We start from the raw sequence: 41,333 nt of genomic DNA on the forward strand, positions 1-41,333 counted from the left end.
GTAAGAGGACATTCTTGATGAATGGGCTCTGTAATTCCCGATCCATGACGACACAAGGCAGCTTTTCATCTGCCACAAACTCGAGCAATTCATCCTCCATATGATAGTTTAAGATAATCGCTCCATCGACATAGCGTTCAATCAGCAATCGATGTTTGTCCACCGACGCACAAACGACTAGCTCAAAACCATTTTGAATAACTTCATCCTGAATCCCCTCAACCATTTCTGAAAAAAATGGCCCGGTAAAACCACTTAAGAACAAACCGATAATATTTGTTTTCTTTTCTTTAAGATTTTTAGCTAACCCATTGGGACGATAACCGATTTCTTTTACTGCATCTAGGACCTTTTGCTTCGTTTCATCCGTAATTAGGTTGCTACCGTTTAATGAATAGGACGCGGTTGAAACACTAACTCCAGCACGTTTCGCCACATCTTTTAAAGTTACCACTACTACCCTCCTTTTATTGAAACGTTTCAAAAATGGATTACGCTTTTTTTGAAACGTTTCAATAAAAGACCAAAAAAATCTCCTACTCAATTGAAACGTTTCAATGAATCTATTATAAATCCACATGAAACCGTTTTCAATAGAGACTCTCTACTTTTTTTATTTTGAAGCGTGGGAACGCTTCTCATGTTTCACCAATCACCCGGCCATTGGGAAAGTTGGGCATAAACCGTGGAAGTTGGGCATATGTTTGAAAAGTTGGGCATATATTCAAAAGGTTGGAAATAAGTGTTCAAAAGTTGGGCATATATTTAAAAAGTTGGAAATAAGTCTTTAAAAGTCGGGCATATATTTTTTTAGTTGGGCATAAACCGTGAAAGTTGGGCATATATGATAAAAGTTGGATATAAAACTATCCTATTATTCACTCAAACTACGCAAAACTCTCTAAAACTAGCAATTTTTTAGCAAAACCAACCCAAAAACAACAAATTTCCTTCATTTTGGCGCGGAAATGACATCTTTTAGCAACGGAATTCACCGCGGAGCTATCCCTTCAACATAACGGAGCAAAGTTTTCTTCTTGTTGTGCCCGAGAAATCCTATTACTTATAACGAGGGCAGCAATACCCTCTAATCGAAACGTTCTTATTCCAAAAGACTCCAACTGGCGGCTATTCAAGGACAAATAAGCCGAATGAAACGCGAGAACCGTCCCCGAGTTCCGCAAAACGTAAATAGGCATCGAATCAAAAATACCCCATCCCATTTTCGGAATGAAGTATTTTTGACTATAAACCCCAATTCATTTTGCTATTGCTCAACCAACTTCAAAAACTCTTCCACTTCATGTAAGTACGGCATCGCTGGCGCGGTTCCAATTTTCGTAACAGATAGGGCTGCTACTCCGTTGGCAAAGGCCATTGCGTCTTCAACCGACTTACCATTGCTTATCGCATGGGCAAAGCCGCCGTTAAAGGCATCGCCGGCACCTGTCGTATCGACCGCCTCAACGCGGAAACCACGGACAAGCTCTCCCGTCTCGCCACCATGATATTAGTAAGCACCTTGACTTCCCAACGTGATGATAACCGTACCGACACCCATTTCGTAAATTCGCTTAGCTGCTTCTAATGCAGAAGCCTCGTCATTCACGGCAACCCCACTCAATAAGGAGGCTTCCGTTTCATTTGGGGTAATGTAATGAACATGTTGCAAGATTTCAACCGGGAACGGCTGATAAGGTGCTGGGTTTAAAACCACAGGCACTTGATGTTTTGCGGCCAGTTCAACCGAAGTGACAACGGCTTCGACACTAGTTTCTAACTGTAGCAAAACAATATCCGCTTCCTTAAAGCGCTCCTCTGCCTCCAACACATCCGCCTCGGTGATCGTACCGCATGCGCCTAATGCAACGACAATTGAATTTTCGCTCTGATCATCAACGGAAATAAGAGCGATACCAGTTGCCTCGTTGGCGTCAACCTTTACATAGTTTGTATGAAACTTTTCTTCCCGAAAATGATCCAAGGCAGCCTTACCGAATAAATCGTCCCCGACCTTGGTGAGGAACGTGACCTCGGATCCACAACGAGCCGCAGCCGTTGCTTGATTTCCTCCCTTACCTCCAGGGCCCATTTTAAATGGACCCCCAAGAACGGTTTCGCCTGGTTTCGGGAGATGTGGTGTACGGCTCATTAAGTCCACGACATAACTGCCGACGACAACCATTTTTGACATGATGTGAACCTCCTCGAAAGCTGCGAAATTATTTTGTTTTAACATTATCAACGTTATCAGCTGTAACTAAAGTAGAATCTAGGATGACTTCCGCTTCCACTACTAGAAATGAGGCGCAAGCCCCTCATGCATCAAACGTTCTTAGCCAATCTCACCGCAACATTTGCAATAATTTCGTTTGGATCAAATATTGGGATTGAAAGGTTTTGTTCACCTAATATTAGTGGGATTTCGGTACACCCCATGATGATGGCTTCTGCACCACTATGAATCAGATAGTCTATCGCATTTAATAATTTTTCCACCATATCTGTTGAAGTATTGTATTTAAAAGAAAATATAGCATCCTGAATATCATCTTGTAAGGACTCTGGAATTTCGACAACAGCCAAACCATACTTTCCAAAACTTCTTTGAAAAACATTTACTTTCATTGCCCCACTCGTAGCAAGGACCCCAACCTTTTTAATCGTTGGTTGGGTTTGTTTCATCTCAATCGCTGTTTCCTCAATTATATGAAGAACCTTTATGCTAACCGCATCCTGAATCACATCATAATAATGATGAGCCGTATTGGCGCAAATAATGATCATATCGGCTCCCGCTTTTTCAAGGTTTTGAGCAGTTACCGCTAACATCGGCCCTGGATCTTCCGTCCCTTTTAAAATAGCATCTTGTCTACTTGGAATTTTTGGATTATTATCCACCATAATTCTAAGATGATCCCCATCCTTCTTGGCATTCGTCGCTCTAACAATTCTTTGAAAAATATCAATCGTAGCCTCTGGCCCCATTCCACCTAATAGACCTACAACCTTATCCTGAATTAACATAATATTGATTGCTCCTTGCGTATTTATTTTTGGTGCCTTTATTTTTGGTGCCTGGCACCAATCGCCTATTTTCTCCCAATATTTTCTTAAACACATCCAGCCTAATGATTCAATTTCTCTCTTTTTAGTTCGTCTCTTATTCTGTTATATCCTTTAAAACTGTTTAATAATATAGTAGTATATTGCGCGAAAAATGTTGCTTTTTGTAGTGGTGCAACTAACCCTATCAAATAGACTTCAAATGTAAATTCAATCAAACGTTTGTTTGAAAATTGTTATTTCAATAGAGCGGTTCCCTTGATAAATACCCAATATTATCCTAAAATGGAAGTATTATAGGTAAACGTCAGTTAGTTTGAATGTTCGTAATAATAATTAAACTACAAAAAGGATGTTGTGTATGAAAAAGCGATTAATACTATTTTCTGCGATCCTTTCTTCCATTCTAGTATTTATGGGATCGATATCAACGAATGCCGTTGGGGTTCAAGATTGGGTCTATCAGGATAAAGAGGACCATACAACGGGAGAATCCATTGAAGGTACGAAAGATGGCGGATATTTAGTTAGTGGAACAACAGCGAGAATGCTATATCTGAAAAAGTTTAGCTCCGATGGTAAGTTACTATGGAATAAAATTCATCCTGAAGCATTGGCTGGTTTTGATGTAAAAGAAACAACAGATGGCGGCTTTATTGTTGTTGGCCAAACGCGACATGCGGATGATCCGAAGAATGGTGTACAATCCATTGTGATCAAAACCAATTCAGAAGGGGATATGGAATGGCATAAAATCCTTGGTGGAGTGGGTTTTGATAAACATTCAACCGTTATTTTAATGAAAAATGGATATCTAATCGGCGGAACTCAGACAAAAGGAAACCGTGAAGCGGCAGGAATCCTCTATATCGATCATAGCGGTAAAGTAATCTGGAATAAGGTAATGGATCAATTGAATGGAAAATACCCTTCATTTGTTGAAGATTTAATGATTGTAAATGACAATACCATCTTGGCTTTGCTCTACTATACAGATGCAAAATCTTTTTCTAATACCGCTTTAGTGGAAGTCTCCCTAAAAGGGGATGTAAAATGGAAGGCTAGCGATCAGGGGGAAGCTTTCTCCATTGAGCAAGGTCCATCTAGGGGGTATGTACTAGCTCTCAGAAACAATATGAGGCAACTTCAAGTGGTAAGAATGAACCGTGACTTCAAAACGATTTGGAGCAAAATATATATTCCCGGGTTTTCAAAGTTCTACGATGACGGAAGCCCTTATCAGATAAAGGCAACGAAAGACGGGGGTTACCTCATTGCCGGCACTGCCGAAGCAGTAAACTCTCAAATTGCCTATGTATTTAAAATTGATTCAAAAGGGAAACGCCTATGGGAGAAAACTTTCTTAAAAGCACAATCTCATATCAAAGACATCCATATCAATCAAGACGGCACCTTTGTCATAACTGGCAGTTACTCAGAAAAAATTTCAAAAGACAATTACTTGAGTTCGATGTTTGTTATTAAGGGGAAATAATGGTGCCTGTCACCTAAACAAAAAAAAGCCTATTAATTAGATTAGTAGACCGACCCTTATCTATTCGTTACAACATAAAATAGGGACGGGGGTCCTTCCCCTTGTCCCTCTAAGCATACAAAAACTAAGGATTAACCCTTAAGCTTTTTCCTCTATCTATACATGCAAGATTATCTAACTAATAACTTACTTTATATCCTTTATCATGCTTTCTAGCGAAATCTTCCGGATTGGAAACAAGATAAATAATTCCTTCAATAAAGCCGATAATCCCTGGGATGTATGTCCAACAAAATAATAGATAAATAATACCCCATCCCCATCTACCAAGATAAAACTTGTGTATTCCTAATCCGCCAAGAATAAGGGCTAAGATTCCTGCTGTTACTTTACTTTTAGTATAGCTTGGTGCGTACATTCGGCCATGGTCGCTTGATGAGGAGCTCGAGCTTGAACTTGAGCTTGAACTTGATCCTCCCCCTCCGCCACCGGCATTCATAAACACCATTGGTTGATTATTTTTGGAGCCGTCTTCAAGCTTTTCGATTTTCCTTTTATTCTCATCAAATAACTCTTCAACGCATTTTTTACAATAATTCTTACCTTTAAGCTCAGTGTTACAATTTTGACAAATAAATTTACCGCACCCTACACAGGTTCCTACAGAAGGAGCCTCGTCGTGAATATAACAAGATATCATAGTAACCCCCCCTAAATAAAAAGTCTCTCAATGACATTTTACTACAAATTTTTTACATTTTCCGCAATTTCCCCTAAAATTTTTAAAATTTTCTATTAACTAAGCTTAATATAGTAGAATCCTTTACATTTTCAATTTGTAAATTCAATCAAACGTTTGATTGAAAATCGCTATTTCTATAAAACAGTTTTAATCGCCGTTTTTTTATATCTATCTTAAACATATAGAACCTTCTCTTTTCCAACCCCTTGGAATACCTATCAAGATGGCACCATGGAAGGTAGTTACTCAGAAAAAAATACAAAAGACAAACTTGAGTTCGATGTTTGTTAATTCAATCGAAATAATACCTCTGGGAAGTGATGGTGCCTGGCACCAATAACCTAAAATCTGGAACAAAGGCCAAAATAAAATGGCACCATGAAAGGTCATGGTGCATGATACTTGGGATTTTACTCCCTATTTGTTCTTATATTTTTTTCCGCTAATTATATGAGACCCAGCTTTCTATTAATTTTTACCTTGTAACCTTTTATAATTTCTTCATTTAGTTGGCGCATTAGCCCCATCTGTTCTTAGCTAAAAATTCTACAAGCTGTATAGACCATTAATAAATTTATAAAAATTATCTGCAACTTTTTGAATTTCATTTGTTTCATGTTCCCAATATACTATCGATAAATTGGTAAGGTCCACACAAAAATAATCACCAGAAGGCTCAGATGCAAACGGTAATAAATTTCCATGGAATTGTTTTTTGAAATAGCCAATAACATTATGGACCGTTTCGATGTCTTTTTTGTTAAAGGATAAGAATGTCTTAATCTGTACTTCTCTTCCTGATTTTGTTTTTGTAATATCTAGACTAGGGCGCCCACCATTATACTGATGGATAAAATCCTTAAGAAATTCCGGTACAGTAAACCCATGATCACTTTCAAAAATTTCAATACTAGTTACTGGTTCTAATGGTTTTACTCTTTTCCAAATGATTTCGTTCATTTCCAAACACCTCCAAATATTAATATCCTCCACCCCAAAGAGCTTTACCACCTGTATGTGCTGCGCCGCCTTGAGTTCGATCATGCTTGGCCGTTTCAACTAATTGCATTTTTCCAACTTCAGCATCATGATGCCAAGTATAACCTTCTGGAGTTTTTCCATCCATAATGTCTTCTATCTGCTCATCAGAAAACTTGCTATTAAGGTCAGTGTCATTTTCAATGGCTTTTTTTAACTGGCGATTACACTCAGCAAATTGTTTTGGATTATCTTCTTTTAGGAGTTCATCTGGTAGCTCCGCATCGTAAACACTATCAAAATCAGGAACAACAACTTCGACTTTTACTCCGTTAACATCAATTGTCTTTCTAACATATTGAACTCCTGACGGTTCATGGATTTTTCCCTCCAAATCCTGATTGTCACATCTATAGTGGATGATTCCATCTTGGTCAATCGTGCATTTAGTCCTAATTTGTTGGTCTGTCCAGCCTGTTTTTTCCTTTAATTCTTTGGCTTCCTCATCAGTTAGTGAACGAATCTCTTTCTTCTCCCCGACATCGCTACTAAATAAGGGTTTATCCAATTCTTTTATATCCATTGTTTTGTTTGGTAATTCTTTTGCGAGTCTTTTTAGTTCACTATCATCCTGCCAAATTATTTCTGCAAATTTCACGAAGGTATTCATCTTAGAATCCCTCCGTTATCAACTTTTGATCTCCATGCTGCATAAATTTCAAGTGTGTCGTCACCTTGTTTGGAATAATCCTTGAGTAAACATTGGCAGATAGATAATTGGGTTTCCTTTGTTAGTTGGTTCGTCTTAGATTCAATCATTTCAAGCAGATAATCGGTCAATATTGTAAAATCAGAAGCATTTTTAATAGCATTTATAACGTATGTCTCACAATCAAGTAACTCAGTCACAAATTCAGATAATTTATCAAAGTGGTCTACATTCCATAAGGATAATTCATTATCCCGCTTGTATTCCGATAATAAATAATGAATTTTAATTTTGTTTTTAGTAGAAAGTGGTGAAGTAGCTAATAAGTTATTTAGTAATTCAATATCCACATCTACTTGTTCAATATTTCTTCCTCTCAATAAAAGTTTTAGTAGTTCGCTTATATAAATTCGCTTGTCATCTTTCCCCAATAAAACAGTAGGATCATATTTATATGGGGTTTCTACTCCATCAAACTTATTAATTCTACATAAAACTGGCTCTAACCAGTCGTTTTGATAAACAACGGCAACTCCTTTTGGCAATTTCGCTATTTCATCGAGTTGTTCATCCTTTAATGCAGCTGATTTTCCTGCAAGACGGCGGTCCGTTTCATCTGGTAATCTCATAATAATTTTAGTATTTGTATTCCGAATAGCCGACATATCAACGGCAGTTGGAGACTGATCAGCAATAATAAATCCTTCTCCATAGGTTCGCATCTCGGCAATAGCATTTGCAAGCATCTCAACAGATTTCCCAGTCATATTAGAGCCTTCTGGGTTTTGTTCACTTGAAGTTCTTTTCAAAATATTATGGGCTTCCTCTAATACTGTCACATGCTTAAGAGGTTGATTCATACCTTCAGTATAGGCCATTCTATGCTCATTAAGTCTCATGACCAGAACACCCATAATTAGTGATTTTGTTTCTAAAGACCCTATTCTACTTAAATCAACAATCACATTTTTATCAAATAGAACTTCATTATCGATTTCATCAGCTGAAAAAATTTGTCCATTTAAACCATTTGTAAGGGATTTAACCCGTGTAGCTAATGCCCCAATATAGTTACTCTTTAATTCCTGAGAATAGGCAGAGTCATTAATAACCTTGATTAACTCCGTTTGCAGGTCTAAGAACGTCGGGAATAAATCTGCCGATATTTCGTTTTTGGATTCAACTAAATTCCAACCACAAACCTCGTAAGCTTGTAAAACCGCATCCTTCAAGACTGCTGGCATTGCCGCATACATCGGCCAACACACATTGAAGATTTCAATCAAGCGATCTATATGCTCCAGGACATGAATGGATGGCGGAAATTTAAATGGATTAATTTTTAGCAGCTCAGAATGTAAAGGATTTGTTCCAAGGACTTTGACATCTCTTCGATGTCCAAATACATTTTTATACTCACCTTTAGCAGGTTCAATTATTAAAAATTTGATTCCAACAACATCTAGTTGATCAAGTAGCTCATAAACCGTGTTACTTTTACCCGATCCGGTAGACCCTGTGATAAACGTGTGCATCGATAGGCTATTTCGATTTAAAGCTACACGATTACCACTATCACTTCCCATATTGTACACACTGCCTAAGTTAACGGTATGAGTTGGTTGAACACCAACATAGCTGACTACTTCCTTCGCAAAATCTGCATGTTCAATTACAGGGAACCCACATACTGATCTTCTTGGCAAACCCATATGTAGTGCTAATTCGTTGCCGCTTACAAGCGTGCAAGGTGTAACTTGGATACTTCCTGCAGGGCTATGATAAGAAAAAGTCGGATGGATAAAATTCGTTACATACTCTTTAATTCTTGTCGTTTTACTGCCATCTACCTTCCCCCACGAATTAATGGCGGATACTTCCACCCCAGAATTTTCACCACGCATAATCGCTTTATAGGTGGAAGCGGCTATTTCAGCGCCATATGGGTTATCTGACAAGAAGTACGCCGCACATTCCCACATACCTAGGCTTTCAAATTCTTTTAATCTCTCAAGTTGTACATCAATACGTTCTAGAGTGTTAACAATCGTTTTATCTTGTATCGTTAAAGTAATCGCTTGCGATGTACCAGAGGCTAACCCTCTTGTATCAGTAGTTCCTTCATTTCGACTTTCATTTTTCCCAAAACTCTCTCCCCTTGTTTGAGAATCCGTCTCGCTAAACGAGGTACTTTTAGAAGTTGATTCCGATTCCGTTTTCTGGATTGCGGTACCTAGTAAACCTAAAGAACCAGATACGACTCCACCTACAACTAGACTTGCGCCACCGGTTACAGGTGCAAGCGCCGCACCAACTATTCCAACGGCAGAAGCCAGCCCTTTTGTAGCCTTTGACCCTGCACTTTCTTGGGACACAGAATGACTTACTGATTCACTGGAAGAGTGGCTCGAACTATACGTTGATGACTCATTGCTTGTATAGTAAGTTCCCGTAGTAATCCCTTCAGTAAAAGACTTTGATAAATTAATAGTACTGTTGCTCGAATAATTAACTTGAGAAGACGCAAAGGGTGATAACTGGGTATAGATCTTCTCATAGCTCTTACGAGTATCAAGTAACTGTTCATGAGTGGCCCCATTAGCCACAATAATTCCCGTATAACGCTCACCTTGCATCGATAGCGCTAGTTTCTCTAACCCTTGAACAAAAGATTTATTAGCCTTATTTTCTTCATCTTTACTATTTGCGACGCAAGATACAGCTGAAATACTTGTCCCTTTTATCTTTTTCAAAACTTGATGCATATCATCCTCAAGGAAATCCTGCGTCTTTATGCCTGGGAATTGACCTGAGATGGCATTTTTCAACGTATCTTTAAGTGAATTGGTGGTTCGTTCAGAATCAAGAGAACGGATCCCCATATAAAAATCTGTTTTTTCGCCATTACTATCAATCATGATAAAAACGGCACAATTCGTAGTCGCGAGTGCATTAAACACACTCGCGAACTTATAAGTAGAATATTCGTCTTTTTCATAGACCATTTCGTTGATTTTAAAGAACCTAACATTTTCAGAAAGGTTGGAAGCTAGGATTTGTTCATCCAGTGGAACCACTTCTAAATCTCTAAGTTTGCTAATATAGTTTTTTAAGACAATGTCATCGACAACTTTTAGTGCATCTTGGAACTGAATATCCAACTGATTGTATTTCGGAACAGGCATAGATGGTTTTTCGTATTCTTTCAATTCCGTCATGTTATCTATGACCCTCCTTATCGGTCATAATACAGACACCTCCAACGACTACCGCTGCCACCCCAGCAACGATGATAACTGGTTTAGCTACAGCTACTCCAACAGCCGTTGTAACAACTCCACCAATCGCTAGACCAGTGCCTACTTGTCTTCGACTGATTGTGATAGTCTGTGAAGAAGCCGTTCTTTCTTTTTCAATCTTTGCTTTCCGCTCTTTTAATATATGTCTAGACATACTCTTTAGTAGGGATAGTCGTTCCTTTGAAAAATTGAACACAACCTGAACCATTTGTTCGTTCAAATAGTCCTTTGACCATTTTGTTACATCATAGTTCAAAACTTCCCCATCATGTTCATCATATAAATCTTTCATTTCCTCTGCCATCGAAAGCATTTGATCAAATTCTACAAATGTGGGATCAATAACTAAATTATCCTTAAGCATTATTCTTACTAACCTTGTATCGTTATCCTTAATGGCTTGTTTAAATTCGAGTGAAATTGCCATGGTTGGCGCCTCCTAGTTAGATATCAAGTATGGACTTTGTACGAGCCTGAATATTTTCCAGCCATGCCAAACGACTGTTTGTTTCTTGAATCATTTTTTCTACGTTTTGACTATCAGTAGCATACGCTGCCAATTCTTCAAGCTTTTTAGCAAGAACCTTATCAAGCTCATCAAACTTCTTTCCAAAGTTTTCTTTAATTTGAGCAGTTTGTGATTTTGCATATTTTACTGCGTTATCTTGGTTGTTAAATAACTGCTTTTGTATAGGTCCAAAGAATTTCTGTGTAAGTTCTGAGCTATCTACATACTCTTTATTTTCATAAACATCTTTGTAGTGCCCTGATTCCTGGAACCATGTCCAAGGCTTATACCAAGCCTTACTGGAATTCTCTACCCATTTCTCACCTACTTTTACCTTTTCTGTTTTAGTAAGTGATTGTACTAGGTTATTAAAATGGGACATACCCTGCATTTCCCCATCTAAAATCTCAAATGGATTTAGTTCGACCACTCCAACCTCTACATCTTGGGCGAGATCGGCAATTTTTTGTTTGTATTGGTTAAGGAGGTTTTGTGCACTTTTCTCAACATAATCGGTAATAAGGTTTTCAAGTTTAATCTGAACCTCTGCTTGTAACCCCTCAGAAAACTTTACATATACTTGGATTAAACTTTCTGCATCTCTACGAGTAAGCTTTGATTCAAGATTAGAACTTTGCGCAAATATTTTTTGTTGAGCTTCCTTAAGTATCGAACCCGCAATCGCCACAATTTCCTTATCATAATTAATCGCTTCTATCATACCCTTAAACTTTTTCGCTTCTTGTCCACTTTTTAGCTTCGATTTGATTGCATTAATTTGTTCTAAGATTTCTTTTTGTTTATTTTGATTAGCGATTATTTCTTGTTTGGTGTTCTCGAAGGACTTGGCGCTTTCTAACTTTTTAGAAAATGTGTCGACAATATTTTTTATTTTTGCTGTTTTGGCATACTTTTCAACATACATACGGATGGCTGATTCAATTGGTATGATGCCTGTATGAATAAGTGCCTCTGTATATTGGTCCCTTGATTCTCTAGCAGCTGCCAATTCGGAAGTAATTTCTCCGCGAATACTCGGAATTAATGGTGCATACTGTTCCAAGTGTAGCTCTTCATTTCGATTTAATTTTCTTACTTTCGTAATGGCTTCTAATATATTGGGATCAATGTCATCCATCAAAGGATTAATGCTTTTTAAATCCACGTCCTTTAAGGACGTTCTAATATCTAAGGCTGGCAGCGCAGCGGCCGGATAAATATTAGGATTGATGATTCCCTTATCTTCTAAGTATTTGCGAACCTTTTCAATAGAGTGGGCTACGCTGTCCTCACCTTGTCTAAAATCATCTAATTTATTGACTACAAAAATAAACCGATCCTTCGATTGCTTCCCACCAACTCTCATACTATCTGCCACATGATTCAATAAATTATTGTCATCATTTACGGCTAATTGAGTGGCGTTTAAGATATATAAAACTACTGTCTTCGAGGACTCAGATAACATACGATAGGTTGCTGCTTTATGCTCCGGGTCTCTGGAATTGTTTGGTCCCGGAGTATCTACTAGAACCAATGAAATGTCATCCGAAGATACAAATGGAATATCGCCATCGACTTGAACGGTAGAAACGGCAGGATTACTATTTAAACTTTCCATAATAGAGAAGCTAAGTTCAGGATGAGCAACAAGGATATCTCCATTTTGATCATAAGCCGTCGCTCTAAAGGTATCTAGATCCCGATCCTTTATTTTCGTGATGGTAGCGGTACAAGCTTCTTGTTTTGCTGGCATCATTTTCTTCCTTAATAGGGCATTAATTAAGGTAGACTTCCCAGCACTCATCGTAGCGACAACGTTTACCTCAAAGTCAGTACTTGATGCCATCTCGAATGCACGCTTAACATCTGCATGTTTCAATTCCTCAAAAGGGCCATTTTGGATATCACGGAAAATTTGATCAATCGCCTTTTCCTTGTCTTTTACTTCTTTAGCAGGAATATGCTCACAAGAAATTTGTATGCCCTTTTCCTTGGCTTCCTTTGCGACTGATAATAAATCTTCATAATCTAACATCGTGCCATGAAATTTAACGTGAAAGCTTTTGGTATTACATTCATCTACTAAAATTTCTGGTAGGTCTTCGATCCATTCTTGTATTCTCTGATCGTCAACTTGTAAAGCGCTATTGGCTTTTACTGGTTTACCGTCTATTAAAACTTGTGTTTCTACTTTATAAGGATTGTATTTAATAAAAATCTCTCTCATTAGTTAGTAGCTCCCTGTGAAATAATCTGTTCTAAACATAATAATCCGCAGTTTTTTAACAACCCATCATTGGGTGAATTTTCACTGACCTTATCAACCTTTTTGATGATATCTGCCGAGTAATATTTAGAAAGGTTATATTCTTCTTTACTAAATTTACTCTTTAAAAATAAGTAATCATCTGATTCATCTTCATCAAGTTCAATCCCGTTCAGTTTCTTTTTAGCTAATACCCCAGCATAGGATGAAACAGGACAAATAAGCGGATTCTTGATACCCAATTTTTTTAAATCTTTCTCCAAGTTTTGAATACTTTCTTCAATTGAATCCTGCGGAATTCTAAAACGGTCCAATTTATTTAATATAAATAGCAATTTATGTTCTTCAACATTGTCACAAATATATTGAAGATACTTTTTATCATCTGTTGTACCGATATTTTCGGCATTAACGACGTATAAAACCTTGTCATACTCCTTTTTCATGATGGTGTCTATTGAAATTTTAGTATGATCTTGGTTTAGGGATGAATTAATACCAGGGGTATCAATAATGCATAACCGTGTTTGTTTTTCTACCAATTGCCTAAAAAAAGTCGAAACATATTTTCTACTATCATGATTATTTCTATCATCATGTAAGAGTGTGACTTCATTAGCATTTAAAGTTAATTCCTTATCGAAACTGTAGATAAAACCATCCTCAAATGCTTTGTCATAAACGTAATGCAATTTTGCTGTACAAGCTTCATTCATGGTACGAGTGACAGTTTTTCCTACAAGCCCGTTTATAAGCGTTGATTTTCCCGCGCTCATAGTGGCAGTAATCAGTATTTTGGTAGGCCTTTGATTAATATGCATTTGGTTTTGTTTCCAAGATTCTACTTGATAGGCTACCTTGTCTAGTCCATTAATGATTGGCTGATTTTGATAAAGAATGGTAAATAAGCTTTGCAACTTTGCATGATGGCGGTTACTAAAAATCGTTTTAATTTCATTAAGTATTTTGGAAGCTTTTTTTGAATCAGTAAAACAGTTAATAAAAAATGTATCGCAAACGAGCGAATACCTATATGTAAATAACTTAAATCCTTTAAATTTCACCCCCGCAACACCTTTTGCCAATTTTTTAATATTCTGTTCGCTATAGGTGTACTGGTCAACTTCTTTACCTAGAAAAGCAACTTTATAGTTTGCTAACATCGCATTGGAAAAATCATTATGACCATATTTTTTCAAAAAATACTCCAATACATTTAAATATCTTACTTTATATTTCACCTTTTCCTGAAGGACTGGATGTTTCTCTAGAAATTGTGAAACAGATAGTAAGTTCATATCAAAATCCACCCTACCACCCCTATTTTTTGTTAAAGTCTTAAGTCAAAATATTTAGTAATCCGAATTACCTATATTATACAATCATTCAAACTTGAGTTTTGTCGATTTTTGTAGAATGATTGATGATTTTGTTGCAAAAAACTATTTTCAAAAAATAAAAGAGGAGCAATGACCCATGCTCCTCTTTCTATCACACGCTCTCTTAGCAAATTCGTGTCCAATTATTTTATTAACTATTCCTTCAATTCCTCTTTCTCTCTTCCAAAACCTAATTAAATCTTAAAAATTTTCATTTTAAAACTCAGGCTGTGCTTGGACCCAATTCTAATTCTAATTTGATTTTATTCGGATCCGATTTCAACAATACAAGCCCACATTCCGGAAATTTCAAAATATAGACCTAACACTTTATCATTCATTAGGTATTTATGGTCATCTAGTAGTAAAAACCAGGTCAAGGAAAGTACATTTCCCAAAACTCTCCTCATAGTTTCATGAATCCACATGATTTTATGTTACGATGGTTATAATAAGTTTATTTAGCGAAAGGAGGATATTTTATTGAGACCGATTGGTACGTTTTTAATTGGTGTTTTGATGTTAGTGATATTGGCTGCGTGTCAGCAGGCGGATCAGATTGCCCCAGAATCACAACAGTCGGAAGGAAACAGTTCCGAAGAGCATGAGTCAGAGGGTCACAATGACACCATTATTACAGCCAAAGAGATTCAATCCTACCCTATTTCTCTTTATGATGAAACTGAATTTGACGTTGATGGTGATGGAGACGCTGAAAAAGTGGAGCTCTATACCAATGCGGAAAAGCTCGATAATGGTGAATTCGCCTGGGATGACGGTCAAAATTGGTTATTGGTTGTAAAGGATGGAGACCAAACCTATCCTCTATTCGATGGTTGGGTTCAGCTCGGAAAACTGTCCTTCTGGCTGCTTGAATCCGAAGGAACACCGATGATTATTTTACTAAAAACAGGGACTGCTGAATTTACCCTTCAAACGTTTACCTTTAATGAGAAAGAAAAAGGATTTATCCAAAAAACTCAGTTTAACCCGACGGATGTCAACTTTTGGTACAACTCAAAATAATGGAACTCTGGTCATCCACTTTAAAGGAAAGAGTGGCCCCTTTTTGGGACACCCTTTCCTTTAAAACCTTTCCAGTTCATCTTCATAAAAGGGGCTTTCTTAAGATCCAAATACACCTCTAAAACCTAAGTTTAGCTATTTGTTAATAAATCCTCATTTACTAGAATCAACTCATGATACCCCTTTGATTCTGTTACCCTTTTCAAATCTATTTTCCCGAGCTGTTGTATCATGTTTCTAATCTCATTTTCTTTCTCGCTATTAAAATGATTGCTGTTTATTTTGATTACTATATTAAATAGAATGTCCTTTTCTAATGTGCGTTGAAGGGTTATCTCGAAACTCCCCTTTATCGCACGATCAATTTTAAAGATCAGTTTCGTGTTGCTTATCGGATTTTTGATTCTCTTATAAAGATTTCGAATAAGTCCTAATTCTTCAGGGCGCTTCATAACCAATATGCCGCCAATTAAATAGTATCCCGGTTGACTTATTGTTTTGGAATAGATGACCTTCCTATTTTTATCAAAACGGGTGATGACAATTTCACTTTCGTTTTTCTCAAACAATAGGTATTGATCGGCAATTTGATAATTTTCCCCGAAGGTAATTCTTGAATTTCTTCCGTTTGTTCGATTGTAAATGATTTGGTTTTTTGTTACTTGGATGTAGAAATTGTATTCTTTCATCGATATGTATCCCCCAAGTCAGGTTTTATTTATGAATGATGATGCCAAGCAACCCGCCAATTTTTTTACCTAGCTCCGCTCCTTTTTCCCCACCTTTGTTACCACCGATGATTTCCCCGATGGTTTCGCCTACCTTCTCAAGCACTTTCTCTCCCGCTTTTCCTCCTGGGCTACCGATCATATCCGATTCCTCCTAAATTTTATCATTAAACGAATCATACAAAATAGTTTCCTTGATGTCAAATATTTTACATTATATTAAATTTTTATTTAGTTGTATTGATTTTTACATTAGGTTAAAATTTGTATTGAGGTGTGAAAACATGAACAGTTACCTTTTAATGTTAGGAAGTAGTATACCGGAGATTCGGTTAATTCTGGGCCTGTCACAGGATGAACTGGCCAATATGATCGGTATTAGTCGACCGACTGTGATAAAAATAGAGCAAGACCCTAGCAAGCTGACGAAAACATTTGCCTTTGCCCTGTTTGTCGTGGTTGCCAATGAGTTAAAAAAACGGACTCGCAAACTAGAAGAGATTCGAATCAATGATGATATGGATGGAGCCGAGGTAGTCAGTTATGTGATGAATGAAATTTATAAGGTTCACCACCCCTCTTGGCCATCAACCATAGGTGACGCCATTGGAGGAACGGCTGGAGCGATTATTGCGACCATGCTTAAATCATTAGCCAAAAATAAGAGCACGACCTATTCGGTTAGCAAACAAAAAATCCTATGGGACCAGGAAATGACCAAAAAAACACTAGACTCAGTAAAAAAAACATTCTCAGAAGAAAAAACAAGAATACTAAACTTCTTCCAAATAACTGACTTCAACATCGAACAATTCGTTAAAAAAGTGGAAGATGGCGAAGAGGGAAAATAAATAACAATGGTGCCTGTCACCAACCTCCTATTAATTCCCAAACTTAAGAATGGTGCCTGTCACCATTCTCCTACTAATTTCCATATTGTCTAATTTCAGTAATTCTCCTATTATTTAGATAATTAGATATTAAGGGTGATGAGAAATGTCTGTGGGTTATGTGGTTAAGGGGTCGGAGTTGTGTCCTTCTTGTGGGGCGAATATGGAGTGGGATGAGGAGTATGTGGTTTGGTGTGAGGTTTGTGAGTATAATGTGAATCCTTCGCATAAGGAGGAGTATGTGAGAAAGCTAGATTTGGTTTATGAGAATCTAGGGAAACGGTTTGGGGAGACGTTGCTCCGGCAAGTGAGTGAGCGACAGGCTTTACGGCCAGGGTTTAGTTTAGCTAGACTTGCTGCTTATATATTGGCAACAGCTGTACATATGGTAAGCTTGTTATTCTTGGTTAGTAGTATTTATTTTATCCTACAGGTTAAAGAAAGCATGTGGTTTCTCTTTTTAGGTCTGTTTTTACTAGCGTTGAGCTGGGTAACCCGACCACGGTTTGGGAAACTAGATAAAAGTGAGCAAGTCGTGCCGCGGGAGGAGCTCCCAGAACTATACAAGGTCGTCGACTCTGTCTGTCAGTTAGCTGGGGTGCGTCCGATTGATGGCATCATAATCGACGAGAGGTTTAATGCCTCGGTGAGAACGGTTGGAATACGAGGGCGACGAATTTTAACCATTGGCCTTCCGTTGTTTACAATTTTACCGAAGGATGAAAGAATGGCGTTGCTAGGACATGAAATCGGACATTTCGCCAATAATGATGTAGCGCGGTCGGTTTTTGTCGGTGGAGCAATAGACACACTCGCAACCTGGTACGATTTATTGGATGTGCAGCATGTGGATGAAATCGAAGGAATCTTTGGGATAGTCTCAGGATTTTTCATGAAAGGGTTGGCGCTGGTCCCTTATGGACTTTTTTTGCTCATCATCCATTTATTATGGCAGGATCGTCAACGCGCGGAATACTATGCCGACCTGGTCGGTGCGGAGCTTTCGGGGACAAAGGCATCCATCAGTTTAATGGAAAAAATCTTGTTTGGTCAGATCTTTATCCATACCGTTAGAAAGGCTTCTATCACGAATCATTCGGCTAATCTTTTAGACCAATTCAGAAAAAAGATAAAAGAGCTCCCAAATAAAGAATTCCGTAGACTGAAAAGAGTCGCTGAATTAGAGCTTTCCAAATTAAATTACACTCATCCACCCAATGCTTATCGAATTCAATTTTTACAGCAGCAAAACCACTATACTTCCAGAATCTCGTTAACAGATGAGCAAAACTGGAAAATCGATCGTGAACTGGCCAAACATGAAGAGCAACTACAAGAAATATTGGTTGGTCAGTACTTGGCTTCCTTATATTAGGAGAGTGGTGCCTGTCACCAATATCCTGATTTTTGTAAATGCAAATAAAAAAACAGGCACCATGATGGTTTGGTTTCATGGTGCCTGTTTTTTAAATTTTTACGAATACAAATATGATACAAAATAGTAGGAAGGCAAAGAATGTTAAGCTTATGTAATTTCTGATTTGATACGGGTGAAGATTTTCAAGATAGTCTACAAATTTTCGCATCTTACTTTGCGGCTGGTCAGATGCACCGGAAATACTGTTAATGTTCACACCGCAAGATTTACAGATAATCGCTCCACTGGCAATTGGCTCGGAACAACTTGGGCATTTAGAGTATGTCGTCCTATTCATTCGAATGAACCCGATAGCAGTTAGGATCGCAACAATTAGAAACAAAGCCAGGATAAAATAAAAAATCGTCAAAATGTAAATATTATCGAGTCCGTTAACATTAAGCCCCATCGTTATCCCCCTTGTAAAAATATCCCTTTTGCCCCATTTTACCTGAAGTCACCCATGAGAATTTAAAGTTAATCTAACATTTATCTAAAATCGATACCATGGTCGGTGCGGGTACGACCAAAATGATTGCGGAGTTTATGAAGGATTTTTGCGGTTTTCCCTTTCATCGACCGGTATAAGATAGGTCTATACCAAAAATGAAAGGTGATGAATGTTAATGTCAACCGTGATTCAAGAAAATTCTCCCGGTAAGAGTGTGTTTTTTGCTAATCGCTTTATCCAATCGATTTTGTTATCAAACCTTTTCCTGCAATTAGGGATCTGGGTCCGAAATTTTGCCATCCTACTTTTCGTGACTGAACAAACCAACAAGGACCCCGTTACGATTTCACTCATTTCTGTAGCCGAATTTGGTCCAATCTTTTTGTTCTCTTTTATCGGAGGAGCCTTTGCTGACCGTTGGAGACCGAAACTCACGATGGTCGTATGCGATTTACTCAGTGCACTTTCCGTCTTCATGGTCTTATTGGCACTTGTTTATGGTGGATGGCAGGCAATATTTTTCGCGACGCTCGTCTCTTCGATTTTGTCGCAATTTTCACAGCCGTCTGGAATGAAGCTGTTTAAGATGCATGTACCAGAATCAATGATTCAAATGGGCATGTCCATGTACCAAACCATCAATGCCATCTTTATGATCTTAGGACCGATGATCGGGACACTCATCTACTTCCGATTCGGCATCAACACAGCCATTGCGATCATGGGAATCTGTTTCCTACTCTCGGCAGTCGTTCTAACATTTTTACCCGCCGATGTAAAAGTAAAAAAGGACACGACGACAAAATTATCCCATGAAATGAAAATGGGTTTAAAATATGTGTTATCCAAAAAAATCTTTGCCTACATGGGGGCCTTCTTTTTACTCGCAGGAATGGGAGCAGGACTGATCAATCCACTTGGTATCTTTTTAGTGACCGAGCAACTTGGATTAAAAGCGCAGCAATTACAATGGTTTACAGCTATTAGTGGTCTCGGAATGATTATCGGGGGAGTCATCGCGATGATTTTTTCCAAAAAAACGACGCCAACGGCCATGCTATTAGTTGGTTTCGTCGCAAGTGCCGTTTCAGTATCCGTACTAGGTTCCGTGAAGTTAGTATGGTTGGCATTAGTGGCTCAATTCATAAGCGGAATGATGGGCCCACTCATTCATATTGCTTGTAACACACTCATTTTAAGTCACTCAGAGGAATCCTTTGTCGGAAGAGTAAATGGCATTCTAAACCCGCTCTTTATGGGAGGGATGGTCGTTAATATGAGTTTAGCAGGTATTCTTAAAGATCAACTCGGACTAAACATGATGTACTTGTCCGCTGCAAGTTTATTTATCCTCGGCGCGCTAGTGATGCTACCGATGCTTCGGATAAAACAAGCACAAAAAATCATGGTGAAAGCTTAGCACAGTTCTTTTAAACTAACAGCATTCGAAAAATTCCATGAGGATAGTGGAATCACTATCCTCTACAGAAAATATTGGTGCCTGGCACCACCCCCCTATTTATTACCAATAATTTGTTTGGTGCCTGGCACCAATCTCCTATTTTCCCCCAACAAATTACTACCTGTAACTAGTCTCCCGCTAAAAAACCGCGCATGTTTTTCTCAGCAGAAGTTTGTTTTTCAAGAAAATAATAGGAATCCTGAATAAAATGATTTAAAATTTACCATTGGTTTGGTTATAGTAAAGGTATCACATGTAAGAATGAGGGAAATTTATGTCACGAAAAACAAAAGGGTCAAAAAAAATAGCAAGGATTTCTTTAATTATTATGGGGATTGGTTTTGTTGCCACGATCCCCTTTCAAGGGACATTTTGGGTAGATTTATTACAAGGTGGATTTGAAGCAGGACTTGTTGGGGGGCTGGCCGATTGGTTTGCGGTGACGGCACTATTTCGCCATCCGCTTGGAATACCAATTCCACATACAGCTTTACTTCCGAAAAATCGCAAAAGAATGACCAATGCACTCGTTTCGATGTTAAAAAATAACTGGCTATCGAAAGAGAGTATCCAGAATAAAATCAACCAAATTCACTTTACAGATAAACTGCTAACGATTTTAGAAAAAGAGTTGCAGAAAGAGCATTTTCGCATGACGATGATCAAATTGCTAAAAAAACTCATTACAATGATTGATATTGAAAAGCTTACACCAGTTATTAAAAAACAACTCATCTCCAGTCTTTCTAACATCGAGATGAGCAAATTTCTAGCCCTAGCAAGTTCTCAACTCGTCCATGAACAGTTTGATCGGAAAGCTTTGGATTTTCTATTAAAAAAAGCAGAAGTCTGGTTAAACCAGGAACAAACGAGCTACAAATTAGGCTCTGTTTCCATGAATGTATTAAACAAAATTGAGTTAGATGGAATACTGCAGTTTGCCCTCAAATCTTTGCAGAACATACTGAATGAAGAAAAACTAGGAAAAATCATTAAAAACTTATTATTAAATGTTGTCAATAGCTTGAAACATGAAGGAGACCCGAATAGAGAGGCTCTAATTATTTACATCCAAAAAGAGATCCAAGGTCTAAACGATAACGAACAGTTAGTAAATGGGTTGGAAAATTGGAAAAATCAACTCATTGCTAAATGGGAGCCAGACCAAACGATTACCGATAGCCTTCAACAGATTCAACAAAATGCATTAGAATTCATCGAAGGTGAGGACTTTATCGACACCTACCTCATGCCTGTGTTGAGTCGGATTCTCGATACCCTAAAAGAAAAAGAGGAAGAATTAGATCTGTGGATCAAGAAACAAATTACAACCCTAGTTGAAAATAATCATGAATTGATTGGCAATCTTGTTCAGGAAAACTTAGATAAACTAGACAATAAAACCCTCATCGATATGATGGAAAATAATATCGGAAAAGACCTCCAATGGATACGAGTAAACGGAGCCGTCTGCGGGTTCATCATCGGAATTTTCCTAACGCTAATACACGCTTTGACTAGATTAGCCTAATTGTAATGAAGAGGGAGGGAATCACGATTCCCCCCCTCTTTTGGTGCCTGTCACCAATTTCATAAATTTCCCCATAATTGTAACACTTGTCCAAATCTGTTAAATTCCAAAAATTGACCTGGATTTTCGCACTCTTATTTGACTACTTATTTTAGAGAGAGTTAGTTTGGCATAGTTGCTAAAAGTTGGACATTGTTTTTTGGAATACTATTTGAAAGTTGGGCATATACCTGAAAAGTTGGAAATATGTTCTCGAAGTTGGGCATATATCTGTAAAGTTGGAAATATGTTCTTAAAAGTTGGGCATATATCTGTAAAGTTGGAAATATGTTCTCGAAAGTTGGGCATATATTTGAAAAGTTGGAAATAAGTCTAAAAAGTTGGGCATATATTTGAAAAGTCGGGCATAAAATCTTCTACCAATCAATCAGATTACTAAAAAACTAGCAAAAACAACGATCTTTCTGCTAGTAATCCCCCAAAACAACAAATTTTCTATCAGTTTACTCGAACTACTAGCAATTTTCCTTCTTAACTCTTCTCAAAAGTGCAACACCCTAACCCTATTTCTCCTCCTCAAAAATATTATTAAATTACCTCATTTTTATTTTTCCTTTCCAAAAGTGACTCCCCTATTCTGGTCGATTATTGGAGATGTTTCCTCTCTATCCTACCTCTGCTTCGGTTTGAGCAGATTCCGATTCCTACTATTTCACATCTTGGCTGGCTATATTTTACGGTGCCTGTCACCATTTTCATAAATTCTTCCAAATTTGTAGCCCTTACGTTTGTAACCTGCCCTTTCTTCCCTATTCGACAAACTTCGGAGATTTTCTGTAGTTAAAAGTCGAAAACTATTTTCTAAAAAGTAGAAGAAATTTTGCAACTATTTAAAAATATTAACGTCTAATTCAGTCGGATGGGTGTGATAGTAGGAAAGACCTATTGCGTTTGCTGACAAAATGAAATGCAATAACCGTCTCTGCGTTTTACCAAACTGACTACCCAGTTGAAACGATTCTCTACCACCCTATCCACCAAAAAAACAACACGGAAAGGAGGTGACTTTTAGTTTCACAGTTTTAGGATGTACACATTTATCAAGGGGGAATGAGTTTGAGAGTGAAAAAGTGGTTTTCGTTATTAGTAACAGCTGTACTCTTATTTGCGTTTATTCCAACAACTGGTCATGCAAGTGATCAAAATCTGAGAAATGCCTCTAAGGATGTTTTTTCTAAAGAGAAGTTGCAAGCGATTGAAAAGTATATCAAGGAAAAGTATCCAGAGCATGTAGCGTCTTCGGATGTCTACATAGACAAAAATATCGACACGACTTCTGAACAATTAACGAAAGTAATTGTCGAGTACAATTCAGCACCAATGGCGGTTCAAAAAATGCTTTCTGCTAAATCCAAGATTAGCTTCAATGCCCAGGCGGCTGCAAAACTTTTAGAACAGGAACAGGCGCAAGTAGCAACCGCTCTTAAGAAACAAAACATCGCATTCACCGAAACTAGCTCGTTCCAAACGGTTTTCAATGGGGCTGTAGTGGAGATGAAGGGATCCGATGTGCCTAAATTAAAGAACATAAAGGGAATTCGCGCGGTTTATGCGAATAATGCCATTCAAGCCGTTCCAGGTATCGAGGTTGAAAAAGAGATAAAGGCGGCGATGAAGGAAAGTGCTCCAATGATTGGTTCCAAGGATTTGTGGGACTTAGGATATACCGGTAAGGGTTTAAAAATTGGCGTCATTGATACCGGAATTGATTATAACCATCCTGATTTAAAGGGAGCATATAAAGGTGGTTATGACTTCATTGATAATGATAACGATCCATTTGAGGGGTCGCGTTTAATCCCTACCTCCCACGGTACGCATGTGTCGGGAATTGTTGCAGGGCGAGGAAATCCTGAAAAAGGTGGAGTTCGTGGTGTTGCCTATGAATCCGACCTTTATGTTTATCGCGTCCTAAGTGAAGAAGGTGGCTCGGATGAGACGGTCATCGCTGGGATTGAGAAAGCTGTGGAAGACGGAATGGATATTATCAATCTATCGCTAGGATCAACCTATAACCACTCGGATGCCCCAACAGCACGGGCAGTAAACAACGCGATGTTGGCAGGAGTTTTACCAGTAGTAGCGAGTGGAAATACTGGCACCTATCATTATGGAACGGTTAATTCACCTGGAACGGCTGAGATGGCTTTAACAGTTGGAGCAACCATCCCAAATTACTATTTTTATAGTTTTAAAGGAAAAGCGTCGGCTACAGCTGATAAAGATTACGTCCTTGAATGGTCTACTGAAGTAGATCCTGTCTATGTTCAGCCTATTATGGGTGAGCATGAAATTGTCTACGTGCAACTTGGTGTACCTGAGAACTATGATGGCAAGGATGTAAAAGGAAAATATGTGTTGATTAAAGGTAGTCCCTCTGCCTTCTATAGTGAGATAAATGCTTGGGCACGTGATGCTGGTGCTATCGGCGTCATCGTATTCGGTTTTGATGGCTGGGTCGAACCTACCTATGATTGGGGATGGGGCACTTTGCCGCTGTTTACAATGCGTGCGGATGAAGGTAGAGCCCTAGCTGCTGCGATGGAGTCAAAAGAAGGCCCGCATACGTTTACGTTTACAGAAACGTTGAAAGAAGAGTATCCTTATTCCGACAAATTGGTCGAATGGAGTTCAGATGGTCCCGTTGCTGATACCGGAACGATTAAGCCGGATGTCGTGGCACCAGGAGTAGCGATTACTTCGACAGTTCCTGCGTTTTATTATCATTCCGATAAGGATGAAATCAAAGCAGAGCACTATAAAAACGCCTATGACAGTTTTTCGGGTACAAGTATGGCGTCGCCACATGTAGCAGGATTGGCAGCTCTGTTAATGCAAGCACGTCCTGAGATGAGTACCTTTGATATTAAAACACTCATCATGAACACTGGACTCTTGCTTGGCGAACCAATCAACGAGTGGGCTCCGCATAATGTGCTCGACATCGGATCTGGGCGCGTTCAAGGGAAGGATGCACTAGAATCACCGGTTCTCGCTCAAGTCATGGAAGAAATTTTATATACAAAAACGCCGGTTGGCGATCGTTCTTTTGAAAAAGTAGATAATATCACCGGTTCGATTAATTTCGGCCAGTTTGGCAATGAAACCGACACGAAAAACAAATCGGTTGCCTTGAAAAACACATCTGGTGATAGTCTCACCTATGATGTTACCTTTGATTTGAAATATTGGGAAAATCAGTATCCACGAGGCCAGATGGCTGAGATTTTTACCAAAGAAATCAAACCGATGGAAGAGCTTCCCGCCGGCGTGCAATTGACTTTAGGCACAGGACAAGTCACGGTTAAAGGTCATGGAACTGGAGAGGTACCCGTTTCTATAACGGTTCCAGAGGATGCACCCGAAGGAGTGTATGAAGGCTATATCCATTTAAAGCCGACATCCCCTGCTTTACCAGATTTGCAAGTCCCTTTTATCGCTTATAAAAATGCTCGCATTGCTAATGAATTTATGGGCTTTGACATGGATCTCCGCACTTTAAATATGAATGACCCAGCAAAAAATCATTCCAAAATGGAGTTTGAGTTCCTACATGATATGTCTGGCGCCGATATCTATCTGTATGATATCTTCTCCGAGGAATTTGAATTGGGTCATATCAAATCCTTAAGCAATGAGGAATTGACAAGTGGGACCCATTCCTTTGTCTGGGATGGCCAGTACCAAAAGGAAAACGGTGAAACCATCAGGGTCCAATCAGGTATGTACATGGTCATCATGATTGCCCAGGATGCACGCGGTTATAAGTACACTAGAATCAAGCAATTCTATGCCTTGAGTGAAAAAACGCAGCTTACGCTTCAGGATTATTACCAAAATGAAAATAAAGAAATGGTTGTCAATAAAAATGAGATCATTGGAGTCGCGAAGTCGACAGCGGCTATGCTAGCCAGGGAATTAAATGCCGACGAAGATCCCGACTTAAAGAATCCTCTAATCCTTCGATACGAAATAAAGCAAGGTCCGTACATCTACACTTACGGTACCCTTGACTATTTAGGTACTTTTGAAAACGAGATGGATGAGATAACTTTCTGGATTCGGGACCAGCTCCCTGCTGGTAAAAGTGTCCTAACCATTTGGGCAGAGGATAAGGTAGGAAATGTCACAGAGGAAAGCTACAATGTTTTCTATGATAAAGATATTTCTGTGAGTGACCCTTTGGAAATCTTCGTTGGTAAAGATTTAATTTATAATTTAACCGCGAATAATGTAGAAAAGTTGATTGCCGGTGAATTCGAAGTAGCCTACCGCTCCGATGTTTTCACCTTTGACCATGCGATTGCAACGAATGAGTTCAAGGAAATGGCAAGCAACACGATTGTTACCCATCATGTCGGTGACGAATATATCGGTGCAGACGGTCATCTTTACCGCAAATTGCTAGTAGGTGCAAGCCTGCAAAAGCTGCCGAACGGTCACTACAATCCGGGCAATGGAAATATTCCGTTAGTAACGGTTTATTTTAAGAGTAAAAATGATGCTCGTACAGTAGGAAAGTACAAGATGGATGTGACCAAGGCGCAATACATTCAAGATGGTGAATACGAGCTGACTAAAGTACCATTGGATCCGACCGATTTTTATGCGGAAATTATGGTTGATACGATCTATTTGAATGGGAAGTTCCATTTAGAGGCTCATACGAAGCCAGATGGTTCTCCTAAAACAGATATGGATTATTCAATGGGCAGAATCGAATTTTACGATAGTGAAACGGGAGAAAAATTATCGTCGGAGGACGGTTACCGTGGGGGGGTACTTCGTGGCTATATCAGTCGTGGCGGTGATCCAACATTCGTAGCCTACGGACTACACCCTAATAAAACCTATGATATTCGCCTGTTCTGGAAGGGTCACTTCTCAGGTTATATTAAAGGTTTCCAAGCGACATCCGTCAATGAAGATGGCTCAACCTATGTCGATCTAGACAAAGTGCTTGATTTTGGCCTTCTGAAAGCCGGTGATACAGACAAAAACAACCGCATCGACATCTATGATGTGGCCCTAGTGTCCCGCTACTTTGGCCTAAGCGCATATACCATGCTATACTTTAACCCGCCAATCGCAGGCAACGCCGACATCAACTTCGACGGCACCATCGACATCCTAGACCTAAGCTTCGTCACAACCAACTACGGCGAAATCGGCCACGACCCACTACCATGGGATGGCTGGTGGAATTAAGAAGAATGGTGATGGTGCCTGACACCAATCTCCTTTAATTTGGAAATTAGTTAACCTATTTGGACTCGGTTTGGTTTTTGGCCTTATCGAGTCCGAAATTAGGTTGGAGCGCGGGAAGGTTCCCGCGCTTCTTTTAAGAAGTTAATAAAAGTGTGAAATGTTGGGCATATGTAGGAAAACTTGGGCATAAACGTTAAAACTTGGGCATAAATCTAAAAACTTGGGCATTTGTACACGAAAGTTGGTAATAAAACTAAAAAGTTGGAAATAAGTGCTCAAAAGTTGGAAATAAAATTTTTTAGTTGGGCATAAACGTTAAAATTTGGACATATAGCCAAAAAGTTGGTAATAAACTTCCTCGTAAAATGCTCCAAATAGTGAAAAATTCTAAAAAACAGCGACCTTTTTTCAATTCCACCCCAAAAAAACAAATTTTCTTTCATTTTTTAATGAAAAAAAAAAATATGTAGCGCCACTATCCTTTCGAAACGACCTTTTCTATCCTTTTTAACTAGTATCCCCATCATTTGATCATTCATTTGCTTATTCCAATGAATCTTTCATTCCGATAAAATCTGTTCTCCCCCGCTACCCCGACAAATCAAACACCAAAAAAGAGAAGTCTGCAATAAACTTCTCTTCTTCATGGTGCCTGTCACCAATCAACTAAAATTTACCAAACGCACACCATCTTAATGGTGTTTCTTGCAGTTTCCATATCCAAAAGGAGCTACTGCGTTAATTCTATTAGGTGCAATACGAACTAATCCAGGGAATCCGTTATAGTTTGATAGAATGACATTTCCATTTTCGAATCCTTGAAACGTTCCGCATGCTGGTGGTTGACAATCATATTGTAGTTCAACCTGAATCCCAGGGCTAAGAGTTCTCAAGAAGTTAACGATTGGATTTTCGTAAACCACCACTTGAATCTCGTTGACTTTATGCTCATTTTCGTGGCCTCTATGCTCTTTTTCGTGGCGTCTGTGACTGTGACGGCAACCATCTCCGCAAAAATCCCAACTCATTTTATTCACCTCCACTTACATATTCATCCATATTGTACAGCCTATCGTGTTTTACTCGTTTTACGGTTAGTAGTCTTTGCAACAAAAATCAGCTGGAGCTACAGCATTAATTCGATTTGGTGCAATGCGAACCAGACCGGGAAAGCCATTATAGTTCGAAAGAAGCACATTTCCGTTCGAAAACCCTTGGAACGTCCCACAAGCCGGTGGTTGGCAATCATACTGCAGTTCAACTTGAATTCCAGGGCTTAGGGTTCTCAAAAACTGGACAATGGAATTATTGCCCCCTCCCCCTTGACCGGTACTCCAATCCCCTTGATCGCCGTATGAAAAATTTCCGTAATCACTCATGACATTTTCAACTCCTATCCGTAATCTCCCTATACCTTATGAAAAGTGGGAAGTTCTAGTATAGGCAGTAATCGTAGGGAAAGAGCGGAAGTTGTTACAAGCTTATGGAAACCGCATGTATGGTATCAGGGGATATTCTGACCAAACCTTTGAAAACTCCTAGATTTGAAAAAATAACATTGCCATCTTGTAAACCTTGGAAGATTCCAGACATAGGTGGCATACATCCAAACTGCACATTCACTGGAATTCCGGGACTTAATGTCAACAAAAAACGAATAATGCTTGCATTCTTCTCTGATTGAATAGGTAACACAGCGTGATTTTCAGCATCCCCCCAAAAAAACCGATTCCAAAATGAGTCATTCACCTATATCACCTCACCACAACTTATTCAATGTATAGGCATCATGTTTCAAAAATTTTAAAGAAAATACGGAGAGGGAGGCTTTTTTCACTCAAAATGCCTTTCATAGTATTAATGAAAGACATTTTGGAGCCAAGCCGGCATCATATATCCTTCATAAACTTATATCCCTTCCTTCCTCACCTGGAGGAAAATTCGTACCATATGGATCTTTAGCTGCTTCATCATCCTTAAAAAACCTACCAGAAATAATATCGTCAACGTCGTTATCACAGAAATGATGGTCGTCAATATGATCACTTTTTTATGTTCTTTCATAAAAAGTAAAACCCCAATATTTTTCTCAACCTAAAATAAAATATAGCAGCCAATAAATAAGAAGCTTAAAACCAATATACCCTCTACTGATTTTTAAAATATCGACCGCCTTTGTTTTACACTGTTTATATAGACATCCCTTTCCTTCTTCTTGTAAAATAAATGTAATTTCTGTCGAAAAAAGGGGGATTTTGCTGAAAATGGATTTTAAGAGAGTAATAGGAAGAAGATGGGTTCTACTCGTTTTAGTGTTTTTTCTAATTGCGGATAGTTTATCAGGATTGGCACGTGCGTCCAGTGGCGACGACACCGTGACCTTTACTGATAAAAATCTAGAGAAAGCGATTAGGCAGGAAATCTCTAAACCCAGTGGTGCCATCTACAAGAGTGATTTAGAAGTAATAACTCAGTTGTTTTTAGGAAGTTCCAATATTAAGAGTCTTAGCGGAATCGAGAACCTGCCGAATCTTGCCTTTGCTGAATTTTCAAGCAACCAAATTACCGATATTACACCACTAGCATCCTTAGAGGCGTTAAGCGGACTGTTCCTAAATAATAATAAAATTAGCAAACTGCCAAAAATGGACAAGCTGAAAAATCTTAAACAGCTGGAACTTGGAAACAATCAGATCAAGGATCTAACCAATCTTTCTAGCCTAAAAGGAGCAAGTGATTTACAAAGTCTTGTCCTTTCAGGCAATGGAATCTCCAATCCTGCTGCGGTTAGTTCAGTAAGTCAAGTAGAGTTTCTGAACTTAGGAAATAATAAGCTAACCACCTTGCCTGACTTGTCTAATTTTAAAAATTTAAACCAACTATTCTTATATAAAAATCAACTTACATCGCTGGGCGGATTAAAGAACATGCCGAAGCTTAAGGAACTAGATATATCCGAAAACCAACTAACTAATATTACTAGCTTAGCTCCTATGAAGCATCTGACATCCATAGACCTTTCGAAAAATAAACTGAAGGACGTCTCGGCATTATCCTCTTTGGAGAATCTATCGATACTGAAACTGAGCGGAAATCCGATTGCAACCTATAATCCTTTAAAGGGAATTTATCGCAATCTGACCGAGATGGATTTTAGCATGCCATTACCGAACGTGACCGTTTCACATTCAACGAATTCGATTGTGCCAACATCTGCCAATAAAGAACCAAAAGCGATTGATAACTATTGGGAGCTGAGTACACATCTTCATCCCAAAGCCAATCTGACGTTCACCGATAAAGAAGTGGCGGAAGTATATTACAAAGTGAAAAAAATCGTTTCGCAAACCTTGAAGCCTGGCATGACAGATTTTCAAAAGGTACTCGCCCTTCATGATTATTTGGTGGATTCGGTTGAATACGATGTCGATACGTACTTCCAAGGCAAGGATTCTCCTCATTCCTATACGCCGTATGGTTCGTTGATAAAAGGACTTGCGGTTTGTGATGGCTATTCCAGAGCGATGGATTTACTTCTAAAGGCTGCTGGGTTCAAAACCTATTGGATTACCGGGGATGTCAAAAACTTTGGTTGGGAAGGTCATTCATGGAACCTAGTCTATTTAAATGGCCAGTACTATCATATCGATACGACTTGGAATGACCCAATCAGTATGAGTGGGAAAAATTTAGGCATCAAACGTTATCATTATTTTCTATTATCGGATGAACAAATCAATCGCGACCACCGTTGGGAAAACAAAGACTTTCCTAAGGCAACTAGCACCAAGTGGACGCCACTGCGAAATATCTTGAACCAAGAAACGATACTAGCAGGTTCTCGCCAAGGCGACTGGATTTATTTTAGAAATGACTGGGACGGACAAAAGCTATATAAAATTAAGGTCGATGGAACGGGCGAAAAGAAACTTTCCAATGACGTTGCCGTAGACGTAGCTGTCGATGGGGATTGGGTTTACTATTCTAAGGACTATACTGGTTCCTATTTAACGAAAATAAAAACCGATGGGACTGGTAAAAAGGTACTGAACAGTGACCTCACAGCCAACATCAAGCCTTATGGGGAATGGGTTTTTTACCTAAACATTCAAGACCATAATATTTACAAAGTAAAAAAAGACGGAACAAAACGCACAAAAGTCAGCAACACCAAAGTCTACCAGCTCAACAAAGTCGAAAAAAACTGGATATACTTCCTCAACTTCAACAACGAGCCATACAAAATGAAACTCGACGGTAGTGGATTACAGAAAATGTGAAACACGGGAACGGTTTTACCGTTCCCTTTTTCATGAAAAAAACGCACGTCGGAAAATGAGCTAAATTTCCCCTCGTGCGCTTTTATTTATTTGGTCTCAAAACACGGATTTTAGTAAAAAATATATCCGTATACAGTGCGAAAAATGTTGCATTTTGTAATGGTGCAACGAACCTTATCAATTAGCCTCCAATTGTAAATTCAATCAAACGTTTGTTTGAAAATTGATATTTTCATATAGTAGTTTCAAAGTTCGTTGAAAACTATTACCATAAAGAACTTTCTCCTATCTATTCTAGCCTCGATTCTAGAACCCTCATTTTGTCTAAAAGACGACTTCTATTGGACACTTTGAACTCTAGGCAAACCCCTTTTGTCCAATAGAGGCTTCCTATTAGACAGTTTGGACTTCCAGGGACCTCATTTTGTCCAATAGAAGCCTCCTATTGGACAGTTTGACCTTCCACCAAACCTATTTTGTCTAATAGACGACTCCTATTGGACAGTTTAACCTTTCATCAAACTCATTTTGTCCAATAGAAGACTTCTTTTGACAGTTTGGCTTCTCATCAACCTATAAAGTCCTCTAAACAACTTCCCCCTGCAGCTTAAGACTCTCAAATCCACGAAAGGCAATGCTGTTGCGACGGGCAGGTTCTTCTAGTAACATCGGGTTCTGCAAACGTGTGACCAATTTTTCTAAGGCGATTTGTCCTTCTAATCTTGCCAGTGGAGCACCTAGGCAAAAATGCGGTCCGGAGGCGAAGGACATGTGCTTAATGTTTTTCCGTGTAATATCAAATTGTTCAGGATTTTCATTGATGGCTGGGTCATAATTGGCTCCGCCAAGAGCAATGAACATGAAGTCGGCTTTTTGAATGGACTGCCCCTGAAATTCAAAATCCTCACCGGCAATTCGCGATGTTAATATCACGGGCGATTCATAGCGCAACGTTTCCTCTACCGCAGATGGAATCAGCGATAAATCATTTTTCAACGCTTCGTACTGAGAAGGATGCTTAAGTAACAGATAATATCCGTTCGTAATGAGATTGACCGTCGTTTCATGACCGGCGATTAAAAGAAGCAAGCAGGTTGAAATCATTTCCTGTTCATTTAGTCGATCCCCTGACTCCCGGGCGGCAATTAAACCGCTAATCAAATCCTCTTTCAGATTTTTGCTTCGCTCCGCAATCAAGTCGCGGAAATAATCGGACGCCTCTTTAATATCTCCCGCTACACTTTCTAAATCCTGGAAGGTTGTATTAAAATCGATAAATTTCACAAATGCATCCGACCATTTGCGGAACAAGTGACGGTCCTCTTTGGGCACCCCTAATAGCTCGGTAATCACGAATACGGGTAGTAAATAGGAAAAATCACCGATGAGCTCATGCTCGATTTTCCCTTTCCAATCATCTAATAGATAATCAGCGAGTTCGCTAATGGTTGGTCTAAGCTTCTCAACCATCCGTGGCGTGAACGCCTTATTCACTAAGTTCCGAAGCCTCGTGTGGTCCGGCGCATCACGGAATAACATCATATTATGATTTAACTGTACAGCCGGCTTCACACTGTCTGGAATAACGGCCATCTGCTCAGGAGGGAACACCTTCCTTCCCTCACGAATAAAACGCGAGTCTTTTAGCACAGCTTCCACTTCTCTATAGCCTGTAACCAACCATCCCTTCATTTGAAAAAGCTCTGTTTTCAATATCGGACTTTGCGACCGTGCCATCTCAAAAAATCGATACGGATTGTGAATAAACTGCTCTGGATTAATACCCGTTTGATTATACAAATCCCCCAACTCCTAACCTTCTTATTCTTACTATTAATATTATAGAAATGGTAAGGAATTCCTGCTTTTTGAAAAACTATGGTGCCTGTCACCAATCTCCTAATTTAACCCAATTACCCCCCTACTCACTCTCACCCCCAAAAATAAAGGGGATTGGGTGAATAGTTATAGTGTCTGGTTATTATTTAGGATTTAGTAAATTGGTAGATTGGTAGGAGGTATCATGCGGGTATTATTTTTATTTTCGTTTACTATAGTAATTTCTTTTTTGCTTTTTTCTGCTTCAACGGAGGCTTCGACGATTGTCGATACGACGAATACATACAGTTATGAGGAAATGGTGGAGGATATCAAGGCTTTAAAAAGCAGCTATCCAGAAATCATCACCTATCAAAGCATTGGAAAATCCGAATTCCAGCGAGACATTTACGCCGTTAAGGTTGGCAAAGGCGAAGAAACGGTCTTCATCAATGGAAGTCACCATGCACGGGAATGGCTGACCACGATCCTTATCATGGAAATGATCGAGCACTACTCGAAATCCTACTACGCCAACGCCCTAGTGGGAAATTTTTACGCAAAGGACATGTTAGATGAAATCTCGCTCGTCTTTGTACCGATGGTGAACCCGGATGGCGTCACTCTTCAACAGCGCGGGTTAAAGGCTTTCCCCAAGAGTCATCATCCGAAACTCTTAGCAATGAATGATGGCAAAAGTGATTTTACCCGCTGGAAAGCGAATGCAATGGGAATTGACTTGAATCGACAATATCCTGCGAATTGGAATTCCCCGTCCACCCCAAGCAAGCCCTACTACATGGGCTATAAAGGCAGCCGCCCTTTCCAAGCGAAAGAAGTGATTGCCCTGCGCGACTTTACTTATAAAATGAAGCCCAAAATATCGGTTGCTTACCATACATCCGGTCGAATTCTTTACTGGCATTTCCACAATAAAAACGTCGACCGTGATTATCGTCTGGCCAAAATGTTCAGCAACACAACGGGCTACCGATTAGTTGCCCCCGTGGCCAATCCAACCGGTAAGGGCTATACCGACTGGTTCATTCAGGAATTTGGGTTGCCAGCCTTTACTCCCGAGCTCAGCTATAGCGTTGGTGAGCGGCATGTCCCGGTTTTGGTGTTTCCTGAAGAATGGCGTCGGAACGAAACAATCGGTTTATGGCTACTCGCTGAAAGCTACAGGCTTAAATATCCTACTAAAATCATTCGGCCATTCGAAGAAAATGTGGCCTTAGGAGAAACCGTTTATGTGTACGACCAACCGTCTTTTTTAACTCGTAAAAATGAAAAACTAACGCAACAGCAATATATTCGGACACTCGAAAACGAACGGAACTGGTATCATATTGAGACGACTGTCGGAAACAAATGGGTTTATCTTCCGTACAAGTTGGCCACCTTCCCTGAAAGGGTGTACCTAGATATTCCAAAGGACCATTGGGCCTATACATCAACGAAGAACAACAACGAACGCGGCTGGATAAATGGCGTGACCGCTACCCATTTTGGCGCTAACAATGGTTTAACAAGAGAACAACTAGCCGTCATTCTCGTCCGCGCTCTAAAACTTCCGATAAGCACACCAGAGCAGCCTAGCTTTACCGACGTTTCGACCAACCATTGGGCCTATAGCTACATCGAAACAGCCAAAGCAAACGGAATCCTTAACGGCGTCGCTCCACTCACTTTCGGAAAAGGAAAAACCGTCACTAGAGAACAAATCGCCGTCATCATCGCAAGGATCTCGGGAAAGACCCCGACTACCTTGGACAGCTCTTTCACAGACGTGGCACCAACCCATTGGGCCTACCCTGAAATTACACTAATGAAAGAACTCGGAATCTTTCAAGGAATCAACGGAGCATTCCACACCGGACAAAAACTAACCCGAACACAACTCTCAGACGTACTCGATAAAATCAATCAACAATACCCCGAGTTTTTTGAATAAGGAGATTGGTGCCTGTCACCAATCTCCTATTTTTTGTCATACGAAGACCGATGCCTGTCACCAATCTCCTAATTTTTCCCACTAACCCCAGCGCTTTTTCTTCATTAACACTGCCCATACATTGAAAAACGAAATGGATTATGATAATATTTAGACATAAAATATTTAGATGTCTAAATAACTAAGGAGGTTGATAGGTAAAGGAGACTTTTATTAAATGCATCCAAAATAGAAGGTAACAAAAAGATTTCACTAGTAGTGATATTTTAGTAAATAAAGTGCAAGCATAAGATATGGCTAATAAACAAAACCAGATCAAGGTAAGCAAAAAGTTCACACCAATATATAGAGAAATGAGGAATATGAAATGGGTAGATTAACAAACAAGATTGCGATTATTACAGGTGGCGCTTCCGGAATTGGTGAAGCAATGGTGGACCTATTTAGCGGGGAAGGTGCAACGGTCATTGCCGCTGATATCAATGAAGAAGCCTTAGAAAGAGCAAACCAAAAGGAAAACGTTTATGGAATGAAATTGAATGTGGCCTCCGATGACGACTGGCAAGCTTTAGCAAAAGAAGTGTATGAACGTTTTGGAAAAATCGATATCCTTGTCAACAACGCTGGGATTTCATCAGAAAAACCTTTCCAAGACATAAACCTAGACGATTGGCAGAAAATGCTAGCGATTAATGGATTCGGTCCATTTGCCGGCATCAAGCATGTGGCTCCCTATATGGCCGAGCAAAAGCAAGGTTCGATTATTAATATCTCTTCTTATACAGCCCAAATTGGTCAGGGATTTAACCACTACTCCGCCTCAAAAGGCGCTGTACGTGCGATTTCAAAAGCAGCTGCAACGACCTTTGGCTGGCAAGGTGTCCGTGTGAATACATTGTTCCCGGGAATCATCGAAACACCGATGACGCAAAATCTAAGCGCTTCGAAGGACCTTCTTGGTCGATTAATTCAAGCAACACCGCTGCAACGCCTTGGCAAACCAATGGACATTGCCAACGCAGCATTATTCCTAGCCTCAGACGAATCAGCGTACATCACAGGTGCAGAAATCGTGATTGATGGTGGCTTCTCAGCACAATAGCATGTTATCCTTAAGACAAGCCCTGACTACGTTGCAGGGCTTGTTTGGTAGAAAGCGAGGATGGACGTAATGAAAGAACAAACAATTTTTGAACTTATTCATAATATGGATAAAGTGACCAATCAACTCATTATCCAATGGAACAAACTATTTAACGAAGACCTTGGCATCTCCCATATCCTTGTCCTCGCCCATTTGAAGGAATCCGGAAAAAGCCGACCTTCCGATATTGCTAGGATTCTAGGATTAACCCCTCCCACGTTAACCCATCTATCAGAAAAGCTCGTGAAAAAAAATCTAGCCATTCGCATCACGGACGAATCAGACCGGCGAATCGTCTATTTGGACATCACGGATAGTGGGATAGACATGGTACATAAAGCCAATCAGGAAGGCATTCTCCTTAGAAAAAATCTTTTCGATAAATTGTCGGAACCAGAAGTCCAGCAATTGCTAAAAATTTATGAGAAATTAAATGGATGATAGGCCTCTAAGATAAATTCGTAGGGGCAGGTAGACATAAGGTGAAAAACAGTAATGGTGCCTGTCACCAATCTCCTATTTTATTCCAGATGATAAGTAAAAAAATAAGAAAAAAGCCAAGGGCGTTTAGTTGGCTTTTTTCTAAACATATTGGGGGAAGAACTGAAAGCCTTTTAAAAAATGGAGAGATGGATTTTTTAAGAGGCTTATGAGTATATAATGGACAACATCATTTCCTTTTAAACAAAGAAATAAAACTGGCAGTCTCCACAGATAAGGTTCACTGTAATTCATGGAACTTGATGTTAATGGTAGCTATCATTTGCCATAGGTGGGGACTCCAACCACCCTTTGTCGATTAGGATATTAGCAGCGTCATCAACAAATAATCCAACATTCATTAGCGCCTTTCCATATAACAAACTGAGATCCCTTCTTCCGTTTACCGCCATTGAATTCCCGAACGACCTTATTTTCATGGAGAACATATCTACTTTATGAAAGAGCATGATTTTGTCGGAAAAAGGAGGATAGGTCGACGGTAATACTAGATGATCAATGAAAGACGGTGATGGCAAATGCTCGTCTTGAAGTTTATCCATAAACTGTTTGACTAATTTATCTGTCATATCTACCCCACGTTTAAACAATGCCTTAATCTTTTCATCCTTAACGGTACGATAAAAAGCCAATATTAACGCCTTACTAGCTATGTTATTCTCAATATTGTCATATAGATGTGTAATTTCTAACGCATGTAGAGGGCGAACTTCTCCAACAAAATCATTTATGAAACTGTGTTTTTTAATAAAATCTGGTCCCCCCGGTGTTGGAATAGTCGGTGGTTTGGCAATAAATTTCCTTTCATATAAAACATTATTAATTTGACCTAATAAAATTGTCGTACATTGATTACAATAAACAAAAAATTCTCTCACATCCTCCCTTAAAACGATGGGAATGGCGACGGCATATAAACTAAGACCTGCCTTAGCTACGTATTTCAAATAATGTACATAAAATTGGTCCTCGAATAATCGCGGGGCACCCATATTCACATCCTCCTCCGAAAAACCAGCAGGGATTGGGAAATTCACTTCCTCAAATAATTTTTCAGCCTTTCTCATAAAATCTCTACTTAATGCTATACCATTTTCAAGCAGTGTACGAATATATTCATCTTCGCAATGCTGAAGAAAGTACGGTAGGATTTGAGACGACATACTATTTCCAATGTAGGTAGCCCACAGTTTACCTATTTCAATTGATGTAAAAGGCTGCGCCTCATTTAAAGCGTCCGCACTTAAATGAATAGGTTTCATCACATCCATTGGCTGTAAATCCATTCGGTGGCTCCTTTCTTACCATGTTTTGTTTAGGGTAACCATGAATAGAGAATTTACTCTAGGTAAAACAGTTGATTTTAGTTTGGTAAAAATATTAAAGCAAAGAACAAATACTACCGTTTTTAAAACAGTTCAAAGCTTTTAAAGGTGAACAGCATGTATATAGAGTCATCTTAGGATAAAATCTAAGAGCTTGTAAATGACATTGGGAAGAAAAACATTCTCATCTATTGGGGATGGTTTTTTCTCGTAGGATGATTGTTCCTCGGTATTAGGAATGAAAGTAAAAGGGTTGTACATAAAATGTACAAGTTCTTATTTTTAATGTGGAGTGGTTAGATGAATGTAGGGATGATCATCAGTTACATATTTTTTGGGGTTAACATTAGCTGCTCCCATTGGTCCGGTTAATGCGGCCAGATTGGACAAAGGTATTAAAAATGGATTTTGGCATGCCTGGGTCGTTGGAATGGGGTCCATGATCGCAGATGGAATCTTTATGCTATTGGTATTTCTCGGCTTAGTTAAGTTTATCGAAATACCGATTGTGCAAATCTTTTTGTGGTTATTTGGAGGGTTTATCCTTCTCTATTCTGGAATAAAAAGTATAGTAAAAGCCAATATTCTCGTACTTAATAACAGCCGACAAAAGGAATCATTATTAAAGTGTTTTATTACTGGATTTATTATGTCGATTACGAGCCCAATGTCAATCTTGTTCTGGTTAGGAATCTATGGATCTGTCTTAGCGAAAACGATTACCACCTATGACAGCAGCCTTCTATTTCTTTATAGCAGCATGATATTTGTGGGCCTCACACTCTGGGATATCTTTGTTGCCTTCCTCACCACCAGCTTCCGAAAATATCTAAATTATAAAAGCCTCATGGCCATCTCCATCCTATCCGGCATCTCACTAATCGGATTCGGCCTATACTTCAGCTACCAAGGCATTAAAACCCTTTAACACTTTAAAGCACTGGGGGGACAGTCCCCCAGTGCTTTAAAGTGTTAAAGGGCTTTCCAAACTTTTTTTTGCATGATGAGTGCAACGATTCCAATGATGAACACAAAGAAGATACCGACAAAGAAACCAAATCGGATGCTTTTTTCCATTAAGGTGCCCGTGACAGCTGCTAGCAATAATACGATGCCAAAAAAAGCTAATATTTTTCCAAAGGCTTTTATTTCCAATATACGCAGTGAGGAAATAATAATAAACAACCAATTGAACAAAATCAAAATTCCCGCAGCAGTGGTAATATACTCATAAATTTTCCCTGGCAAGAGTAATGCCGTGATAATCGATGCTAGTAAACCTAACGTTGCAAGCCCTAGAGACGGAAGAGGAAGCTGCTTCCACTTTTTTAATTTCTTTGAGAAAAGCTTCGGTGCATCCCCTCCTTCGGCTAACGTTACCAAAAGGGTTGTTACTCCAAATAATGATGCGGTCATCGTTGAGAAGCCGGCAATAATAATGGCCCCATTAAATGCATGCGGAAAAAAGCCTAAATGATAATGTTCCATGGCCGTCACGAAGCCACTTTCCTTATGATTAAATTCTTCGTAAGCTACCATATATACGGCAAGAGCAAGCGAAATCACATAAATGATTACTAATAAAATCAACATGATAATACCTGCTTTTGGTGCATCTTCCTTCTTTTTTAGCCTTGTTGCCATTAGCCCAATGACTTCTATCCCCCCGTAGGCATAAAAGGCATAAATAAGCGAAGCCCAAAAGCCTTTGAACCCTTCAGGAAAAATCTCCTTAGAGGATGTAGGCATTCCAGGATGTTTCGGGTCACCAGAGATGCCACCAAATAATGCAACAAAGGCAAGAATAATAAACATAATAATGGCAGAGGTTTTGATTATAGCTAGCAAATTTTCTACCTTATCAAACCCACTTGTTCCGGTTAAGACAACAATAATAGACAAAATGGCATAGCCTGCAGCAAACAACCATAAAGGAATATGTGGAAACCAAAACTGAGAAAGAATTGATAGAGCTGTTAATTGGCTTCCCATGATAAGAATGTTTGAACTCCAATAATTCCAGCCACAACTAAATCCGGCCCAACGACCAAAAGCCTTATTGGCATAATAACAAAATGACCCATCTTGGGGATCTTTAGCGGTCATTTTAGCCAATAAATTATAGACAATATAGGTTCCAAATGCTGCTAATAGGAAGGATAGAACAATAGATGGGCCTGTTATTTTTATTCCGATGGTTGATCCTAAAAAATAACCAGTACCAATAGTACAGCCCACTCCAATTAAAGATAACTGCCACCAATTCAGGTCTCCTTTTTCGTTTCCCTTACTTTTACTGGACCCGACACTTGGATTAAAAAAATCCATACCATCCCTCCTTCACCAACTACTATCATTCGGTATTTTATGGTTCTTATGTAATTAAGATAGGAGGAATTACTAGGAAAATTCGCTGACAAAAAAACTTTTGCTTTTTAAAAAAATGGGCCATTAACTAGATGATTTCTCTCCTAGCATTGTCCGATAAATTTGAGTGTACATACTTCCTTGGACAATATTCTCAATAAAAAACTCTTCAATTAGCTTTTTATATTCCTCATCCTCAAACATCTTTTTATTTTGCAATTCCATTTCCGCTAGACCTTCATAAGTTGCTAGCAATGCATACGTATGGTCTTTTCCAGTTATAGGGGCTAATATCTCAACCTTGTGATCGTATTTCTCATTACGAAAAGCTTGAATGGCTTTTACATTTTTCAACGCTTCACCAAATTTATCTTGTTTTATTTCAAAAGTAATATAGACAATAACAGACATTTCCTGCCTCCTACATAAATACAGTGATTTAGATTTACCTGTCTTATCAGACAGCATGTATTATTATTTCCTGTATTAGTTGCAAGTATGTCTAAAAACATGACGATGAAAAAGAATATCATGGGAAAATAGAATATACCGCTACTGAAGAGCGTGTTTGGAATAGAGTGAATGGTGGAAGGTAAATATGGAAGTTTCGGTTTTATCAGAAACTTCTCATGTAGAAACATAAAAAAACAACCCTTCCGGGTTGTTTTCCATTTGCCTGGCGACGTCCTACTCTCACAGGAGGAATCCTCCAACTACCATCGGCGC

The 41,333-nt window shown here is 39.0% G+C and carries 30 protein-coding genes and 2 pseudogenes (1 of these 32 only partly in view); 12 read left to right on the plus strand and 20 right to left on the minus strand.

Annotated features, from left to right (window positions below; translation table 11 throughout):
* From ACX9YW_RS12425 to cuyB, 3 genes and pseudogenes are all read right to left on the minus strand, one after another.
* Positions 1-454, minus strand: partial view of a LacI family DNA-binding transcriptional regulator gene (locus ACX9YW_RS12425; protein ID WP_460346772.1) — the 5' end (the start) only. Its footprint begins 524 nt before the window's first position; only the first 454 of its 978 coding nucleotides appear in the window; it begins with the start codon at positions 452-454; its stop codon lies off the left edge, out of view.
* 813 nt (positions 455-1,267) lie between these two features.
* Positions 1,268-2,239: pseudogene (gene rbsK / locus ACX9YW_RS12430) on the minus strand (ribokinase).
* A gap of 86 nt (positions 2,240-2,325) precedes the next feature.
* Entirely contained in the window at positions 2,326-3,027 is a 702-nt protein-coding gene (gene cuyB / locus ACX9YW_RS12435; RefSeq protein WP_460346774.1) for a cysteate racemase, read from the minus strand.
* Between the two features lie 400 nt (positions 3,028-3,427).
* On the opposite strand from cuyB, the gene ACX9YW_RS12440 reads away from it, so the two are divergent.
* Positions 3,428-4,561, plus strand: coding sequence for a hypothetical protein (locus ACX9YW_RS12440; RefSeq protein WP_460346776.1), 1,134 nt, complete (start codon positions 3,428-3,430; stop codon positions 4,559-4,561).
* A gap of 178 nt (positions 4,562-4,739) precedes the next feature.
* Here ACX9YW_RS12440 and ACX9YW_RS12445 read toward each other — a convergent pair whose 3' ends face one another.
* From ACX9YW_RS12445 to ACX9YW_RS12475, 7 genes are all read right to left on the minus strand, one after another.
* The gene (locus ACX9YW_RS12445) at positions 4,740-4,979 is read right to left on the minus strand and encodes a TM2 domain-containing protein (protein WP_460346834.1); all 240 of its coding nucleotides are present in this window, start codon (positions 4,977-4,979) and stop codon (positions 4,740-4,742) included.
* Positions 4,980-5,849: 870 nt separating this feature from the next.
* On the minus strand, positions 5,850-6,263 hold the full coding sequence (locus ACX9YW_RS12450) for an SMI1/KNR4 family protein (protein ID WP_460346778.1): 414 nt from the start codon (positions 6,261-6,263) through the stop codon (positions 5,850-5,852).
* Between the two features lie 19 nt (positions 6,264-6,282).
* Positions 6,283-6,951 (minus strand): HNH endonuclease, encoded by a 669-nt coding sequence (locus ACX9YW_RS12455; protein ID WP_460346780.1) that lies wholly within the window; start codon positions 6,949-6,951, stop codon positions 6,283-6,285.
* Positions 6,948-10,208 carry an ATP-binding protein gene (locus ACX9YW_RS12460; protein ID WP_460346782.1) on the minus strand — a complete coding sequence of 1,087 codons (3,261 nt, stop codon included), beginning with the start codon at positions 10,206-10,208 and terminating at the stop codon, positions 6,948-6,950. The genes ACX9YW_RS12455 and ACX9YW_RS12460 overlap by 4 nt, the downstream gene beginning before the upstream one ends.
* Position 10,209: 1 nt before the next feature.
* Positions 10,210-10,716 (minus strand): hypothetical protein, encoded by a 507-nt coding sequence (locus ACX9YW_RS12465; RefSeq protein ID WP_460346784.1) that lies wholly within the window; start codon positions 10,714-10,716, stop codon positions 10,210-10,212.
* Positions 10,717-10,732: 16 nt separating this feature from the next.
* Positions 10,733-13,027: a dynamin family protein gene (locus ACX9YW_RS12470; RefSeq protein ID WP_460346786.1), complete on the minus strand. Its 2,295-nt coding sequence runs from the start codon at positions 13,025-13,027 to the stop codon at positions 10,733-10,735.
* Positions 13,027-14,376: a dynamin family protein gene (locus tag ACX9YW_RS12475; RefSeq protein ID WP_460346788.1), complete on the minus strand. Its 1,350-nt coding sequence runs from the start codon at positions 14,374-14,376 to the stop codon at positions 13,027-13,029. Before ACX9YW_RS12475 ends, ACX9YW_RS12470 begins: the two co-directional genes overlap by 1 nt.
* A 552-nt stretch (positions 14,377-14,928) precedes the next feature.
* Between ACX9YW_RS12475 and ACX9YW_RS12480 the strand changes: the two genes are divergently transcribed.
* Positions 14,929-15,471 carry a hypothetical protein gene (locus tag ACX9YW_RS12480; RefSeq protein WP_460346790.1) on the plus strand — a complete coding sequence of 181 codons (543 nt, stop codon included), beginning with the start codon at positions 14,929-14,931 and terminating at the stop codon, positions 15,469-15,471.
* A gap of 131 nt (positions 15,472-15,602) precedes the next feature.
* Here ACX9YW_RS12480 and ACX9YW_RS12485 read toward each other — a convergent pair whose 3' ends face one another.
* Together ACX9YW_RS12485 and ACX9YW_RS12490 are read right to left on the minus strand one after the other, a co-directional pair.
* Entirely contained in the window at positions 15,603-16,160 is a 558-nt protein-coding gene (locus ACX9YW_RS12485) for a hypothetical protein (RefSeq protein ID WP_460346792.1), read from the minus strand.
* A 25-nt stretch (positions 16,161-16,185) separates the two neighbouring features.
* Entirely contained in the window at positions 16,186-16,341 is a 156-nt protein-coding gene (locus ACX9YW_RS12490) for a hypothetical protein (protein ID WP_460346794.1), read from the minus strand.
* A gap of 142 nt (positions 16,342-16,483) precedes the next feature.
* Between ACX9YW_RS12490 and ACX9YW_RS12495 the strand changes: the two genes are divergently transcribed.
* Both ACX9YW_RS12495 and ACX9YW_RS12500 read left to right on the plus strand, forming a co-directional pair.
* Positions 16,484-17,050: a helix-turn-helix domain-containing protein gene (locus tag ACX9YW_RS12495; protein ID WP_460346796.1), complete on the plus strand. Its 567-nt coding sequence runs from the start codon at positions 16,484-16,486 to the stop codon at positions 17,048-17,050.
* 280 nt (positions 17,051-17,330) lie between these two features.
* Complete coding sequence (locus ACX9YW_RS12500) at positions 17,331-18,464, plus strand: M48 family metalloprotease (RefSeq protein WP_460346798.1); 1,134 nt, start codon at positions 17,331-17,333, stop codon at positions 18,462-18,464.
* A 91-nt stretch (positions 18,465-18,555) separates the two neighbouring features.
* Here the strand turns inward: ACX9YW_RS12500 and ACX9YW_RS12505 are convergent, their stop codons facing one another.
* Positions 18,556-18,915 (minus strand): zinc ribbon domain-containing protein, encoded by a 360-nt coding sequence (locus ACX9YW_RS12505; protein ID WP_460346800.1) that lies wholly within the window; start codon positions 18,913-18,915, stop codon positions 18,556-18,558.
* Between the two features lie 217 nt (positions 18,916-19,132).
* On the opposite strand from ACX9YW_RS12505, the gene ACX9YW_RS12510 reads away from it, so the two are divergent.
* The 3 genes from ACX9YW_RS12510 to ACX9YW_RS12520 all read left to right on the plus strand — a co-directional run bounded on the left by ACX9YW_RS12510 (position 19,133) and on the right by ACX9YW_RS12520 (position 27,218).
* The gene (locus tag ACX9YW_RS12510) at positions 19,133-20,377 is read left to right on the plus strand and encodes an MFS transporter (RefSeq protein ID WP_460346802.1); all 1,245 of its coding nucleotides are present in this window, start codon (positions 19,133-19,135) and stop codon (positions 20,375-20,377) included.
* Positions 20,378-20,693: 316 nt separating this feature from the next.
* The gene (locus ACX9YW_RS12515) at positions 20,694-21,950 is read left to right on the plus strand and encodes a DUF445 domain-containing protein (protein ID WP_460346804.1); all 1,257 of its coding nucleotides are present in this window, start codon (positions 20,694-20,696) and stop codon (positions 21,948-21,950) included.
* Positions 21,951-23,072: 1,122 nt separating this feature from the next.
* Positions 23,073-27,218: a S8 family serine peptidase gene (locus ACX9YW_RS12520; RefSeq protein ID WP_460346836.1), complete on the plus strand. Its 4,146-nt coding sequence runs from the start codon at positions 23,073-23,075 to the stop codon at positions 27,216-27,218.
* 692 nt (positions 27,219-27,910) lie between these two features.
* Here ACX9YW_RS12520 and ACX9YW_RS12525 read toward each other — a convergent pair.
* The 3 genes from ACX9YW_RS12525 to ACX9YW_RS12535 form a co-directional block, all read right to left on the minus strand.
* Positions 27,911-28,246: a hypothetical protein gene (locus ACX9YW_RS12525; RefSeq protein WP_460346806.1), complete on the minus strand. Its 336-nt coding sequence runs from the start codon at positions 28,244-28,246 to the stop codon at positions 27,911-27,913.
* A gap of 66 nt (positions 28,247-28,312) precedes the next feature.
* Positions 28,313-28,597, minus strand: coding sequence for a hypothetical protein (locus tag ACX9YW_RS12530; RefSeq protein WP_460346808.1), 285 nt, complete (start codon positions 28,595-28,597; stop codon positions 28,313-28,315).
* A gap of 94 nt (positions 28,598-28,691) precedes the next feature.
* Entirely contained in the window at positions 28,692-28,967 is a 276-nt protein-coding gene (locus tag ACX9YW_RS12535; protein WP_460346810.1) for a hypothetical protein, read from the minus strand.
* 515 nt (positions 28,968-29,482) lie between these two features.
* Between ACX9YW_RS12535 and ACX9YW_RS12540 the strand changes: the two genes are divergently transcribed.
* Positions 29,483-31,498 (plus strand): leucine-rich repeat domain-containing protein, encoded by a 2,016-nt coding sequence (locus ACX9YW_RS12540; RefSeq protein WP_460346812.1) that lies wholly within the window; start codon positions 29,483-29,485, stop codon positions 31,496-31,498.
* A 585-nt stretch (positions 31,499-32,083) separates the two neighbouring features.
* On the opposite strand, the gene ACX9YW_RS12545 is transcribed toward ACX9YW_RS12540, so the two are convergent.
* Positions 32,084-33,298, minus strand: coding sequence for a cytochrome P450 (locus tag ACX9YW_RS12545; protein WP_460346814.1), 1,215 nt, complete (start codon positions 33,296-33,298; stop codon positions 32,084-32,086).
* A 223-nt stretch (positions 33,299-33,521) separates the two neighbouring features.
* On the opposite strand from ACX9YW_RS12545, the gene ACX9YW_RS12550 reads away from it, so the two are divergent.
* The 3 genes from ACX9YW_RS12550 to ACX9YW_RS12560 all read left to right on the plus strand — a co-directional run bounded on the left by ACX9YW_RS12550 (position 33,522) and on the right by ACX9YW_RS12560 (position 36,855).
* Positions 33,522-35,270 carry a M14 family zinc carboxypeptidase gene (locus tag ACX9YW_RS12550; protein WP_460346815.1) on the plus strand — a complete coding sequence of 583 codons (1,749 nt, stop codon included), beginning with the start codon at positions 33,522-33,524 and terminating at the stop codon, positions 35,268-35,270.
* A 367-nt stretch (positions 35,271-35,637) separates the two neighbouring features.
* Complete coding sequence (locus ACX9YW_RS12555; protein WP_460346817.1) at positions 35,638-36,372, plus strand: SDR family NAD(P)-dependent oxidoreductase; 735 nt, start codon at positions 35,638-35,640, stop codon at positions 36,370-36,372.
* Between the two features lie 69 nt (positions 36,373-36,441).
* Positions 36,442-36,855 carry a MarR family winged helix-turn-helix transcriptional regulator gene (locus tag ACX9YW_RS12560; protein ID WP_460346819.1) on the plus strand — a complete coding sequence of 138 codons (414 nt, stop codon included), beginning with the start codon at positions 36,442-36,444 and terminating at the stop codon, positions 36,853-36,855.
* 305 nt (positions 36,856-37,160) lie between these two features.
* On the opposite strand, the gene ACX9YW_RS12565 is transcribed toward ACX9YW_RS12560, so the two are convergent.
* A complete protein-coding gene (locus tag ACX9YW_RS12565) occupies positions 37,161-38,201 on the minus strand; it encodes a DUF3231 family protein (RefSeq protein ID WP_460346822.1) in 1,041 nt (346 codons plus the stop codon).
* A 339-nt stretch (positions 38,202-38,540) separates the two neighbouring features.
* Here ACX9YW_RS12565 and ACX9YW_RS12570 point away from each other — a divergent pair.
* Positions 38,541-39,168: pseudogene (locus tag ACX9YW_RS12570) on the plus strand (LysE family transporter).
* Positions 39,169-39,212: 44 nt separating this feature from the next.
* On the opposite strand, the gene ACX9YW_RS12575 reads toward ACX9YW_RS12570, so the two are convergent.
* Together ACX9YW_RS12575 and ACX9YW_RS12580 are read right to left on the minus strand one after the other, a co-directional pair.
* Positions 39,213-40,568 (minus strand): amino acid permease, encoded by a 1,356-nt coding sequence (locus ACX9YW_RS12575; RefSeq protein ID WP_460346824.1) that lies wholly within the window; start codon positions 40,566-40,568, stop codon positions 39,213-39,215.
* 123 nt (positions 40,569-40,691) lie between these two features.
* The gene (locus tag ACX9YW_RS12580; protein WP_460346826.1) at positions 40,692-41,018 is read right to left on the minus strand and encodes a hypothetical protein; all 327 of its coding nucleotides are present in this window, start codon (positions 41,016-41,018) and stop codon (positions 40,692-40,694) included.
* Positions 41,019-41,333: the final 315 nt, after the last annotated feature.

It is taken from the genome of Pseudoneobacillus rhizolycopersici, assembly GCF_054786815.1.

What these genes read in the sequence shown, in the direction of transcription:
- cuyB (WP_460346774.1), bottom strand. Translation starts at nt 3,027, where the DNA reads ATGTTAATTCAGGATAAGGTTGTAGGTCTATTAGGTGGAATGGGGCCA.
- ACX9YW_RS12440 (WP_460346776.1), top strand. Translation starts at nt 3,428, where the DNA reads ATGAAAAAGCGATTAATACTATTTTCTGCGATCCTTTCTTCCATTCTA.
- ACX9YW_RS12445 (WP_460346834.1), bottom strand. Translation starts at nt 4,979, where the DNA reads ATGTACGCACCAAGCTATACTAAAAGTAAAGTAACAGCAGGAATCTTA.
- ACX9YW_RS12450 (WP_460346778.1), bottom strand. Translation starts at nt 6,263, where the DNA reads ATGAACGAAATCATTTGGAAAAGAGTAAAACCATTAGAACCAGTAACT.
- ACX9YW_RS12455 (WP_460346780.1), bottom strand. Translation starts at nt 6,951, where the DNA reads ATGAATACCTTCGTGAAATTTGCAGAAATAATTTGGCAGGATGATAGT.
- ACX9YW_RS12460 (WP_460346782.1), bottom strand. Translation starts at nt 10,208, where the DNA reads ATGACGGAATTGAAAGAATACGAAAAACCATCTATGCCTGTTCCGAAA.
- ACX9YW_RS12465 (WP_460346784.1), bottom strand. Translation starts at nt 10,716, where the DNA reads ATGGCAATTTCACTCGAATTTAAACAAGCCATTAAGGATAACGATACA.
- ACX9YW_RS12470 (WP_460346786.1), bottom strand. Translation starts at nt 13,027, where the DNA reads ATGAGAGAGATTTTTATTAAATACAATCCTTATAAAGTAGAAACACAA.
- ACX9YW_RS12485 (WP_460346792.1), bottom strand. Translation starts at nt 16,160, where the DNA reads ATGAAAGAATACAATTTCTACATCCAAGTAACAAAAAACCAAATCATT.
- ACX9YW_RS12490 (WP_460346794.1), bottom strand. Translation starts at nt 16,341, where the DNA reads ATGATCGGTAGCCCAGGAGGAAAAGCGGGAGAGAAAGTGCTTGAGAAG.
- ACX9YW_RS12495 (WP_460346796.1), top strand. Translation starts at nt 16,484, where the DNA reads ATGAACAGTTACCTTTTAATGTTAGGAAGTAGTATACCGGAGATTCGG.
- ACX9YW_RS12505 (WP_460346800.1), bottom strand. Translation starts at nt 18,915, where the DNA reads ATGGGGCTTAATGTTAACGGACTCGATAATATTTACATTTTGACGATT.
- ACX9YW_RS12510 (WP_460346802.1), top strand. Translation starts at nt 19,133, where the DNA reads ATGTCAACCGTGATTCAAGAAAATTCTCCCGGTAAGAGTGTGTTTTTT.
- ACX9YW_RS12515 (WP_460346804.1), top strand. Translation starts at nt 20,694, where the DNA reads ATGTCACGAAAAACAAAAGGGTCAAAAAAAATAGCAAGGATTTCTTTA.
- ACX9YW_RS12525 (WP_460346806.1), bottom strand. Translation starts at nt 28,246, where the DNA reads ATGAGTTGGGATTTTTGCGGAGATGGTTGCCGTCACAGTCACAGACGC.
- ACX9YW_RS12530 (WP_460346808.1), bottom strand. Translation starts at nt 28,597, where the DNA reads ATGAGTGATTACGGAAATTTTTCATACGGCGATCAAGGGGATTGGAGT.
- ACX9YW_RS12540 (WP_460346812.1), top strand. Translation starts at nt 29,483, where the DNA reads ATGGATTTTAAGAGAGTAATAGGAAGAAGATGGGTTCTACTCGTTTTA.
- ACX9YW_RS12550 (WP_460346815.1), top strand. Translation starts at nt 33,522, where the DNA reads ATGCGGGTATTATTTTTATTTTCGTTTACTATAGTAATTTCTTTTTTG.
- ACX9YW_RS12555 (WP_460346817.1), top strand. Translation starts at nt 35,638, where the DNA reads ATGGGTAGATTAACAAACAAGATTGCGATTATTACAGGTGGCGCTTCC.
- ACX9YW_RS12560 (WP_460346819.1), top strand. Translation starts at nt 36,442, where the DNA reads ATGAAAGAACAAACAATTTTTGAACTTATTCATAATATGGATAAAGTG.
- ACX9YW_RS12565 (WP_460346822.1), bottom strand. Translation starts at nt 38,201, where the DNA reads ATGGATTTACAGCCAATGGATGTGATGAAACCTATTCATTTAAGTGCG.
- ACX9YW_RS12575 (WP_460346824.1), bottom strand. Translation starts at nt 40,568, where the DNA reads ATGGATTTTTTTAATCCAAGTGTCGGGTCCAGTAAAAGTAAGGGAAAC.
- ACX9YW_RS12580 (WP_460346826.1), bottom strand. Translation starts at nt 41,018, where the DNA reads ATGTCTGTTATTGTCTATATTACTTTTGAAATAAAACAAGATAAATTT.